Annotated in this window: 53 protein-coding genes, 5 tRNA genes and 3 rRNA genes (2 of these 61 only partly in view); 2 read left to right on the forward strand and 59 right to left on the reverse strand. The window is 39.0% G+C overall.

Annotated elements, in window-relative coordinates; all coding sequences use genetic code 11:
* From NQZ71_RS01825 to spoIIE, 25 genes are all read right to left on the reverse strand, one after another.
* Positions 1–17, reverse strand: a tRNA-Leu gene (locus NQZ71_RS01825); it reaches 68 nt to the left of the window's first position.
* 4 nt (positions 18–21) lie between these two features.
* Positions 22–97: transfer RNA gene (locus NQZ71_RS01830), tRNA-Lys, on the reverse strand.
* Between the two features lie 17 nt (positions 98–114).
* Positions 115–190: transfer RNA gene (locus NQZ71_RS01835), tRNA-Thr, on the reverse strand.
* Positions 191–197: 7 nt separating this feature from the next.
* Positions 198–273 (reverse strand) — tRNA-Val (locus tag NQZ71_RS01840).
* A 7-nt stretch (positions 274–280) separates the two neighbouring features.
* Positions 281–397 (reverse strand): 5S ribosomal RNA (rrf, locus tag NQZ71_RS01845).
* A gap of 75 nt (positions 398–472) precedes the next feature.
* Positions 473–3,407: ribosomal RNA gene (locus NQZ71_RS01850) — 23S ribosomal RNA — on the reverse strand.
* 299 nt (positions 3,408–3,706) lie between these two features.
* Positions 3,707–5,256: ribosomal RNA gene (locus NQZ71_RS01855) — 16S ribosomal RNA — on the reverse strand.
* Together the 16S, 23S and 5S rRNA genes with 4 tRNA genes alongside form the textbook arrangement of a ribosomal RNA operon.
* A gap of 399 nt (positions 5,257–5,655) precedes the next feature.
* Positions 5,656–7,149 carry a lysine--tRNA ligase gene (lysS, locus tag NQZ71_RS01860; RefSeq protein ID WP_144458400.1) on the reverse strand — a complete coding sequence of 498 codons (1,494 nt, stop codon included), beginning with the start codon at positions 7,147–7,149 and terminating at the stop codon, positions 5,656–5,658.
* Positions 7,150–7,329: 180 nt separating this feature from the next.
* Positions 7,330–8,322, reverse strand: a complete 993-nt coding sequence (gene dusB, locus NQZ71_RS01865) for a tRNA dihydrouridine synthase DusB (protein WP_144458399.1) — start codon at positions 8,320–8,322, stop codon at positions 7,330–7,332.
* Positions 8,323–8,342: 20 nt separating this feature from the next.
* A complete protein-coding gene (locus NQZ71_RS01870; protein ID WP_127742490.1) occupies positions 8,343–8,558 on the reverse strand; it encodes a helix-turn-helix domain-containing protein in 216 nt (71 codons plus the stop codon).
* Entirely contained in the window at positions 8,507–9,037 is a 531-nt protein-coding gene (gene folK, locus NQZ71_RS01875; RefSeq protein ID WP_317011222.1) for a 2-amino-4-hydroxy-6-hydroxymethyldihydropteridine diphosphokinase, read from the reverse strand. The genes NQZ71_RS01870 and folK overlap by 52 nt, the downstream gene beginning before the upstream one ends.
* Positions 9,037–9,396, reverse strand: coding sequence for a dihydroneopterin aldolase (gene folB, locus NQZ71_RS01880; RefSeq protein ID WP_144458397.1), 360 nt, complete (start codon positions 9,394–9,396; stop codon positions 9,037–9,039). The genes folK and folB overlap by 1 nt, the downstream gene beginning before the upstream one ends.
* A complete protein-coding gene (gene folP / locus NQZ71_RS01885) occupies positions 9,389–10,219 on the reverse strand; it encodes a dihydropteroate synthase (RefSeq protein ID WP_317011223.1) in 831 nt (276 codons plus the stop codon). The genes folB and folP overlap by 8 nt, the downstream gene beginning before the upstream one ends.
* Before the next feature lies 1 nt (position 10,220).
* Positions 10,221–11,090 (reverse strand): aminodeoxychorismate lyase, encoded by an 870-nt coding sequence (pabC, locus tag NQZ71_RS01890; protein ID WP_317011224.1) that lies wholly within the window; start codon positions 11,088–11,090, stop codon positions 10,221–10,223.
* 2 nt (positions 11,091–11,092) lie between these two features.
* Complete coding sequence (gene pabA / locus NQZ71_RS01895) at positions 11,093–11,677, reverse strand: aminodeoxychorismate/anthranilate synthase component II (RefSeq protein ID WP_275009699.1); 585 nt, start codon at positions 11,675–11,677, stop codon at positions 11,093–11,095.
* Positions 11,678–11,685: 8 nt separating this feature from the next.
* Positions 11,686–13,083, reverse strand: coding sequence for an anthranilate synthase component I family protein (locus tag NQZ71_RS01900; RefSeq protein WP_317011225.1), 1,398 nt, complete (start codon positions 13,081–13,083; stop codon positions 11,686–11,688).
* 116 nt (positions 13,084–13,199) lie between these two features.
* Positions 13,200–14,132, reverse strand: a complete 933-nt coding sequence (cysK, locus tag NQZ71_RS01905) for a cysteine synthase A (RefSeq protein WP_260055619.1) — start codon at positions 14,130–14,132, stop codon at positions 13,200–13,202.
* 193 nt (positions 14,133–14,325) lie between these two features.
* Complete coding sequence (hslO, locus tag NQZ71_RS01910) at positions 14,326–15,204, reverse strand: Hsp33 family molecular chaperone HslO (RefSeq protein WP_144458391.1); 879 nt, start codon at positions 15,202–15,204, stop codon at positions 14,326–14,328.
* 42 nt (positions 15,205–15,246) lie between these two features.
* Positions 15,247–16,020, reverse strand: a complete 774-nt coding sequence (locus tag NQZ71_RS01915) for a type III pantothenate kinase (RefSeq protein WP_144458390.1) — start codon at positions 16,018–16,020, stop codon at positions 15,247–15,249.
* 196 nt (positions 16,021–16,216) lie between these two features.
* Entirely contained in the window at positions 16,217–18,136 is a 1,920-nt protein-coding gene (gene ftsH, locus NQZ71_RS01920) for an ATP-dependent zinc metalloprotease FtsH (RefSeq protein WP_144458389.1), read from the reverse strand.
* A 107-nt stretch (positions 18,137–18,243) separates the two neighbouring features.
* A complete protein-coding gene (hpt, locus tag NQZ71_RS01925) occupies positions 18,244–18,792 on the reverse strand; it encodes a hypoxanthine phosphoribosyltransferase (RefSeq protein ID WP_144458388.1) in 549 nt (182 codons plus the stop codon).
* Positions 18,793–18,814: 22 nt separating this feature from the next.
* The gene (tilS, locus tag NQZ71_RS01930; RefSeq protein WP_317011226.1) at positions 18,815–20,200 is read right to left on the reverse strand and encodes a tRNA lysidine(34) synthetase TilS; all 1,386 of its coding nucleotides are present in this window, start codon (positions 20,198–20,200) and stop codon (positions 18,815–18,817) included.
* A gap of 137 nt (positions 20,201–20,337) precedes the next feature.
* The gene (locus NQZ71_RS01935) at positions 20,338–21,348 is read right to left on the reverse strand and encodes a protein kinase domain-containing protein (RefSeq protein WP_144458403.1); all 1,011 of its coding nucleotides are present in this window, start codon (positions 21,346–21,348) and stop codon (positions 20,338–20,340) included.
* Positions 21,320–22,057: a vWA domain-containing protein gene (locus NQZ71_RS01940; RefSeq protein ID WP_127742514.1), complete on the reverse strand. Its 738-nt coding sequence runs from the start codon at positions 22,055–22,057 to the stop codon at positions 21,320–21,322. Before NQZ71_RS01940 ends, NQZ71_RS01935 begins: the two co-directional genes overlap by 29 nt.
* A gap of 76 nt (positions 22,058–22,133) precedes the next feature.
* Positions 22,134–24,611 (reverse strand): stage II sporulation protein E, encoded by a 2,478-nt coding sequence (spoIIE, locus tag NQZ71_RS01945; protein WP_127742516.1) that lies wholly within the window; start codon positions 24,609–24,611, stop codon positions 22,134–22,136.
* A gap of 391 nt (positions 24,612–25,002) precedes the next feature.
* On the opposite strand from spoIIE, the gene NQZ71_RS01950 reads away from it, so the two are divergent.
* Positions 25,003–25,076: transfer RNA gene (locus tag NQZ71_RS01950), tRNA-Met, on the forward strand.
* A 157-nt stretch (positions 25,077–25,233) separates the two neighbouring features.
* On the opposite strand, the gene NQZ71_RS01955 is transcribed toward NQZ71_RS01950, so the two are convergent.
* From NQZ71_RS01955 to metG, 28 genes are all read right to left on the reverse strand, one after another.
* A complete protein-coding gene (locus NQZ71_RS01955) occupies positions 25,234–25,707 on the reverse strand; it encodes a S1 domain-containing RNA-binding protein (protein WP_144458386.1) in 474 nt (157 codons plus the stop codon).
* 95 nt (positions 25,708–25,802) lie between these two features.
* Positions 25,803–26,201, reverse strand: coding sequence for an FtsB family cell division protein (locus tag NQZ71_RS01960; protein WP_144458385.1), 399 nt, complete (start codon positions 26,199–26,201; stop codon positions 25,803–25,805).
* 18 nt (positions 26,202–26,219) lie between these two features.
* Positions 26,220–26,846 (reverse strand): spore cortex biosynthesis protein YabQ, encoded by a 627-nt coding sequence (yabQ, locus tag NQZ71_RS01965; protein ID WP_144458384.1) that lies wholly within the window; start codon positions 26,844–26,846, stop codon positions 26,220–26,222.
* Positions 26,843–27,145, reverse strand: a complete 303-nt coding sequence (yabP, locus tag NQZ71_RS01970) for a sporulation protein YabP (RefSeq protein ID WP_127742524.1) — start codon at positions 27,143–27,145, stop codon at positions 26,843–26,845. The genes yabQ and yabP overlap by 4 nt, the downstream gene beginning before the upstream one ends.
* Before the next feature lie 138 nt (positions 27,146–27,283).
* Positions 27,284–27,541, reverse strand: coding sequence for an RNA-binding S4 domain-containing protein (locus NQZ71_RS01975; RefSeq protein ID WP_127742526.1), 258 nt, complete (start codon positions 27,539–27,541; stop codon positions 27,284–27,286).
* Between the two features lie 14 nt (positions 27,542–27,555).
* The gene (gene yabN, locus NQZ71_RS01980; protein WP_275009692.1) at positions 27,556–29,025 is read right to left on the reverse strand and encodes a bifunctional methyltransferase/pyrophosphohydrolase YabN; all 1,470 of its coding nucleotides are present in this window, start codon (positions 29,023–29,025) and stop codon (positions 27,556–27,558) included.
* A 6-nt stretch (positions 29,026–29,031) separates the two neighbouring features.
* Positions 29,032–30,630 carry a putative polysaccharide biosynthesis protein gene (locus NQZ71_RS01985; protein WP_317011227.1) on the reverse strand — a complete coding sequence of 533 codons (1,599 nt, stop codon included), beginning with the start codon at positions 30,628–30,630 and terminating at the stop codon, positions 29,032–29,034.
* Positions 30,631–30,758: 128 nt separating this feature from the next.
* Complete coding sequence (locus NQZ71_RS01990) at positions 30,759–31,853, reverse strand: DUF1648 domain-containing protein (protein WP_275009691.1); 1,095 nt, start codon at positions 31,851–31,853, stop codon at positions 30,759–30,761.
* Positions 31,854–31,855: 2 nt separating this feature from the next.
* A complete protein-coding gene (locus NQZ71_RS01995) occupies positions 31,856–32,236 on the reverse strand; it encodes a GntR family transcriptional regulator (protein ID WP_275009690.1) in 381 nt (126 codons plus the stop codon).
* Between the two features lie 141 nt (positions 32,237–32,377).
* The gene (gene spoVT / locus NQZ71_RS02000) at positions 32,378–32,914 is read right to left on the reverse strand and encodes a stage V sporulation protein T (protein WP_275009697.1); all 537 of its coding nucleotides are present in this window, start codon (positions 32,912–32,914) and stop codon (positions 32,378–32,380) included.
* Between the two features lie 414 nt (positions 32,915–33,328).
* Positions 33,329–36,871, reverse strand: a complete 3,543-nt coding sequence (gene mfd / locus NQZ71_RS02005; RefSeq protein ID WP_317011228.1) for a transcription-repair coupling factor — start codon at positions 36,869–36,871, stop codon at positions 33,329–33,331.
* Between the two features lie 232 nt (positions 36,872–37,103).
* Positions 37,104–37,334 (reverse strand): anti-sigma-F factor Fin, encoded by a 231-nt coding sequence (locus NQZ71_RS02010; RefSeq protein ID WP_144458377.1) that lies wholly within the window; start codon positions 37,332–37,334, stop codon positions 37,104–37,106.
* Between the two features lie 105 nt (positions 37,335–37,439).
* Positions 37,440–38,003 carry an aminoacyl-tRNA hydrolase gene (pth, locus tag NQZ71_RS02015; protein WP_317011229.1) on the reverse strand — a complete coding sequence of 188 codons (564 nt, stop codon included), beginning with the start codon at positions 38,001–38,003 and terminating at the stop codon, positions 37,440–37,442.
* A gap of 216 nt (positions 38,004–38,219) precedes the next feature.
* Positions 38,220–38,858, reverse strand: a complete 639-nt coding sequence (locus tag NQZ71_RS02020; RefSeq protein WP_144458375.1) for a 50S ribosomal protein L25/general stress protein Ctc — start codon at positions 38,856–38,858, stop codon at positions 38,220–38,222.
* A 159-nt stretch (positions 38,859–39,017) separates the two neighbouring features.
* Positions 39,018–39,974: a ribose-phosphate diphosphokinase gene (locus tag NQZ71_RS02025; RefSeq protein WP_127742546.1), complete on the reverse strand. Its 957-nt coding sequence runs from the start codon at positions 39,972–39,974 to the stop codon at positions 39,018–39,020.
* 95 nt (positions 39,975–40,069) lie between these two features.
* Positions 40,070–41,440, reverse strand: coding sequence for a bifunctional UDP-N-acetylglucosamine diphosphorylase/glucosamine-1-phosphate N-acetyltransferase GlmU (gene glmU, locus NQZ71_RS02030; RefSeq protein ID WP_317011230.1), 1,371 nt, complete (start codon positions 41,438–41,440; stop codon positions 40,070–40,072).
* Positions 41,441–41,741: 301 nt separating this feature from the next.
* Positions 41,742–42,032, reverse strand: coding sequence for a septation regulator SpoVG (spoVG, locus tag NQZ71_RS02035; protein ID WP_003347151.1), 291 nt, complete (start codon positions 42,030–42,032; stop codon positions 41,742–41,744).
* A 159-nt stretch (positions 42,033–42,191) separates the two neighbouring features.
* The gene (locus NQZ71_RS02040) at positions 42,192–42,566 is read right to left on the reverse strand and encodes a RidA family protein (RefSeq protein WP_127742550.1); all 375 of its coding nucleotides are present in this window, start codon (positions 42,564–42,566) and stop codon (positions 42,192–42,194) included.
* A gap of 13 nt (positions 42,567–42,579) precedes the next feature.
* The gene (purR, locus tag NQZ71_RS02045) at positions 42,580–43,404 is read right to left on the reverse strand and encodes a pur operon repressor (RefSeq protein WP_144458373.1); all 825 of its coding nucleotides are present in this window, start codon (positions 43,402–43,404) and stop codon (positions 42,580–42,582) included.
* A gap of 57 nt (positions 43,405–43,461) precedes the next feature.
* Positions 43,462–44,331, reverse strand: coding sequence for a 4-(cytidine 5'-diphospho)-2-C-methyl-D-erythritol kinase (gene ispE / locus NQZ71_RS02050; protein ID WP_260055614.1), 870 nt, complete (start codon positions 44,329–44,331; stop codon positions 43,462–43,464).
* A gap of 409 nt (positions 44,332–44,740) precedes the next feature.
* The gene (locus NQZ71_RS02055; protein WP_127742555.1) at positions 44,741–44,920 is read right to left on the reverse strand and encodes a small, acid-soluble spore protein, alpha/beta type; all 180 of its coding nucleotides are present in this window, start codon (positions 44,918–44,920) and stop codon (positions 44,741–44,743) included.
* A gap of 150 nt (positions 44,921–45,070) precedes the next feature.
* Positions 45,071–45,334, reverse strand: a complete 264-nt coding sequence (gene veg, locus NQZ71_RS02060; RefSeq protein ID WP_031537121.1) for a biofilm formation stimulator Veg — start codon at positions 45,332–45,334, stop codon at positions 45,071–45,073.
* A 296-nt stretch (positions 45,335–45,630) separates the two neighbouring features.
* Positions 45,631–46,509 carry a sporulation peptidase YabG gene (gene yabG / locus NQZ71_RS02065; RefSeq protein WP_144458371.1) on the reverse strand — a complete coding sequence of 293 codons (879 nt, stop codon included), beginning with the start codon at positions 46,507–46,509 and terminating at the stop codon, positions 45,631–45,633.
* 181 nt (positions 46,510–46,690) lie between these two features.
* The gene (rsmA, locus tag NQZ71_RS02070; RefSeq protein WP_144458370.1) at positions 46,691–47,566 is read right to left on the reverse strand and encodes a 16S rRNA (adenine(1518)-N(6)/adenine(1519)-N(6))-dimethyltransferase RsmA; all 876 of its coding nucleotides are present in this window, start codon (positions 47,564–47,566) and stop codon (positions 46,691–46,693) included.
* On the reverse strand, positions 47,559–48,119 hold the full coding sequence (gene rnmV, locus NQZ71_RS02075; protein ID WP_144458369.1) for a ribonuclease M5: 561 nt from the start codon (positions 48,117–48,119) through the stop codon (positions 47,559–47,561). The genes rsmA and rnmV overlap by 8 nt, the downstream gene beginning before the upstream one ends.
* Before the next feature lie 262 nt (positions 48,120–48,381).
* Positions 48,382–49,569 (reverse strand): resuscitation-promoting factor, encoded by a 1,188-nt coding sequence (locus NQZ71_RS02080; protein WP_144458402.1) that lies wholly within the window; start codon positions 49,567–49,569, stop codon positions 48,382–48,384.
* 238 nt (positions 49,570–49,807) lie between these two features.
* Positions 49,808–50,575, reverse strand: a complete 768-nt coding sequence (locus NQZ71_RS02085) for a TatD family hydrolase (protein ID WP_127742563.1) — start codon at positions 50,573–50,575, stop codon at positions 49,808–49,810.
* A 134-nt stretch (positions 50,576–50,709) separates the two neighbouring features.
* Positions 50,710–52,704, reverse strand: a complete 1,995-nt coding sequence (gene metG / locus NQZ71_RS02090) for a methionine--tRNA ligase (protein ID WP_275009686.1) — start codon at positions 52,702–52,704, stop codon at positions 50,710–50,712.
* Positions 52,705–53,267: 563 nt separating this feature from the next.
* On the opposite strand from metG, the gene NQZ71_RS02095 reads away from it, so the two are divergent.
* Complete coding sequence (locus NQZ71_RS02095; protein ID WP_127742567.1) at positions 53,268–53,552, forward strand: transition state genes transcriptional regulator AbrB; 285 nt, start codon at positions 53,268–53,270, stop codon at positions 53,550–53,552.
* Positions 53,553–53,592: 40 nt separating this feature from the next.
* Here NQZ71_RS02095 and rsmI read toward each other — a convergent pair whose 3' ends face one another.
* The 6 genes from rsmI to holB all read right to left on the reverse strand — a co-directional run.
* Positions 53,593–54,459, reverse strand: coding sequence for a 16S rRNA (cytidine(1402)-2'-O)-methyltransferase (gene rsmI / locus NQZ71_RS02100; protein WP_144458401.1), 867 nt, complete (start codon positions 54,457–54,459; stop codon positions 53,593–53,595).
* Positions 54,437–54,724: a GIY-YIG nuclease family protein gene (locus NQZ71_RS02105; RefSeq protein WP_127742595.1), complete on the reverse strand. Its 288-nt coding sequence runs from the start codon at positions 54,722–54,724 to the stop codon at positions 54,437–54,439. Before NQZ71_RS02105 ends, rsmI begins: the two co-directional genes overlap by 23 nt.
* Positions 54,711–55,454 carry a tRNA1(Val) (adenine(37)-N6)-methyltransferase gene (locus tag NQZ71_RS02110; RefSeq protein WP_144458367.1) on the reverse strand — a complete coding sequence of 248 codons (744 nt, stop codon included), beginning with the start codon at positions 55,452–55,454 and terminating at the stop codon, positions 54,711–54,713. Before NQZ71_RS02110 ends, NQZ71_RS02105 begins: the two co-directional genes overlap by 14 nt.
* Before the next feature lie 132 nt (positions 55,455–55,586).
* On the reverse strand, positions 55,587–55,964 hold the full coding sequence (yabA, locus tag NQZ71_RS02115) for a DNA replication initiation control protein YabA (RefSeq protein ID WP_144458366.1): 378 nt from the start codon (positions 55,962–55,964) through the stop codon (positions 55,587–55,589).
* Positions 55,965–55,976: 12 nt separating this feature from the next.
* Positions 55,977–56,804, reverse strand: a complete 828-nt coding sequence (locus NQZ71_RS02120) for a PSP1 domain-containing protein (protein WP_144458365.1) — start codon at positions 56,802–56,804, stop codon at positions 55,977–55,979.
* A protein-coding gene (gene holB / locus NQZ71_RS02125) for a DNA polymerase III subunit delta' (protein WP_144458364.1) crosses the window boundary here: on the reverse strand, positions 56,797–57,671 show its 3' portion. 133 nt of this gene lie beyond the right edge of the window; 875 of the gene's 1,008 nt are visible here — the last part of the coding sequence; its start codon lies beyond the right edge, outside the window; its stop codon occupies positions 56,797–56,799. Before holB ends, NQZ71_RS02120 begins: the two co-directional genes overlap by 8 nt.

The following is a 57,671-nucleotide window of genomic DNA, read 5'->3' on the forward strand; positions in this document are numbered from 1 at the left end:
AATTCCGCCACACCCGCATTATGGTGAGTCATGCAGGATTCGAACCTGCGACCCTCTGATTAAAAGTCAGATGCTCTACCAACTGAGCTAATGACTCATCTCATTTTAAAAAGATGGTGCCGACGAGAGGACTTGAACCCCCAACCTACTGATTACAAGTCAGTTGCTCTACCAATTGAGCTACATCGGCGTATATATGGTGGAGGATGACGGGATCGAACCGCCGACCCTCTGCTTGTAAGGCAGATGCTCTCCCAGCTGAGCTAATCCTCCGTTATATGCCTGGCGACGTCCTACTCTCACAGGGGGAGAACCCCCAACTACCATCGGCGCTGAGAAGCTTAACTTCCGTGTTCGGTATGGGAACGGGTGTGACCTTCTCGCTATCGCCACCAGACTATTATGTTTTTATGAGTTGTTCTCTCAAAACTAAATCATATAGGAAGAAAAACACAGGAACCAAGTAATCTTTTTAGTTAAGTCCTCGATCTATTAGTATTTGTCAGCTCCACGTGTCACCACGCTTCCACCTCAAACCTATCAACCTGATCATCTTTCAGGGATCTTACTAGCTTACGCTATGGGAAATCTCATCTCGAGGGGGGCTTCATGCTTAGATGCTTTCAGCACTTATCCCTTCCGCACATAGCTACCCAGCTATGCCTTTGGCAAGACAACTGGTACACCAGCGGTGCGTCCATCCCGGTCCTCTCGTACTAAGGACAGCTCCTCTCAAATTTCCTACGCCCACGACGGATAGGGACCGAACTGTCTCACGACGTTCTGAACCCAGCTCGCGTACCGCTTTAATGGGCGAACAGCCCAACCCTTGGGACCGACTACAGCCCCAGGATGCGATGAGCCGACATCGAGGTGCCAAACCTCCCCGTCGATGTGGACTCTTGGGGGAGATAAGCCTGTTATCCCCGGGGTAGCTTTTATCCGTTGAGCGATGGCCCTTCCATGCGGAACCACCGGATCACTAAGCCCGACTTTCGTCCCTGCTCGACTTGTAGGTCTCGCAGTCAAGCTCCCTTGTGCCTTTACACTCTACGAATGATTTCCAACCATTCTGAGGGAACCTTTGGGCGCCTCCGTTACTTTTTAGGAGGCGACCGCCCCAGTCAAACTGCCCACCTGACACTGTCTCCCACCCCGATAAGGGGTGCGGGTTAGAATGTCAATACAGCCAGGGTAGTATCCCACCAATGCCTCCACCGAAGCTGGCGCTCCGGCTTCCAAGGCTCCTACCTATCCTGTACAAGCTGTACCAAAATTCAATATCAGGCTACAGTAAAGCTCCACGGGGTCTTTCCGTCCTGTCGCGGGTAACCTGCATCTTCACAGGTACTATAATTTCACCGAGTCTCTCGTTGAGACAGTGCCCAGATCGTTACACCTTTCGTGCGGGTCGGAACTTACCCGACAAGGAATTTCGCTACCTTAGGACCGTTATAGTTACGGCCGCCGTTTACTGGGGCTTCAATTCAGAGCTTCGCGCGAACGCTAACCCCTCCTCTTAACCTTCCAGCACCGGGCAGGTGTCAGCCCCTATACTTCGCCTTACGGCTTCGCAGAGACCTGTGTTTTTGCTAAACAGTCGCCTGGGCCTATTCACTGCGGCTCTCTCGGGCTTGCACCCAAAAGAGCACCCCTTCTCCCGAAGTTACGGGGTCATTTTGCCGAGTTCCTTAACGAGAGTTCTCTCGCTCACCTTAGGATTCTCTCCTCGCCTACCTGTGTCGGTTTGCGGTACGGGCACCTTGAATCTCGCTAGAGGCTTTTCTTGGCAGTGTGGAATCAGGAACTTCGGTACTATATTTCCCTCGCCGTCACAGCTCCGCCTTCACGGTAATGGGATTTGCCTCATTACCAGCCTAACTGCTTGGACGTGCTAATCCAACAGCACGCTTACCCTATCCTCCTGCGTCCCCCCATCGCTCAAACGATTCATAAGGTGGTACAGGAATATCAACCTGTTGTCCATCGCCTACGCTCTTCAGCCTCGGCTTAGGTCCCGACTAACCCTGAGTGGACGAGCCTTCCTCAGGAAACCTTAGGCATTCGGTGGATGAGATTCTCACTCATCTTTCGCTACTCATACCGGCATTCTCACTTCTAAGCGCTCCACCAGTCCTTACGGTCTAGCTTCAACGCCCTTAGAACGCTCTCCTACCACTGACATCATAGATGTCAATCCACAGCTTCGGTGATACGTTTAGCCCCGGTACATTTTCGGCGCAGAGTCACTCGACCAGTGAGCTATTACGCACTCTTTAAATGGTGGCTGCTTCTAAGCCAACATCCTGGTTGTCTAAGCAACTCCACATCCTTTTCCACTTAACGTATACTTTGGGACCTTAGCTGGTGGTCTGGGCTGTTTCCCTCTTGACTACGGATCTTATCACTCGCAGTCTGACTCCCAAGGATAAGTATTTGGCATTCGGAGTTTGTCTGAATTCGGTAACCCGATGGGGGCCCCTAGTCCAAACAGTGCTCTACCTCCAATACTCTTACCTTGAGGCTAGCCCTAAAGCTATTTCGGAGAGAACCAGCTATCTCCAAGTTCGATTGGAATTTCTCCGCTACCCACACCTCATCCCCGCACTTTTCAACGTGCGTGGGTTCGGGCCTCCATCCAGTGTTACCTGGACTTCACCCTGGACATGGGTAGATCACCTGGTTTCGGGTCTACGACCACATACTCTATCGCCCTATTCAGACTCGCTTTCGCTGCGGCTCCGTCTCTTCAACTTAACCTTGCATGTAATCGTAACTCGCCGGTTCATTCTACAAAAGGCACGCTATCACCCATTAATGGGCTCTAACTACTTGTAGGCACACGGTTTCAGGATCTATTTCACTCCCCTTCCGGGGTGCTTTTCACCTTTCCCTCACGGTACTGGTTCACTATCGGTCACTAGGGAGTATTTAGCCTTGGGAGATGGTCCTCCCTGCTTCCGACGGGATTTCTCGTGTCCCGCCGTACTCAGGATCCACTCAGGAGGGAACGAAGTTTCGACTACAGGGTTTTTACCTTCTGTGACTGGCCTTTCCAGACCTATTCATCTACCCCGTTCCTTTGTAACTCCATGTAGAGTGTCCTACAACCCCAAGAGGCAAGCCTCTTGGTTTGGGCTAATCCCGTTTCGCTCGCCGCTACTAAGGGAATCGCGTTTGCTTTCTCTTCCTCCGGGTACTTAGATGTTTCAGTTCCCCGGGTCTGCCTTCAGTTACTCTATGTATTCAAGTAACGATACTATCCCATTACGGATAGTGGGTTTCCCCATTCGGAAATCTCCGGATCAAAGCTTACTTACAGCTCCCCGAAGCATATCGGTGTTAGTCCCGTCCTTCATCGGCTCCTAGTGCCAAGGCATCCACCGTGCGCCCTTTCTAACTTAACTTGTTTTCGGCTAAAGATAAACTTCGCATTTCTTTGTCAGCTTCTTCGCTGTGCTCCTCACGTACTCTCGTACGCTCCGGTGCTCACTCCGTCGCTTCCTCGACCTGCTCGTTTCTCTTTACCCTCAATTTCTCTAATTAATAGAGAATCTAAGATGGCGATTACTCGGTTTTATCTTGGTTTTTCTTCTATATGATTTAGTTTTCAAAGAACAATTTTATATCATGAGGAATTGCTCCCTCAAAACTGAACAACAAACTGTCAACAATCTATGAATGGAATAAATCCATTTTTCCTTAGAAAGGAGGTGATCCAGCCGCACCTTCCGATACGGCTACCTTGTTACGACTTCACCCCAATCATCTATCCCACCTTAGGCGGCTGGCTCCCAGAAGGGTTACCCCACCGACTTCGGGTGTTACAAACTCTCGTGGTGTGACGGGCGGTGTGTACAAGGCCCGGGAACGTATTCACCGCGGCATGCTGATCCGCGATTACTAGCGATTCCAGCTTCATGTAGGCGAGTTGCAGCCTACAATCCGAACTGAGAATGGTTTTATGGGATTGGCTCGACCTCGCGGTTTTGCTGCCCTTTGTACCATCCATTGTAGCACGTGTGTAGCCCAGGTCATAAGGGGCATGATGATTTGACGTCATCCCCACCTTCCTCCGGTTTGTCACCGGCAGTCACCTTAGAGTGCCCAACTAAATGCTGGCAACTAAGATCAAGGGTTGCGCTCGTTGCGGGACTTAACCCAACATCTCACGACACGAGCTGACGACAACCATGCACCACCTGTCATCCTGTCCCCCGAAGGGGAACGTCCTATCTCTAGGATTGTCAGGAGATGTCAAGACCTGGTAAGGTTCTTCGCGTTGCTTCGAATTAAACCACATGCTCCACCGCTTGTGCGGGCCCCCGTCAATTCCTTTGAGTTTCAGCCTTGCGGCCGTACTCCCCAGGCGGAGTGCTTAATGCGTTTGCTGCAGCACTAAAGGGCGGAAACCCTCTAACACTTAGCACTCATCGTTTACGGCGTGGACTACCAGGGTATCTAATCCTGTTTGCTCCCCACGCTTTCGCGCCTCAGCGTCAGTTACAGACCAAAGAGTCGCCTTCGCCACTGGTGTTCCTCCACATCTCTACGCATTTCACCGCTACACGTGGAATTCCACTCTTCTCTTCTGCACTCAAGTCCCCCAGTTTCCAATGACCCTCCACGGTTGAGCCGTGGGCTTTCACATCAGACTTAAAGGACCGCCTGCGCGCGCTTTACGCCCAATAATTCCGGACAACGCTTGCCACCTACGTATTACCGCGGCTGCTGGCACGTAGTTAGCCGTGGCTTTCTGGTTAGGTACCGTCAAGGTACGAGCAGTTACTCTCGTACTTGTTCTTCCCTAACAACAGAGTTTTACGATCCGAAAACCTTCATCACTCACGCGGCGTTGCTCCGTCAGACTTTCGTCCATTGCGGAAGATTCCCTACTGCTGCCTCCCGTAGGAGTCTGGGCCGTGTCTCAGTCCCAGTGTGGCCGATCACCCTCTCAGGTCGGCTACGCATCGTCGCCTTGGTGAGCCGTTACCTCACCAACTAGCTAATGCGCCGCGGGCCCATCTGTAAGTGACAGCGTAAACCGTCTTTCAGCTTTTCTACATGAGTAGAAAAGGATTATCCGGTATTAGCTCCGGTTTCCCGAAGTTATCCCAGTCTTACAGGCAGGTTGCCCACGTGTTACTCACCCGTCCGCCGCTAACTTAAAAAGCAAGCTTTTTAAGTCCGCTCGACTTGCATGTATTAGGCACGCCGCCAGCGTTCGTCCTGAGCCAGGATCAAACTCTCCGATAAAGAGTAAGATTAGCTCATTGCTAAACTCTAGCTTTTGTTACTTGTTTTGTTTCTATAACGAAAGTTATAAAAACGATTATTGTTGACGTTTGTTTGTTCAGTTTTCAAAGAGCAATTATCTATCGCTATCAGACGACTTTGTTAATATTACCAGAAGTCATTTATATAGTCAACAGTTTTTTAAATTTATTTTTCATTTTCGTTACTATCTTGTTTCAGCAACGAATATAAATATACCACCGTATTTAGTAGGATGCAACTATTTTTTTAAAGAAAAAATATTCTAATAACTATATCTCCATTTTGCCCAGAAGAATTGGTCTAAAACCAACAGACAACCTAAATGTTTTTATTAAATTAAAAGCCCCGGAATGACAGTGCATTCCGGGGCTTTAACAATTATGAGCGATGTCTCATTAACGGGAATAATAGTACGTCTCTAATTGATGGTGCATTTGTCAAAAGCATAACTAGTCTATCGATACCGATTCCTAGTCCACCTGTAGGAGGCATACCATATTCAAGAGCCTCTACAAAGTCATCATCCATAAGATGTGCTTCATCATTTCCTTGCTCACGCTCTTTCACCTGAGCTTCGAATCTTTCTCTTTGATCGATTGGATCATTTAATTCAGTAAAGGCATTTGCATGCTCTCTTCCTACAATGAACAATTCAAAACGATCAGTGAAGCGTGGATCTTCATCATTCTTTTTCGCTAATGGTGAAATTTCAAGCGGATGCCCATAAATAAACGTAGGCTGAATCAGCTTTTCCTCTACTCTTTGCTCAAAGAACTCATTGACGATATGTCCGTAAGTCATATTATCATTGATTTCTATATTATTTTCTTTAGCTAATTTTCTAGCTTCCTCAACTGTCATATGTGGCCAGAAATCAACACCAGTATATTGTTTAATTGCATCAACCATATGCAGTCTTGTCCACTCTGGTTTTAAATTAACTTCATATTCACCATATGGTATTGTAGTTGTTCCGTGTATTTCTTGAGCGATATGCGCTACAAGGTTTTCTGTCAGACTCATAATATCACGATAGTCTGCATATGCCTCATAAAGTTCAATCATCGTAAACTCAGGGTTATGTCTTGTAGAAACCCCTTCATTTCTAAATACACGTCCAATTTCATAAACCTTCTCCATACCGCCGACAATCAGTCTTTTCAGATGAAGTTCAATAGCAATACGCATATATAAAGGCATATCTAATGCATTATGATGTGTAATAAACGGACGCGCAGATGCACCGCCTGCAATTGAATGCATCATAGGTGTTTCTACTTCTAGATAACCGTTGTCATCCAGATATCTGCGCATAGATTGGATGATTTTGCTGCGAAGAATGAATGTATGCTTACTTTCTTCACTTGAAATCAAATCAAGATAGCGCTGACGGTAACGCTGCTCAATATCTTTTAGACCGTGGAACTTATCTGGCAGTGGACGCAATGCTTTTGTCAGCAATGTGAAATCCTTAACCTTTATAGAAAGTTCACCAACATTCGTTTTGAATAGAGTTCCCTCTACACCAACTATGTCTCCTAAGTCAACAGTATTAAAGATAGCATATTGTTCCTCGCCAACAGCATCTTTTCTTACATAAAGCTGTATTTGCCCTTCAAGGTCTTGAATATGAGCAAAACCTGCTTTACCTTTACCTCTTTTTGTCATTACTCTTCCTGCAATAGAAACGAGAATGCCTTTTTCCTCAAGCTCTTCCTTTGAAAAACCATCGTATTGGCTTTTCAATTCCTGTGATAAGTGAGTACGCTCGAATCTTTTACCGAAAGGATCTATACCTTGATCACGAAGATCAGTCATTTTGTTTCGTCTTACTTGTAATTGGTCATTTAAATTCAATTCTTCATGACTCATACTAAAATCATCTCCACTATCTTTATTTATGTATGACACCCATAAGGAAACCGTAACTTTAATTACATACTTTATTATTCTACACAATGTTACAACTACAGACACTAAAAAAGAAAAAAAACTGCCAGTTTTTTTCACCGGCAGCCTTTTAGTCAGGTATATGCAATAGAAATAAGGTAATTATCCTACTTGTATTTCCTTTTCCTTCGTTTCTAGTACTAAACTATTTAATACAGAAACAAGCTGCTCACGAGTTTCACATTCATTAACAGCATTACGCACCTTCCCATTGCCAGGGATTCCTTTTAAATACCACGCTGCATGCTTTCTCATTTCTCTAATGGCGACATATTCACTTTTCAATTTAATTAAACGATCCAAATGAAGAATACATACATCTATTTTTTCACGTGCTGTTGGCTCTTCCAAAAGCACTCCTGTTTCGAGGTAATTCACAGTTTGATAAATCATCCACGGATTACCTAATGCAGCTCTGCCGATCATCACTGCATCACAACCAGTTTCCTCAAGCATTCTTTTAGCATCCTGTGGCGTGTTCACATCTCCATTCCCGATAAGCGGAATGTTAATAGATTGCTTAACCTCACGAATAATATCCCAGTTTGCTTGACCTTCATACAACTGCACTCGAGTACGGCCATGCAAGGACACTGCTGAACCACCGGCACGCTCAACTGCCTGGGCATTTCGCACAGCATATATATGCTCTTCATCCCAGCCCATACGCATTTTCACTGTAACTGGTTTATCTACCGCTTCAACTACAGCTGAAACCATGTCATAAATCTTATTTGGATCAAGAAGCCATTTTGCACCCGCATCGCATTTCGTAATTTTAGGAACAGGACAGCCCATATTGATATCAATAATGTCAGCATTAGTATTCTTATCAACAAACCGAGCTGCTTCAACTAATGTATCCTTTTCTCCACCGAAAATTTGCAAGCTTAAAGGATTTTCTCGTTCATCTATATATAACATGTTCATTGTCTTTTGGTTTTTTGAAACAATCCCTTTATCACTTATCATTTCTGCACAAACCAAACCAGCACCGAATTCCTTTACTGTTAAGCGAAATGCCGAGTTTGATATTCCTGCCATCGGCGCTAAAACAACACGGTTTTTCATCTCAACATTGCCAATCTTAAACAAGCAATTACCTCCTTCTTGCATTACCTATTAACATTTGGATCTAACTCTTCTCTGCTTATATTTAAAACTCTAACGATTGAGTCAATAATCTCATCAGAGGGAACTCTGTTTCCTCTTTCTATTTCTCCCAATATCGATACAGACACAAGCAGTTCTTTCGCCAACTTCTCTTGTGTATATCCTTTTAGTTTTCGAAAAGCTCGAATACGTCTTCCCCATTTTTCTGATGTCTCCATACTCTTACTCCTTCTTTATCCTGCAAAAGCTCTAGACTTTCTTTTAAATGCGTTGATTTATTCGGTACCTTCACGAAAGGAGCTATCTCTATAAGCGGAATTAACACAAATGCCCGCTCCTCCATCCTTGGATGTGGAATAATTAGTTTCTCTGATTCTATATTTTCGTGATTAAACAATAAAATGTCAAGGTCTATTGTTCGAGGCCCCCATCTTAATAACCTTTTCCTTCCAAGCCTTTGTTCAATATCTTGGCAAGCCCTTAATAAATCAAATGGTGAAAGAGAAGTCCTTACTTGTACAGCTATATTTAAAAACATTTCCTGCTCCTCATACCCTACAGGATCAGTTTCGTAAATGGAGGAAACACTTACCACTTCTATGCTTTCATTCTTTTCTAGCATAAAAACAGCTTCTCTTAAGTTTTGTAGCCGTTCACCTATATTTGAACCTAATGATAAATATGCAGTGTTACTCATTAACGTTTCCTCAATATCTCAACAGAAACAGATTGATAATGACCAGGAATAGGTGGATCAGGCTTAATAACACGAACCATTACACTTTGAATTCGATTGTAGCTGTTCAGCATTTTTTTAGCTATTGCTTCAGCGACAGCTTCAATTAATTTGAACGGTTCACCTTCTACAATTTCCTTAACATCAAAATAAAGTTGCCCATAATTAATGGAATACTCCAAGTTATCCGTTGTGCCTGCTTGCTGTAAATCTGCCTCTACTTCTAAATCAATGATAAATCTTTGCCCTAGTTTTGTTTCCTCTTGAAAAACCCCATGATAGCCATAGAATTCCATCTTGTTTAATGCTATCTTATCCACTGTACTGCCCCTTTCCCATTAAAGCATCCATCATGCGAGCCATTCTTGTCATTTCCTTGACATCATGAACTCGAATAATTTGGCAGCCTTTTTGTATACCGAAGCATACTGTAGCTCCCGTTCCTTCCATTCTTTCTGATACTGGTAAATCTAGAACATTACCGATCATAGATTTTTTTGAAGTACCAAGCAGAACAGGGTAACCTAACGCTACAAGCTTGTCCAAGTTCCGCATCATTTCTAGGTTAGTTGTTAAGTTCTTAGCGAATCCTATTCCTGGGTCAAGAATGATCTTATCTTTGTTTACTCCAGCCTTGAGAGAAATATTAATGCTTTCTTCCATGTCAGCAAGTACATCATCTATGAATGACTGATAGTCCTGGTCATTTCGATTATGCATAAGAATAATCGGCGCATCATAATCCGCTGCTACAGTAGCAATTTCCGGCTCCCGTTTTGCTCCCCATATATCATTAATGATATGCGCTCCTGCTGCCATAGCTGATCTCGCTACACTTGCCTTATATGTATCAATAGAGATAGGAACATCCACTTCCTTCGAGAGTAACTCAATAATAGGAGCAACCCGCTCTATTTCTTCCTCTGCTGTTATCTCGATGTATCCTGGTCTTGTTGATTCCCCGCCAATATCTAAAATATCGGCACCGTTTTCTACCATTTCCACTGCATGCTTTAATGCTTTATCCAGATTATTATACTTTCCTCCATCTGAAAAAGAATCTGGATTAACATTCAATATCCCCATAATTAGTGTTTTTTCATTAAAGGGAAGTCTATACTTTCCACAATGTATTTCCTGCATATCACCTAATACCTCCAAGCTCAGCAATTGACCATAATGTCGAACATCCTTTTTTGTATTCCTTATGAAGCATTTGTACCACTTGGCCATCTGCTCCTTTATAATTTTTCAACCCAATACTTTTGATTGGACTAATTTCCTGAATGGAATTTGTGGCGAAAACCTCATCTGCCTGTAACAGCTCCTCAGGAAAATAAAGCCCCTCTCTTACCTCTAAACCTGTTCGGTTTGCTTGTGCAAGGATATATTGTCTAGTGATTCCGTTCAATATTCCCGTTTCCAAACTTGGTGTATATAAGACCTTATCTTTTATCCAAAAAAGATTAGATGTTATCCCTTCAGCCACATAGCCTTCTTTTGTCAGAAAAAACCCTTCCGTCAGAATATCATCACCAATTTCCCTTTTCGCTAAAAGATTATTTAAATAATGGTGTGACTTAAGCCTTTCACTACCCTCTGGTGTATTTCTGTTTATCTTCAGCCATTCCGCTTTTTTCTCTACCAGCTTTTCTGCTGTTTGTAATGGTTTCATATACATTATAACGTTTGCATCATTATAGGGAGTTGTTTGAAGTCCTATTTCTCCTATTCCTGCAGAAACATTGAATCGAATATAAGCATTTTCCAGTCTGTTTTCTGTTAATAATCGCTGGATAATAGCATTTATTTCTTCCCTTTGAAACCTGCGAGTAATATTCAACTGTCCGAGTCCCTTATTCAATCGCTCTAAATGGCTGTCTAATAGGAAGGGATGTTTGTTATATGTTCGAAATGTCTCAAACAATCCGACTCCATACATAAACCCATGATCAAAAACAGATACATTTGCTTTTTCCTTAGGGAGGATTTTTCCATTTATAAAAATATACACGGTCAGGATACATCCCCTTTTTTATATAGCTCCACAAAGTTAGACAAAAGCTCCATACCAGCAGTTGTCATAATTGATTCAGGATGAAATTGAACGGCCTCAATGGGCAGCTCTTTATGGCGTAAGCCCATAATTTCCCCTGCATCAGTCCAAGCAGATATCTCTAAACAATCAGGCAAGGAGTGCTTCTCTACAATAAGAGAATGATATCTTGTTGCAGGGAAGGGGTTTGGAAGTCCTCGGAATATGGTTTTATTATCATGATGGATAAGTGATGTTTTTCCATGCATTAAATTTTCAGCTTGAATTACTGTGCCGCCGAACACTTGAGCAATCGCCTGATGACCTAAACAAACTCCAAAAATAGGAAGCTCTCCAGCAAAGGTACTAATCGCCTCAAGACTTATCCCTGCTTCATTTGGTGTACACGGCCCTGGTGATATCATTAAATATTCCGGCTGTTTCCTTCTAATCTCTTCAATAGAAGTCTTATCATTACGGCTGATGGTCAGTTCCTTCCCTAATGAGCCTAAGTATTGCACTAGATTATACGTAAATGAATCATAGTTATCAATCATGTATATCATTTTTCCACCTACTTCTCTTCTGCCAGCTCTTTTGCATTCCATAAAGCTCTGGCTTTTTTCATTGATTCCTTATATTCATTACTCGGGACAGAATCGATAACTATTCCAGCTCCAGCTTGTACATATGCTTTATTATCCTTTACGAGCATTGTCCTAATCATGATATTTAATTCAACATCGTTATTAAATCCGATCCAGCCAAGTGAACCAGTATACGGCCCTCTCCTGACAGGCTCCAGCTCTTCAATAATTTCCATCGTTCGTATTTTCGGAGCTCCCGTTATCGTTCCTCCTGGAAACATACTGTCTATTAAATCATATTCATCACAGTCAGGAGCAAGCCTTCCTCTTACATTTGATACAATATGCATGACATGTGAATACTTTTCTATCGCCATGAATTCATTAACTTCAACTGAGCCGTATTCACTTACCCTGCCTAGGTCATTTCGCTCTAGGTCAACAAGCATGACATGCTCTGCTCGTTCTTTTTCGCTGCCGATCAGTTCATCTGCAAGCCTTTGATCTTCCTGATTATTCTTACCTCTTGATCTTGTCCCTGCTATTGGACGTGTACTAATCTCATTGCCCTTTTTCTTCACTAACAGTTCAGGTGATCCAGAAACAAGCTGAAATTCTGGTGTGTGAAAATACCCCATATACGGTGATGGATTCAGAATGCGCAATTGATTGTAAACATCCAAAGCTGATACACCCAAAGGCTTCATTTGCCGAACCGATAAGTTCACTTGAAAAACGTCTCCCTGAGCAATATAATCTTGGATTTTTCTAACCGATTGCTGGAACTCGTTATCCTTTATGGAAACTTGTTGCCCCTCCGTTTTTTCAGGTGTTATCGCTTGAAGCTTATAATCCTTCCGCTCTTGAAATCTCTCCACTGCTGTCTCTATTTCATCCTTCGCAGCAGAAATATTTTCGTCAGTGTAAAGGATCGATAACCATAGCTTATTTTCCTGCAAATCATAAACATACCAATTGTCAAAGAGCATGAAGAAAACATCTGGCGTTTCTAAATCATCTGTTGCTAGATTTGGAAGTTCTTCGATATAGCGAATATAATCATAGCTGATGAATCCAATTGCTCCTCCTTGAAACTCAGGAGACTCATGGTTACTCTCCACTTCATATTCCTTCATCTTCTTTTTAACGGAATGGAGTGGGTTGCCTTTAATTATCGTTGTACCATCAACGTCTGCTATTTCTAATGAATTATTCTTTCCAATCATTGTGACAATAGGGTTCATTGCAGAAATACTGTATCTTCCGCCCCTTCCACTTTCCAAAATGGTATAATATTGTGCTTTTTGAGCCATCTGGATAAACTGTTCATAAAACTGTTCATATGAAATGCTTATACTTCTGCTAAAAACCTTATATTTTTTCACTTCACTATCGCTCCTTCGAATTCTCTTTTATCATCATACATGATGAATTGAAGGAAAACCAAAAAAATTTGACAACAAAAAAAGCAGCCTTAGAAGGCCGCTTTTATTCTTTTCTATTACTCTTCATCAAATTGATATAATGCTGTGCTCAAATAACGTTCTCCGTTACTCGGAATAACCGCAACAACTTTTTTGCCCTTGCCTAGCTCTTTAGCAACCTTCAATGCAGCATAGATTGCAGCACCAGAAGAGATTCCACCAAGAATACCTTCCTCTTTACCTGCTTTTCTAGCGTACTCGAACGCTTGTTCTGTTGTTACTTGGATGATATCATCATAAACTTCGCTGTTTAAGATTTCCGGAATGAAGCCTGCTCCAATTCCTTGGATTTTGTGTGGACCTGGTTTTCCACCAGATAATACTGGGGAATCCGTTGGTTCCACTGCATATATTTTAATATCATTATACTTTTCTTTCAGAACTTCCCCGGCACCTGTAATTGTTCCGCCAGTTCCAATTCCAGCGATAAATGCATCCACGCTATCATCACCAAAAGCTGCAACGATTTCTGGGCCAGTAGTGTTTCTATGAACTTCTGGATTAGATACGTTTTTGAATTGCTGTGGAAGGAAATAACCGTTTTCCTTAGCTAATTCTTCTGCTTTGCGGATAGCACCGCCCATGCCCTCAGGACCTGGTGTCAATACTAGTTCAGCACCATATGCTCTTAGCAAGTTACGGCGTTCTAAACTCATCGTTTCAGGCATTACAAGGATTGACTTATAGCCCTTTGCTGCAGCAACCATTGCTAGACCAATCCCAGTGTTACCACTAGTAGGTTCAATAATTGTGCTTTCCGGCTTCAAGTCACCGCTCTTTTCAGCTGCTTCTATCATTGCTAGAGCAATACGGTCTTTAACACTGCTCCCTGGATTCATATATTCTAATTTAAGGTATACATCTGCACTTGATTCATCTGTTAAACGGTTTAATTTCACAATAGGGGTTTGACCTATTAAATCTACAACTGAGTTAGCAATACGAGTCATTCTTAATCTCTCCCTTATCTTTAATCCGAGTATATTAATTGGTATTGTATTATTAATTTATCAATGAATGCCTATTTTGTCAATTGATTTGTTCTTATTTTCTGAAAAAACCCAAATGGATTATTTACTGTAAAAAACTAATAATAACACAGAAAAAAAAGAGCCTGTGCACTTTTGCACTTGGCTCTTATCTTCACTTCGCTTCTTCAAGAAGCTCTTCTAGTTCCTCTTTAGAGAAAAGGTATTTTTCATTACAGAAATGACAGTGTGCTTCAGCCTTTTCATCTGTTGCTATCATATCTTCTAGCTCCGCTTTACCTAAACTGATTATTGCATTAGTAAAACGTTCTTTAGAGCATGTACATGTAAAGGAAATCGGCATTGTTTCAATAATCTTCATATTATCCTTTTCGAAAATCTCTTCAAGGATTTCCTCCGGAGTAAGTCCTCTTTGAATTAATTTTGAAATTGGTGGTATTTGTTGTAATCTCTGCTCAATTTTCGTGATTGTTTCGTCATCTGTACCCGGTAAAAGCTGAATGATAAAGCCCCCAGCAGCTAAAATTGAATTATCAGGATTTACAAGCACTCCAACACCAACAGATGATGGCACTTGCTCGGAAGTTACTAAGTAGTAGGTGAAATCATCCCCTAGCTCACCAGAAACAATCGGCACTTGGCCAGTAAAGTAGTCACGCATGCCAATGTCCTTCACAACAGAAAGCGTTCCCTCTGTCCCGACAGCTCTTCTTACATCTAGTTTTCCATTTTCATTAAGGTCAAAATGTGTTTGAGGGTTTGTTACGTATCCTCTCACTTCACCCTTTGCATTACCATCAGCCAAAATCGCTCCTATAGGACCGCCACCATCAACTTTTACAGTTAATTTTTGATCACCCTTTAGCATCGCTCCCAGCATTACTGTGGCAGACAATGTTCGCCCTAACGCAGCAGATGCAGTCGGCCATGTGTAATGTCTGCGCTGTGCTTCTGCAACTGTCTCTGTGCTTTTTACAGCATATGCACGCACTTGGTCGTTAAAAGCTAATGCTTTTACTAAATAGTCACTCATAAAATACCCCTTTTCTTATTATCTTCTCCCAGCAATATGGTGTTATTTGCTTTCTTTGTTCTTTTTATATATAAGCTGTAGCCCCTTTAATGTTAAAAATGGATCTACAATGTCAATCGCATTTGATTCTTGACTAATAAGGTTAGCTAAACCTCCAGTTGCAATTACTTTCGGGTTTTCCTTGCTCTGTTCTTTCATTCTTTTTACAATACCCTCAACTTGTCCTACATATCCATATAATATCCCGGATTGCATTGCCGATACTGTATTTTTACCAACGACTCCATCAGGTCGGGCAATTTCTATTCTTGGCAGCTTAGCAGCCTTTGAATAAAGCGCTTCTGTCGCAATATTAATGCCTGGTGCAATTGCTCCACCCATATATTGCTTATGTTCGTTTATATAACAAAAAGTTGTTGCTGTACCAAAATCTACAACAATTAACGGGCTGCCGTATTCATGAATAGCTGCAACTGCATTCACTATTCTGTCAGCACCAACCTCTTTTGGATTATCATATTTAATGTTTAATCCTGTTTTCGTTCCAGGACCAACCACTAAAGGCTTAATATTAAAGTATTTCTGGCACATTCTCTCTAAAGAGAACATGATAGGAGGAACTACAGATGAAATGATAATCCCATCAATATCCGAGAATTTCAAACCAACATGGTCAAACAGGGATTTGATGATCATGCCATACTCATCCTCTGTTTTAAATCTGTTTGTCTCAATTCTCCAATGCTGAGTCAATTTATCGCCATCATATACTCCAAGCACAATATTTGTATTCCCAATATCAAAAACAAAAATCAAAGTCAGTCACCACTTTTTTAGTATTCTTCAAACACCATCTATTTAAGCAGCGGCTGCCTTCAATAGATGTATGGATTATCAGCACTAAATATCATAACATACGAGCATTTGTAAGTGAAATCCAATGACCTCAGGCAAAGTAAAAAAAGGGATGCACAATGTGCATCCCTTTTTGAAACAGACCAATCACTGACGATTAATCTTGTTTAGGCTCTTCATCTTCTTTTTTCATATTAATGTTAACTTTCACATCATCATTAGTGAAAGAGTCAGCTTTTTTTGAACGATCTGGAAGAACTCCATCCTTATAAAGGCTGTTGATTTGCTCTGCATCCAATGTTTCGATTTCTAACAATGTTTCAGCAATCAAGTTTAGTTTTTCCCTGTTTTCAGTCAAGATTGTTTTCGCTCTTTCATAGCTCTCTTTAATGATGCGTTGAATTTCCTGGTCAATATCGTAAGCAATAGCATCTGAATAGTTTTGCTCATTATTCAAATCTCTACCAAGGAACACTTGGCCTCCTTGCGCTTGGCCAAACTGAAGTGGTCCTAGCTTTTCACTCATTCCATATTCAGTAACCATTTTGCGTGCAATATTTGTTGCTCTTTGGAAGTCGTTATGTGCACCAGTGCTGACTTCGCCAAAGACGATGTCTTCTGCCACACGACCACCAAGCAGACCAGTAATCTTATCCAATAACTCTTTCTTAGTCATTAGGAAGCGATCTTCTTTAGGAAGCATTACTGCATATCCTCCAGCTTGACCCCTTGGTACGATAGTAACCTTGTGTACCATATCTGCTTCATCAAGAACAACCCCAATGATTGTGTGACCAGCTTCATGATAGGCAACAATGTTTCTTTCTTTTTTAGAGATGACACGGCTTTTCTTAGATGGACCAGCGATAACACGATCTGTCGCCTCATCCATATCTTCCATATCAATCTTTTTCTTATCTGATCTTGCAGCAACAAGTGCTGCTTCATTCAATAGGTTTTCCAAATCTGCACCTGAGAAACCTGGTGTACGCATTGCAATACTCTTTAAGTCAACAGATGAATCTAATGGCTTATTGCGAGCATGTACACGTAATACAGCTTCGCGGCCTGTTACATCAGGTCTGTCAACAGTGATTTGACGGTCAAATCGGCCTGGACGTAATAACGCTGGGTCAAGAATGTCCGGTCGGTTAGTTGCAGCGACAATGATTATCCCTTCATTTGCACCAAACCCGTCCATTTCAACCAATAGCTGGTTCAAAGTTTGTTCACGCTCGTCATGGCCTCCGCCAAGACCTGCTCCACGCTGACGCCCTACAGCATCAATCTCATCTATAAAGATAATACATGGTGCATTCTTTTTCGCTGTTTCAAATAGGTCACGTACACGAGATGCACCGACCCCTACAAACATTTCTACAAAGTCAGATCCGCTGATGGAGAAGAACGGAACGCCTGCTTCACCTGCTACTGCTCTTGCAAGCAATGTTTTACCTGTTCCTGGAGGTCCATTAAGAAGGACACCCTTAGGAATTCTTGCGCCTAACTCAGCAAATTTCCTTGGATCTTTCAGGAATTCTACCACTTCCACTAGCTCTTGCTTCTCTTCATCCGCTCCTGCTACATCTTTAAAACGGACTTTCTTCTTCTCTTCATTATAAAGCTTCGCTTTGCTCTTACCGAAGTTCATAACACGACTGCCGCCGCCTTGCGCTTGGTTAAGCAAGAAGAAGAACAAGATGAATATAATGACAAAAGGAATAATAGAAGTAAAGAATGTCACCCAGCTGCTTGTTTCTTGTGCAGGAAGGACATCAATTTTTGATCCTTCTGTAGCCGCTTTATCAATACGGTTTTGAACAGTTTCATTATTCGTTACATAGGATACGAAGTATTCGTCCTTACTGTAAGAATCTAGCTGTCCTCGTAATTCTAAAACGCCTCGTTCTGGCTGCTGTGTAATGGAACTGACATCACCTGCTTCAAGGTGCTCGATCAGCTCGGTATACGATAATTGCTTGGTTGGTTCGTTATTTCCATTAAAGAAACTTACCACACCAATAATTACTAAAAATATCAATAAATAAAAGATGGTATTACGGAAAATACGGTTCATCCCTTACCTCCTCCCACGGTAAACAAACTATATTGTATAGTAACATAGAAAATTGTGTAAATTCAAGAAATTACCCTCTTGAACACGAAACTTCCTAGTTACTCCACTTACTCGTTAGTGTTAGTATAAACTTCTGGTTTTAAAACGCCGATATAAGGCAAATTGCGGTATCTTTCTGCATAATCCAGACCGTAACCAACTACAAATTCATCTGGGACGATAAATCCAATGTAATCAGCTTGTAAATCTACTTTCCTTCCAGAAGGCTTATCAAGCAGTGTCACAATCTTGATTGATTTTGCTTTGCGATAGCGGAATAGTTCAACAAGATAGCTCAATGTCAAACCGCTGTCAATGATGTCTTCAAGAATAAGGATATCTCTACCCTCAACAGAAGTATCCAAATCCTTAAGGATTTTTACTTCACCTGAAGAAACAGTGGAATTTCCATAGCTCGATACATCCATGAAATCCATTTCAAGATATGTATCCATGCGTTTTAAAAGGTCGGCCATAAATGGCATTGCCCCTTTAAGCACCCCAATAGCCAAAGGAAACTTATCCTTGTAGTCCTCTGTCAATTGTTGTCCAAGGTCTTTAATCTTGCTTTGTAATTCTTCCTCAGAAATCAATATTTTTTCAATATCATGTTTCATTGCTTGTGTGCCCCCTAGAAGATCATTGCTTTTTATATGTTATTAATAGATTATAACCACTATTCGCCTGCTTTAAAGAATAAACAGATTTTTTTAAACCTGGGAGCCATAATATGTTATCGTTCCCATCTGTAACAATTGGCCAGCTGTCTCTCTCTTGCAGAGGAATCTTTGCATCGATGAATATACCCTTTACTTTCTTCATCCCATCCATTCCTCTAACTTTTATCCTGTCTCCATTCCTCCTTGTTCTTATAACAATAGGTAATGTAATTAAATCAGAATCGACTATAATAGCATCTCCATTCGCATATGGAGTGTTGCTAGTATATTCTACCCTAATATAATACCCATTTGGTAATAATATCTCTCCCGTTTTTAAAATTTCATAATAAAAGGGTTCATTTGGAGAAATGTTTAATTGAAAGTGTGCCAAATTGTAGGATTTGACTACCTTCAAACCCTCTGGGAGATCAATTTTTCCGGAAGAATGTGGATTTTGAAATAATGTAATTATTTGGTTAGTATGTATGGCGGATAATGAAGATATCTTCTCTTTATAGAGATAATTTAATATTAGATGAATACATCTTCTTTGTAAAGAAATAGCTATTGAGAGAAATGCTTCAATGTCAATGGTTATTTCATTTTCATTCTGATTCTTTACAACTTGATCCCAAATGGCTTTAGTTGCCTCCATTAAAAAAACCTCATCCTCGGCCGCTTCTTCGCTAAACCGTTGAAAATGTGCTGTAGCATTTGGGTTTTCTTTTTTCAAAAATGGAAGAACATGCTTTCGAAATCTATTCCTGCTGTAGACTTCCTTATCATTACTCGGATCTCTTCTAGGGAAAAGCATATACTTATTACAGTATTCCTCTATTTCCTGTTTTTCTAAACATAAAAATGGCCTAAATAAACTTCCTGGCCCAAACGGACGGCTGAAAGGAATTCCAGCTCTAGCCTTGGCACTGCTGCCTCTAGTCAAGCGCATCAAAATTGTTTCCACTTGGTCATCTCCATGATGACCTAGAGCAAGGAAAGGAATCTCGTATTCATCCATTACTTCCTTGTAGAATGTATAACGATACTCTCTTGATGTCATTTGACCGTTTCTTCCTGTTTCCTCTATTATTGCCGGCATATTAATTTGTTTCCACTTGATAGGGATAGACCTATCTTTGCAAAAATCCTCAACAAATTTCGCCTCTTCCAGCGATTCCTCCCCTCTGAACATATGATCCACATGGGCAGCAATCACACTAATATTCCAAGTCGATTCCCTGCTCCATAGGAAATGGAGCAGGGCAAGGGAATCAGGTCCTCCAGATACGCCTACCAAAACTTTTTTCCCACTTAGAACTATTCCTTTTTTTATTAAATACTCTTCTACCTTTTCTTCTAACATAAAAAATACTTCCTTAATTTATCACTATTCTGCATAGTAACTTCTTATGACCTTTTTATGTATGCAGTCTGCTTATGTAAGAATAACATTTTTGAGAATGTACACCAAGTGCTTTACCTACTTTCATCAGACTTATATCAGGTCATTTGTCCATAAATATATACAATATACAACAGTGATATGACAACGATTAAGAGGATAGATTCCAGATAGCCAGTCCTTTTTTTCTTTTTCGTTCTCTTACCTTGTTGAGCTTGCACCCTTCCCTTTGTTCCACTAGTACTAACAGCAGGGGATTTCGTTCTAACTGCTGTATTTGTGCTTGTCCTACTTGCTGTCCTTGTTTCGTTTCCGCTTGAAAGCTGTATTAATTCCTTTCTCATTTCATCAGCACTTCTATAACGGCCTGTCAGTGCCTTTATAAGCACGTTTTCATATTGCACTAGCTCCCGTTTTTTTTGAATCATTATTTGAAGCTGTTTAAGACCTCCCTCTACTTTGTTGAATCTGTTAGGATAATAGATATTTATCATAATCATGGCAACCGCAAACAGGTCATACGATGGTTCTGCCTTTCTTGAACCGAGTCCCCAGTAGCCACGATCATAAAACTCAGTAAATTCCTTGATGGCTCTTCCAATAATTGTAGTACCGCCAACGTCAATGCATCTTATTCTTGTAGGCGGCCCATTTATGATTAAGTTCTCGGGCTTTAAGTCACCAAATACCCAGTTATTTTCATGTAGTACCTGCAAATCCTTTAAAAGCTGAATCATTAGAACATTAACCCAAGAATCATCCCTATTCTCGATAAAGGATAGAAGATTAGGACCGTTTATATACTCCATAACGTAAAATGAAATGGTGCCGCTTGTTGTGTTCCAATCATCAACATCTATTAAAGAAGGTCCAAGGCTGTAACCTTGGACCTTAGCAAAGGATTTCAATACATTTACCTCTGAAATAATGGACATGCCATTGTCACTTAGCTTTAAAGCCACTTTTCCGAGACTGGAATCTGCAAGAAAAACTGTGCCATTCGCGCCAAAACCAAGCTCTTTAATAATAGTATATTCCTTTTTATGCCATTTACCTCTAATTACCGTTCCACGATTTATCTTAAATGGACTCTTCATAGAATTCATCATCGTCACGTCTAATCAGACTCCTTAATGAACGTTTTTGCTTAAAGTATTGGATAGCTTCCTTTAAAGCAGGACCTGTAGGAGTAATGCCTCCCGTTGTAAGCTTAGAGAAAATACTAGTTAATGATTCTAGACGTGGAGTCCAATCAAGCATTTTTTCGACATCTTTCTTTTTCCCGGGAAATACGAACACAGAATACCTGTTTTCACCTGATCTTGCATTCAAGCTTAAAGATAAATCAATCAGTGCTTCTTTAACTGTTGGGAGCTTATGCTTCATGCTTGCACTAGTATCAACTAAAACAAGTACTTCTAGTTCAACCGTTTCGCCGAGCTCATCCACAACCTCCATCACTTCTCCTCTTTTTTCCGGGGGCAAATCCTCCACCTTGCTTGCACTGCCTAATATTTGCTGTAATTCTTTGTTCACAACTCCCTGCAAGGTTTGCGTCATTGCTTTTTTTGTTACCATCTGAACTGTTTGAGCAAGCTGCTGTGCATAAACGACTTGGCTCACACCACCGCCAGAAAGAGCAATCTCCTCAATTTCCTTTAATCCGCGATCATCAATGATATCCTTTTCCATCACACCGATTACATTTACTGTAATACCCTGTTCATTTGCTAAGGCAGCCATCGCAATAGGGTCATTTCCCTGATTGGAGCAACCATCTGTAATGAGCAAAATTTGCTTTAATGTACCTGTCTTCATTGTTTCTCCCCTCCATCTCAATGATTAGTCCCATTTTCGACGGAAAGGAGAGCATTTATACCTCTAATTTATAGAACTAGTTTGCTTTTTGATGAAATCCTCTCATTGGGATAGAAGACCATTTCGGAATATTGTGATTAATTTGCGCAACAAGAACTGTCATATCGTCTTCAATAAGACCAGAACGTGAGCGAATCACTTCTTCCATAATAAGGTCAGCAACCTCCTGCGGGCTGTCTGTCTTCAATTCTTTAATTTTTCTCTTCATCCACAGGTCAAAGTTTTCGACATGCTTCGGCCCTTCAAAAACGCCATCACTCATCATAATTAACAGATCTCCTGCTTTTAACTGCTCACTGACCACATCTACATCAAACTCCTGAACAATTCCCATTGGCAGGTTGCTTGCCTGAATTTTAATTACCTTTGATCCTCTTTTAATAAAGCTTGGTGTGGAACCAATCTTGAGAAACTTAGCATTTGCATTTTGCAAGTCAATCATGGCTAAATCTAAAGTTGCAAAAATTTCATCTGTAGTTCTTAGGGACAGTACAGAGTTAATTGATTTAATAGCAACCTGTTCCTCTATTCCAGACTGAAGTATTTTTTGGAGCAGCTGCAAAGTTTCTTCACTTTCTAAATGTGCTCTCTCGCCGTTACCCATTCCGTCACTTATTGCCACAGCATACTTTCCTAACCCTAACTCTATTGTTGAATAGCTGTCCCCAGATATAAAACCTCCATCCTTAGCAGCATGCGCTACACCAGTTTCAACCACAAAGGCCTTCGCAGAACGGAAAGTAGCATGGCTATAATCCTGGCCGTATCCTGCACTCTCCTCTTTATTAACAATGATAGTTTCTTTTAAGATATCTGAAAGCATTGGTGCTATCAGCTTTTCACATTCTCCAAAGCCCGTATTATATGGAATGGTTATATCTATATCCACATTCCCTTGCTCAAGACTGTAAATTTCCACATTTTCAATATGAATGCCAAAATCCTGAATCGCTTCAAGAATAAGCTCCTCTTGCTTGTGATGATTCTCTCTTTCTCTCTGAATTTCCTTTGCAAAATCGCCCATAACCTCTGAAACTCCGAGCAATTGGTCTGCAACTAGCTTTCTGCTCTCCTGTACTTGTTTTTTCAGCTTTTGATTTGCCTGATATAATGTCAATTCTTGATGAATGGCATCTGTGACTTTTTTTGATCTAGTACAATGCTTTTCCCATTCTCTTGAAAGTCCTAAAGAAATACTTCCGTCAGTCTCTGACATTTCTGTCATAATATCTTTCATATAATCATATGTTGTATTAAAGTTTCTTGCCCAGCAAGCTTCCTTTCTGAAGCATGTTTGACATGTTTTTTCTGTCACATTGCTTAAGAAATAATCGAGTTCTCTATCTGAGTCATCTATATCATTTGTTGTGCTTTTAGCAGAAAAACTGTTTGAAAGAGCCTCAAAGACTGTAGAAAATTGAGAAACCCTTTGTGCAGTAACATCACGCATTTTCCTCATATATTGCTGCTGCTCCTGAGAAAATTCTGTAGTACCTGGAATATGCTTGGCTATTCGGGACGTCAAGAAAGACGGAGTTAACATAAATAGAAAAACAGAGACGGTGGTTTCCATAAGAGATACTGACAATACCCCTCCGCCTTCTCCATACATACCAATTAGTAGTGTTGAAATATACAGTCCGAGTGCTACTCCTACCTTCCTGCCTTCCTTCAATAAACCTCCAAGCAAACCAGAAAACGCAAGCAAGCTCATATGATAAAAGCTAGAAATACTGGCCAGACTAAATATCAATCCTGTCACAACTCCTACAGTAGAACCGATTGTTGCACCTGCTATAAATGCAAACAGAAGCACAAGATAGCGTGACATAATATGCTCAATCGACAAGTCATATATTGACCATCCGATTGTTCCCGTCATAACAGAAGCAAGCATGATGATAAGACAAACAATTTCTTCTGTTTTTAAGGCTTGTCTCCTTTTGCTAATTGTCAGCAAAGGAAGGCTCTGCATAAATATCAATGTGAGAATATATCCTAAACTAGCTTCTACAAGTGCCATCATAGCTCCGTACATAGTAATAGTGTCTAATAAAATATAAGACTCTGCTAAAGATCCTAGCAGTACAGTCGAAAGCACAAGCATCGGAACAAATGTATTCTCATTTCTCCTCCATTTGCTTAGGAGTTTATATGCTATGAGGAATAGAAACGCAAGTATGAAGCTAACAAAAGCCTCTTTCAAGGAAAGAGTTGCAGCTCCTCCAATCAAACCAACTAATGCTAATGGAGCCTTATCCTTCCGCGTCAAGTAAACTGCTGCAAAGAAAGGGAGGACAAACGGTGTCAACGTCGCAAGTATCAGCGCTCTCCCTAAAAGAAAACCAATAACCAAAAGTATATAGCCTTTGGCCAAAAAAAAGTTCTCTACTTTTGTATGGAATTTATGATAAATAACGCCAAATCCCTCTTTTGATTTGCCAAAGTCTACATCTGCAATACCGTCGATAATATCCCTTTCCACTTTTTCCATTTTACTCAACTCCCTATCAGGTATCGTTGCACATCATTATAAAAGTTGTATTAGTAAAAGTTTGTCAAAAGAGCAGACAAGCTTTCATGTTTCTCTCGACTTGTTTCAATCAATTTCTTGAATTAGAACAAATTTCGCTAAAATAAAAACAGACAGTTCCTCCCATTCTATTAACTATCAACTAGTTGCCGCCCTTTATACTGCTATAACTAACCTACCCTTCACACGATAATTCTCCTTCTTACCCTTTTTCAACATTTGTTCTATTTCTGAGTCAATTTGTCAAAATATGAATTTTACGTGCAATTAATTTCCTCTCTAAAAAAATTAGTTGACTTTTAACTTAAAAGTTTGTAATATATAACTTGTGCTTATGACGCATTAAAGACATGGCGGTGTAGCTCAGCTGGCTAGAGCGTACGGTTCATACCCGTGAGGTCGGGGGTTCGATCCCCTCCGCCGCTATCCATAAAGGACGATAGAATTATTCTATCGTCCTTTTTTGTTATATATATATATTTTAAGAACAAACAAAAAAGCAAGCCCTATTGGCTTGCTTAAGCTATGGGAATATATAAACGATAAACCCTGCTTTTATTTATAAAAAAAATTCAGCAGCAAGTTACCCTCGTCTAGCGCCTCTTCCCCCGCGTTTAGACTCAGTATTTCGTTTAAGAGAAGCTAACCGATCTTCACTGTCTTTTAAGAAACGGGCCACTTTTGATTCAAAGTTCTCTTTTGGAGCACGATTATCATGGTGCGATTTCGTGTTGCGAGGTCTTGACGAGTTATTATTTGAATAGCCGCCTCTTGACTCTCTGCGATCTCCACGATCATTTGATCTTTCTGGTCGTTCCGGTCTATCTTTAGCTTTTTTAATAGACAGGCCAATCTTGCCATCTTTCTCCACATTAATAACTTTCACTTCTACTTCGTCTCCGACCTTCAAGTGATCATTAATGTCTTTTACATAATTATCTGCGACTTCACTAATATGAACAAGACCAGTTGCACCTTCTGGCAGTTCTACAAACGCACCAAAATTAGTAATTCCTGTTACCTTTCCTTGTAACTTGCTGCCTACTTCGATTGACATAAAAAAGTTTTGCCTCCTTAAGGATATAAAAAATCGTACTTAAATTATATTATACAAAATGAAAAAAAAGGGTGTCAATATAACTGTCGTCCTTATTATTTTCCATCATCGTTTGGTTTATTTTTCCCATCAGGAATATTAAAGATTATCTCTCCTTTTTCCGAGAGAAGTAAGTCTTTTCTTGCAAGCTTGGCCAAATAATCTTCATCATTTAGTTTGACAATTTGTTCCTTTAAACTCTTTTCTTCTTTCTCCAACAGAGCTATCTTTCCATCCAGCTTTTTCTTTTCAGCAGCCTTTTCTTCCAAAACGGAGCCCTGGGATATGAGTGTTGAAATCATAAAAAAGCCTATTGCCAGTGCACAGATAGAGAAAGCAGCCAATCTCCGGAATAAAAGCTTCTTTTTTCTCGCTGCACTAATGCTTAATTCTTCTTGTTGTACGTTATAGTCTGTTTGTATTTTTGTCACATCCGGTTTTCTTAACACACTCATACTCTGCTCCTCCCTTCCTTACTGTTTTTTTCTATTTTTTATCCATTCCTTAACATATTTCTTTATCATGGTATAATATCCTGCCAATTTCCCAGAATATTTATCGACGTTTAATTTAACCTTTTTCGGCAAAATCAGCCATATTAAGGATAATAGCCATTTAAGAGGTAATAAAACAACCTTCAGAATAAATCTTAATACCCTGATTACACCATTGACAAGTGCCATAAGTCCCTTTAAAAGAAAAATAACAACCGATACCAAAAATAGAAGAAGTGTTTTTATAGGTTTATAGATAAGATTCACCACTAGCTTGACAGTAAGCTGGTAGAATCGGACACTGACGGAAATAATCAGCTTTAAAAAGGATAGATAGATTGATTTCAAAAGGGCCTGGTATGCAGCAAAACCCAATAATAATGCCAGTATCAAGTAGATTCTAATTTCACCTTGGTTCACTAAAAATAGCACATAAAACATTAACAAACCCTGCAAAACCCAGAAAAGGAGATCATGAAAAAAGACGATAATTCGTTTTCGCTCAGCCCTTTTTAGAAAGAACTGATACGTATCTAAACTAATTCCAAAAAACAGACCCATGCCAACCATAGCCAGCATGGTCATGAATTGAGTGGATAATGTCATCGGAATATCTTGCTAAAGAAGCCTTTAGCTTTATCTCCACTTTGCTCATCTACATATAACAACTCGAATACTTTGCCTTTAATAGAAACAATCCCTTTTTCCACGTCCAGGTTTTTCATTTGCAGGTTTTGACCCCTAATAGATAAGAAGCCCATTACTGTTTCTAATAAAAATTCTTCATTATCAAAGCTCTCAACTTGCTTGACTCCTGTTATATCAAGGAGCCTTCTTCCTCTCATAATAACATCATGCTCTACAGTGCTAGTTTTTGCAGTATTAGAATCATAATTTTGGTTCATCTTTATCCCTCACAATCACAAAAGTACAATCATTTGTACAAGTGTATGTGAAGGGACAAGAAAAAAGAACAAGCTCTTATTTGAAAGTTGCCTCTTTCATTATTCGATGATTTTTACCCTGATAAGTCCTAGATTAAACTAGGAAACAGTTTCTTCTTTAATAATCTTGTACATATTTGCTGCATCCTCTTTTTTCGTTGAGTCTTGCAGTAATTCTATTTTTACCGTCACAATTTTCTGGCCAAACCTCACTTGCAATTCATCGCCAACTTTAACATTACTGCTGGCCTTTGCCTGAATTCCATTTATGAGGATTCTACCTTGATCTGCAACCTCTTTAGCTAGTGTTCTTCTTTTTATTAAGCGGGAGATTTTTAAAAATTTGTCTAAACGCATATTATCAACACTCCTTATCTGTCTTTATCAAACTGTTTAGCCTCTTCCCAATATCTATCTAATGTTTCCAAAGGAACTTCCTGCACCTCTTTGCCCATATCCTTCAGCTTTGCTTCAATATACTGAAATCTGCTGATGAACTTTTGGTTTGTGCTAAAAATCGCTAACTCTGGATCTATTTTGTAATATCTAGCTACATTTACGAAAGAAAACAAAATATCACCAAACTCTTTTTCCATTTTTTCCGGGCTGGCTCCATTTTCTACTTCTTCCCTAAACTCATTGATTTCTTCCTTTACCTTTTCCCAAGCGCCTGAAACATCCGGCCAGTCAAAGCCAGCCTTTGCCGCTTTCTTTTGAAGATCATAAGCTCTGGTAAGATTCGCTGAGCTGTTCAGTACTCCATCAAGCACGGATGCTTGTTTTTCTGGTTTTTCTGCATTCTTTGCCTGCTGCCATGTGTCTAAAACATCTTCCACTGTTTCTGCTTTTGCCTTTCCAAACACATGTGGATGCCTGCGCACCATTTTAGCAGATATTCCTTCAATTACATCATCGATAGAGAAATAGCCCTCATCTTCTCCAATTTGACTGTGAAGCATAACCTGAAGCAATACATCCCCAAGCTCTTCTATTATATTGTCTATATCGTCTTCATTAATTGCCTCAATAAGCTCATAAGCTTCTTCAATTAGATGCTTTCTCAACGACTCGTGGGTCTGCTCTCTATCCCACGGACATCCGTCTGGAGCACGCAGTGCAGCAATTATTTTTCTTAAGCTTGAAAACTGCTTATAAAGCACGCTTTCCTCTTGAACTGGAGGTACATATAGTGAGGTTAAATTATTTAACTCCATCTCTCTGTCCAACTCATGAAGCTCTATTTTTGTTATTTGCTCCTGTTTACTGCCTGCAGCAGTTACAATCGTTACAGGATAATCATATGGAAGCTTCTCCATTAAGGTAAGCTTAACCTCTGATGCGGAAAATGCATCATACACTTGTCCGATTATTAAATGCTGTGTGAACTGCAGCTCATCCTTACGCAAATCTGTTCCGTCCAAAAGCTGAAATCCGTCGATAGGGTCAATTTTTAAAGCTTGAAAAATACTGTCCAAGAAGCTTTGTCCACCGCCAATTTCAAGGTTGACCTCACCTTCTTCACTTCTTTCAATTAGGAGCTGCACTGTTTTTTCCGCTACGAGCGGATGTCCTGGTACGGCATAGACTATATCCTCTTGCTCCGCTTCCTTCATTAAAACAGCTACAATTTCATTGTAAACTGCCTCAAATTGGTCGTGCTTTTCATATATATAATCCATATAAATAAAGTTGCCGCCCTCTTGTTCTAATACAGTTAAAACAGGGTGATCCTTCGTACGCACATAAATCTTATTTTTATTATTTATTAAGCTTCTATAAACCCCTAGCGGAAGCTGTTCCATATCTCCAGCACCAAGGCCTATCACTTTAATATTTCTCATTTTCCATTACCTTCCTTTCTTAGGTAAAAACCAGCTCAATTTACTTCCGAACGGCAATGTAAGCAAATCCTTCTCTTTAAAAACATTTCCTTTTAGAACAAGAAAGACATAGACGAAGCCTCCCAACACTACTCCACTTAAGGATTGAAAGGCTGACAGCAAACGGCTTCCTTCTTTAAGGGCAAAGTTATCTGTCAGATAAATATACCCTTTAACAGTTAAGTACATACAAAATGCTGCCAGTAGAATGACCGTAACTTGTTTCTTATCTATTAGTGGCAATTTTAACAGTTTAAACAATCTAACAGCCAAAAATACAAGAATCAAAACTAGCGACAAATTAGTAGCATATGCAGCACCACTTGTGCCATAAGCTGCAACAAACGGTCCGTTTACAGCATATTTAAAGATAAATCCTAGCAACACAATGACAGCAGGATAGAAAGTGGCACCTAATCCTTGAAGAACTGAGGTATAGGTGACAATCATTGCATTTAGCAAAATAACAAAGCATAAAATCGCCAATACATGTGATCCTTGTTCATTTTGAAAAAGCATACTGTTCACTTTGTTAATCATGCTGAACAATCCAATTGATGCACCGAATCCAAAGAAAAGGCTGACCACTAGAGAAAACCTGACTTTTTCAATTAAAAGCCCCTTCTCCTTTTTCAGCATCTCTCCTGTTATGAAGGGAACTAATGTTAAAGCCATAGATGTAGAGATAACCGTTCCGAGTTGAATGAGCGGCTGACCTCTATCATAGATTCCCTTCAACACCTTTGCTTCATCTCCATGAATCCCTGCAGTTATCAGTTCTGAATAAATGGTTAAAGAATCAGCAAGCTGTAATAGAATGAGAAGCATACTGCTTATTGAAATGGTGATACCTTCATATATAATTCTTTTTATTATCTTTTTATTATCACGGTTCCATATGCGCGCATGAATTACCGTTCGTACGGACTGCTGCTTTCTATAAAAGTAAAACAGCACTATAAAGGCGAGCATACCACCTGTAACAGAGCCAAGCATCGCCCCTGCTCCCACCTTATACAGGGAATAGCCTTTGCTAATGAAATAGATGGAACAAAACAATATCGTTCCCACGCGCATTAGTTGTTCTGCCACTTGAGAAACAGCAGTTGGGACCATATTACCTGTCCCTTGGATAATCCCCCGTGATGTAGCAATAAATGGTGTAAACAAAAATGCAAAAGAAATCACTTTTATTAAAATGGCTAAATCTCTATCACCCATTGCAGATGAGAGAAACTCTGCCCCAAAGAACAATATTAAAAACGCACATATACCCAATGAGTATAAAAGTAGAAAAGAGGAACGTATGAGTCTTTCTATTCCAATCTGGTCTTCTTTTGACTTCATTTCCGTATATAGCTTGGATATAACAACAGGAAATCCATATGTACTTAAAGCTATTGCCACCCCATAAATGGGATACACTTGCTGGTATATATAAAAACCGGTATCTCCGACTATATTTTGAAAGGGTATTCTGTATACCGCACTTAAAATCTTGACAACAAGCGCTCCGACAGTCAGTATGATAGCACCTGTGAACCAATTATTTGATTGTTTAGGCACAAGCTTGGCCCCTTCCATCTTCTGTTTCGCTTGTATTATAGCATAATTTCATCCCAGTTGCCCTTGCACACAGATTCAAAATGCTAAAAAAAGGAAAACGCTTCACGCATTTTCCTTAATGATAACTACTACATAAAAGAAGTTAGAACAATAATCAGAATGATAGGTCCAAAAATATAAACATACGCTAATGGTCTGCCCATATTGATGGTCCAGCCCACTCCAAACCTTTTCTCTACAAATAATGATGGATCATTTTTATTAAAATAGAAAATACCAGCTTTCCAATGATAGTCTGAGTCAAAATCAGATACTTCCTTTTTGTCTGGATAAACAACCTCATGGTCATGATTAAGCTTTCCTATTTTCATTGCATAAGCAAGAGTTCCGATTAACACTAATGCGAGAAATGCTAACGGAACAAGCAGCATAAGAGACTGATTAAATATGCCTGGATAAATAATAGCCAATTGCAGGAAGGATAATAATATCGTCATTACTAAATTAATAATAGCCAGAAACCAACTATTGTACTTCCTTATTCCCAGCTGTCTTATCCTTGAACCAGCTCTATTAGCAGCGCTTATCTTAATCCCCGACTTCCTCGTAGCCTCATGGATGCCAACAAACATAATTTGTAAGACAAAAAGGAGTAACAAACTGGCAATGACCGAAAAATAGCTTTTTTCAGTAAAGCTGTCTGGCTGACCATTTGCTCCCCAGTGCGTTGGGATACTTTCTGGGATATGCGTGTACTGGGTAAAGGTTAGAATAAATAACCCTATTGTAAAAATAATAGGCAATGCTACTATATACCATGGCAGCATTTCATCGAGCTTTCTTGCGCCCAGGTCTGTTATATTCACTTTCTTTAAAGCGGAAGACCAGCCTGTTTGTTTTTTTAACTGCAGTAGCTTACCGTGACAATAAAAATATAAGATCAATCCCCAAATCATTAAAGAAAAAACAAGTACCAATCCTAAAGCTGCTGATACACTGATATCCAACTTATTCATCCATAAGGCATAACCTAATATTAATATTCCAGACACCGCTACATAACTAACTACATATAGTTTCTTATAAAACAGGACAGATTGATCATTTTGATATTCATCCGGGACATAGACACCAAATGCATGTGATTTTCGCATTAGCACAGGGATAATACTTTGCATTATGGTTAGAAAGACCATGATGGTTATGAACATTGCTTGCTCCATGTTTATTCCTCCTTATATTCTTCTACGAGCAATTCAACAAGGCTGTTAATCTCAGCTTTCCCCATTCCTAATGTCATCGCCTCAAGTAAAACTGGTTTCAATTCTCTAACCAGTCGCGCGTAATGTTCTGATTCCTTTTCTGCTTGCTGCAGCCTGACAACTGCTCCTGATTTAGGAACAATTTGAATGATGCCTCTTTTTTCAAGCTCATGATAGCTTTTATTTACTGTATGCATGTTTATACCTAAGTCAGCGGCCAAAGACCTTACAGAAGGAAGCATATCTCCTTCCTTTAAATCACCTTTTAAAATCCCCTCCATTAATTGATGTATTAATTGTGAATAAATAGGGAAGTCTGATTGAGGGTCTAATTTAATATACATTTAAGTTCTCCTATTTTTGTTATACATTTATTATAACAGATTTGTTCTATATTTTATATAACAAAAAGTACAATTTTCCTTTTTTATTAAAATGCACAATAAAAAAGCAGCCTTTAGGGGCTGCCTTGAAGTAAATAAATTTTAGGATTCCATTTGTCTAGCTAAAAAACCAGCAGCAGTTTCTACCGCTTTCTTTTCTACCTCACCAAGAGAAGTTTCTTTAGAAAAAATGATAACTGCACCAATTGGATCTCCGTTTGCAATAATTGGACCGATTGTATAAGCAGAAACAGATTCTGTATTGTTATCAACCAGGGCAATTTGCCCTTGTTGTGTAACAAGTACTGATCCTCTATCTTCCATAGCTTTTTCAATCACATCGCTAATATTTTTGTTTAAGTATTCCTTTTTCGATCCGCCTGCGACTGCAATATAGGTATCTCTGTCACATATTAAAACAGAGTTTCCTAAGCTATCATAAAGTGCTTCCGCGTATTCCCTAGCAAAATCGCTTAACTCACTTATAGGAGAATACTTCTTCAAAATTACTTCCCCATCACGATCTACGAAGATTTCCAGTGGGTCCCCTTCACGGATACGTAATGTTCTTCTGATTTCTTTTGGGATGACGACACGGCCCAAATCATCGATTCGACGCACAATTCCAGTTGCTTTCATTTCATGTTGCCTCACTTTCATCAGATGATTTTTTTAATATTGGTAAGTATTTCTTCTGTAAAATATGAAATGCTACCATATTTAAACTTAGTATCTTTCATATGGAAAGTTCTATGCATTAACTACGTAAAATTTTCTCTTCGATGCGAATATTACCATCTTAGGTAACTTGGAACATTGCTTACTAAAATTACAATCAAGCCCATGTACATTCCTTCTAAAAAAATCTTTGGCATCTTATAATTGCGAGGGGAATCCAACCCTTGTACAATCATATGTTTTTTAGCATTATCTCTATTTGTCTTTACCCTTGTCCAAAATAGTTAAAACTTCCCTTATATAAAAAAGACAAAAACCGTCTAATTCAGGCCTTTTGCCTTCTCAAACAGTTTTTGTCTACTACATATACATATATCAGTTTGCTTCCTGTGGCTCTTTCTTGAAAGTACTCAAGGCCTCCACCATTTCATAACAAGCGTTCAGCCACTTATCTGTTTCGATTCCTTTTACATGGAGAACCATCTTTAATTTCTTGCCATCCATGCCTAAGCCAATCATCCGGCCAAACTTAGAGCTTTTTTCGAATATTTTTTGGCCATCCATCTGGCTGCTGCCTTGCTCAGACAACAAGATAAGTACTTCTTCCTTCGATTGTTTAATAAGCTCAACTCCAGCAGCTTTGCCGTATAGCTTCATTTCTGTCAGCTTAAATAAATAGGCTACCTCAGACGGATAATCTCCAAATCTGTCGACCATTTCCTCCTGAAGCTCTGAAAGTTCATCGAAGGATGTAACCCCTCTAAACCTTTTGTACATTTCAATCTTTTGCTGACCATCATTGATATAGAAGTCTGGTATATAAGCATCAATATCGAGATCTAAATCAATTGTCTGTCTCTGCTGTTCATCAAATGTTCCTTTTCGTTCCTCAATGGCATCTTTGAGCATTTGAGAGTATAGGTCAAATCCGACTGAATCAATAAATCCATGCTGCTGTGCACCAAGAAGATTACCTGCTCCCCTGATCGTCAAGTCCCGCATCGCAATTTTGAAGCCAGACCCTAGCTCTGTAAACTCCTTGATTGCCTGCAGTCTTTTTTCAGCCACTTCTGTTAACACTTTGTCCTTACGATACGTAAAGTAAGCATATGCTACCCTGTTAGAGCGTCCAACACGTCCACGCAATTGATAAAGCTGTGAAAGTCCCATGCGGTCTGCGTCTTGAACGATTAATGTATTAACATTTGGTATGTCTACACCTGTCTCAATGATTGTCGTGCTTACTAAAACATCAAACTCTCCTTCTAGAAAGCTGAGCATCACTGATTCTAATTCATTTTCGGTCATTTGCCCATGTGCATACGTCACCCTTGCATCTGGAACAAGCATGGATATTTCCTCTGCTTTACGCTCAATATCTTCCACCCGATTATATAGGAAGTAAATTTGCCCGTTTCTTGCCAACTCTCTTTCAATAGCTTCACGCACAAGTCCACCATTGTATTCCATGACATATGTCTGGATAGGGAAACGATTTTCAGGCGGAGTCTCAATAACAGACAGGTCACGCACACCCAGCATAGACATATGCAATGTTCTCGGAATCGGAGTAGCTGTTAATGTCAAAACATCTACATTTGTTTTTAACTGTTTTATTTTTTCCTTATGTGTAACACCAAATCGTTGTTCTTCATCAATGATAAGCAAGCCTAAATCTCTGTAAATAATGTCCTTTGAAAGAATTCGATGTGTGCCGACAACAATATCTAGTGTTCCGGCCTTTAATCCCTTCATTGTTTCTGTTTGCTGCTTTCTTGTCCTAAATCTACTTAGTAAGCCTATCTCAATCGGATAATCCTGGAATCTTTCTCTTAATGTTTCATAATGCTGCTGTGCAAGGATTGTTGTAGGTACAAGAAAAGCAACTTGCTTTCCATCAGCAATAGCTTTGAAAGCTGCGCGTATGGCAACCTCTGTTTTTCCGTAACCAACATCTCCACATAACAGCCTATCCATCGGGCGTTCTCTTTCCATATCTTTTTTAATTTCATGGATAGAGCGTAACTGATCCTCTGTTTCTTGATAGGCAAATGATGATTCAAACTCCCGCTGCATTTCTCCGTCTGGAGAGAATCCATAACCGACAGCTGCTTCTCTTTCTGCATACAGCTTGATAAGATCGTCAGCAATATCTTGAACAGACGATTCAACCTTTTTCTTAACCTTCTTCCAATCATTCCCGCCGAGCTTATAAATTTTCGGCTCTTTGCTTTCTGACCCAACGTATTTTTGTATTAAATCTATCTGGTCGACAGGAACATACAGCTTATCACTGCCTTGGTAGCGCAAGTGCAGATAATCTTTATGAATACCGTTGATTTGCAGTGTTTCAATTCCTAAGTACTTCCCTATTCCGTGATTTACGTGAACAACATAGTCCCCGATTTTCAGCTCAGAATAGCTTTTTATTCTCTCCGCATTAGACAGCTTTTGTCTTCGTGCAGAGGTTTTTTTGACCCTAGTCTTAAAAAGCTCTTCTTCTGTAATGACAGCTAGCTTCATTATCGGCATTTCAAATCCTGACTGAAGACTTCCCTCCATCAGCTGAATTTTGCCTTTTGCAATTTTATCCGTGTCCTTCTGAATCACTGCTTGAATTTCATAATCCTGCAGTACTTGCTCCAGCTTTTCCAGCCGTTCTTCACTGTTCGCCAGCACAATAACCGAGTACTTGTTCTTCTTCCAACGATCCATCTCTGATTTAAGCACATTCATTTGTCCATGGAAGCTCTGCATCTGTTTGCATGTTACGTTAATAATATTTTGCGGATTCGTATTTGGAACATGGCGCAGGAATAAGGACATATAAACAATTGGCTGTACAGACCTTTGTAGCAAATCCTGCACACTTTGGGAAAGCTTCATATCATGAATGATTTCTCCATCATTAAGCAAGCTAGTGTACCAATCTGCTTCTTCCTTCTCCAATGTATCATTCATTTCTTGAACTCTACTAATTTCTTCAACGAACAGGAGACCATTTTTCGGTAAATAATCTATTAAACTTGTATGGTCAGGATAAAGAAGAGACAAATATTTATAAAGCTGCTCTGGTTTTTGGCCATTTTTAAGCTGCTCAATCTCATAGCCTATATTTTGGGCAAGCAATGTCTTGGTTTTCTCATCCTTTATTTTCTTCAAGCTTTTTGCCAGACCTGCTTCAACCTTCTGAGCGAAGGCTTCCAGTTCGTCTGTTCCGATAATTACCTCTGTTGCCGGGCCTATTGTAATTGACGAAAGCTTCTCTTTAGAGCGCTGATCTTCTAGAGAGAAGGTTCTAATAGAATCTATTTCCGTGTCAAACAGCTCTATTCGAAGTGGATTTTCCTCTGTTAAAGGATAAATATCTAGAATCCCTCCTCGAAGACTAAAGTCACCGGGAGCCGAAACCATGTCTGTGCGTACATACCCAATCGTCACAAAACGCTGGATAAGCACTTCAAGATCAATATCCTTTCCAACCTCAAGCTCAATCTGCTGCTCTTTCCAAAGATCTTTAGGTGGAAGCAGTTTGCGCAGCCCCGCTACAGGAACTATCAATATCCCTTTTGCTGTCTTATCATTTGTCCAATGATTCAGCACTTCGATTCGCTGTGCCCTCAACTCTGGACTGGAAATGCTTATCTCTGCAGCTATAAGCTCATTTGCAGGGTATAAAAATACTTCGTTCTCATCCACTATATTTGTAATATCATCATATAGCTTTTGGGCCTGAAGTAAATTAGGTGCTATTACAATTACTGGCCTTTTTGTTTTTTTATATATAGAAGTCATAAACAGTGTTCTTGCAGAGTTAGACAATCCAGAAACAATTTGTTCCCTTAAACCTGCATTAACACCAGATATGACATTTTTAACGTCTTCCTGTTGATCAAATAATTTTTTAAGCCCTAACAATAGAAGATTCCCTCCCTACTTTAAAAATGAAAAAAACAAATCTGTTCTCTCATATATTGACCCATATCCCATTTATCTGTTTTGTTAGCCTTCTCATCTACCTTTAACAGTGTTCTTACTTTAACTCTAGGACAAATATTACATTTATTCTTCAAAATTTTGTAAACAACAAAACGGAAAAATGCTTTGGAATCTCTCCAAAGCTTCTTTCGCCGTAATACCTAAATACCTATTAATGAATTAAATAATCATTTTCATAATATCCTGGATTTTTCGCTAATGATTCATGGCAATCCTCACATATGGCTTTAATATGAATATCGCCTGCTTCGCTGTAATTAATCATCTCTGCTCTTTCCTGTTCTGTCAACATATCAAAACCAAGTCGAGCTGTTTCCACAGAACTTTCTTCTATGCTCCCTAACTTTACTCCACAATGCCTGCAATTATAATGTATGGCCACGGGCGCAAGCCTCCTTAAAGCTTTTATGAACTAGTGCTAGTATTTACCTTTTGGAGGGAAGTTATACTAAGGAACATCGAGCAAAAAAGATGGTTCATCCAAAACCTACTGGATATTATGTATATTCATTACTTGTAAAAATGGTTCTTTCATCCATTGAGCACAAGCATCTGAACATTTCTTCACGATTATCTCTAATTCTGCTTGCTCTTCTTTCGTAAATTTACCTAAAACATAATCTGTAACCTTCATTCCGTTTTGAGGTCTGTCAATCCCGACACGAATGCGGTTAAACTTTTCCGTTCCTGTATGGGCAATGGCTGATTTAATTCCATTATGCCCGCCAGAGCTGCCCTTTTGCCTTAAGCGTATTTTACCAACAGGTAAATCTAAATCATCATATATAACTACAATATCTTCCGTATCAATGTCATAAAAGTCCATAATTGGACGAATGGATTCACCGGATAGATTCATGTATGTAAGCGGCTTTAATAAAACCACTTTTTCTCCATTAATCATTCCTAATCCATATTGTCCTTTGAATTTTGATTTATCTAAAGGAATTCCATATTCCTCAGATATATAATCTATAACCTCAAATCCAATATTATGCCTTGTTTTTTCATATTGCTTTCCTGGATTGCCCAAGCCAACTACCAATTTCATTTGTTTCACCCTTTTATTCTTGTTTATATACAGAAAAAGAAGGCTTGCCAATAGCTGTTCAATCGGCTAAGCCTCCATTTATTTATTACAACAGCCTGTTTGCGTATATCCATTTAGAAAAAGCTCTTCTATTTGATATTCTACATACAATTACTGCATACCTTCCTATTTTGGGCAATTAATCAATTAAAAATATAAAGGGTTTGCTCTCTACACTCAATCGGTTCCATCTACAGAAGTTTCTCTGCCTTCCACATTTTCTGGGATTCCGCCATCCTGCTGTTCCCCAGTGCTAATCTCTTCCTCTTGTCTTGGAGGAAGTACAGAAGCAATCGTTTCATCTGCCTCATGATTGATTTCCAGATTATCATACCCTTTAATATCAGCAACAGAAAGTGTTTCACCAACCGCAAGGCTGCTAATGTCAATATCAATAGCGGTAGGGATATCATTTGGCTTAGCTGTTACTTCAACCTCATGCAACGCTTGCTGCAATACACCACCGTCTTTTACACCGCTTGAATCTCCTGTAAGATTGACTCTGACTGTTGAAGTTATTTCCTTTGATAAATCAACTGCTAAAAAGTCTATATGCAGTATGCTTCTTTTAATCGGATCGGAATGGTAATCGTTCAGCACGACATTGTGCTTCTCTCCGTCAACATCCAAGGATATTACTCCGTTACGACCAACATCCTTTAATACTTTCAAAAAGTTTGCTTCACTTAAGGAAATAGATGTACTGTCTACCTTTGTTCCATAGACAACTGCTGGAATGTTCCCGTTATTTCTCAAATCCGATAATACTGAATGCTTAGATACCGTACGTTTTTTTGCTTGCAATGTTGCAGTCATGAAAAAATCGCCTCCATCATTTTGTATCGCTATATATAAAAAATTCCCTAAAACCGCCTATTTTAAACATGCAAGTTTTAAACTAGGTAACTTTTTCCTAGATGGAGTGCGCTTTGTCCAATAGAAATAAGTCGCCCCTTAGAGGGAGCGACATACTTCTTAATCAAATAGATAGCTGACTGATTGATCAGAATGAACTCTAATGATAGCTTCTCCAAGCAGGTCTGCCACAGAAAGTTGTATAACGTTTTCTGTTAGCTTTTCTTCTGGAAGCTCAATGGAGTTTGTTACTACAAGCTCTTTAATTTTAGAATTTTTAATTCTTTCCATTGCAGGACCTGAAAGAACTGGATGCGTACAGCAAGCATATACTTCCTTCGCTCCATTTTCTGCAAGAGCATTTGCCCCAAGAGTAATTGTGCCAGCAGTGTCAATAATGTCATCAATAAGGATGGCAATTTTACCTTCGATGTTCCCGACAATATTCATGACTTCAGCCACATTCGGCTTTGGTCTTCTCTTATCAATAATAGCAATTGGCGCTTTAAGACGCTCTGCAAGCTTACGAGCGCGTGTCACACCACCATGGTCTGGTGAGACGATAACAATGTCGCCGTCGAATTCCCTTTTGCTGAAATATTCTCCTAAGATAGGTACACCCATAAGATGATCGATAGGGATATCGAAGAATCCTTGAATTTGCGGTGCATGCAAGTCTAACGTGATAACACGTGTAGCGCCTGCAGTTTCAAGCAGATTTGCTACAAGCTTAGCAGTAATTGGTTCACGTGCACGAGCTTTACGATCTTGTCGAGCATATCCGTAATAAGGAATAACTAAGTTAATTGTTTTAGCAGAAGCGCGTTTTAAAGCATCAATCATAATAAGTAGTTCCATGATATGCTCATTTACAGGAGAACTTGTTGACTGAATGATGTAAACATCACAGCCACGAATGCTCTCTTCAATATTAATTTGAATTTCTCCATCACTGAAACGTGTTACAGAGCATTTACCTAATTCAACCCCAATTGATTTGGCAATTTCAGCTGCCAATGCTGGATTGGAATTTAAGGTAAATACCTTTAAGTTTGGATCTGTATTTTTTACTAGCATGATGAACCTCCACTGGCTTTTTTCCTAACTAATAGCTTGTCCTCTTTTAGAACAGAATAAGAAGCCATTATTTTCTTCTTATTCTTCAATGCTTTTTAATCTTGCTTTGACTTTTTCACGTACTCATCTTTATTAACTTGGCGGGCCCTTGCAATAGATAAAGATTCTGCTGGAACATCATCTGTTATGGTAGAGCCAGCTGCAACGTAAGCACCTTTGCCAACCTTAACCGGTGCGATCAGATTGGAATTACAGCCAATGAATGCACCATCTTCTATTGTAGTCAAAAACTTGTTTTCTCCGTCATAGTTGACTGTTATCGTTCCACAACCAATATTGACATCACTGCCGACCTTCGCATCACCGATATAGCTCAAATGAGATGCTTTACTTCTATCTCCAAACTCAGCCTTTTTGATTTCAACAAAGTTACCTATCTTCACATCATCACCAATTGAAGAAGCGGGGCGAATGTGAGCAAAAGGTCCAATATTCACATTTGCACCTATTTTGCTATCAAATGCTGCAGATTGTCTAATTTCAGTGCTTTCGCCAACAACACAGTTACCAATTTCCGTATTTGGTCCAATAACGCAATCAGAAGCTATTGCTGTTTGCCCTGAAAGAATTGTACCTGGCAAGATGACCGTATCGCTTCCAATCGTAACATCTGTACCAATATAAGTATTAGAAGGGTCTATAATTGTAACTCCATTGCGCATATGCTCTTCATTTACACGCTTTTTCAAAAGTCTCTCTGCTTCAGCCAGTGCGATTCGATCGTTAACACCAATCGTCTCACTGAAATCTCCTGTCTTATATGCAGAAACTATTTCACCTTGCTTTTTGAAAATTTCAATGACATCGGGTAAGTAATATTCCCCTTGTACATTTTCATTTGTAACATTATTCAATGCCTCAAATAAGGCCGCGTTATCAAAACAGTACGTTCCTGTATTGATTTCGACAATTTGCTTTTCTTCTTCAGAAGCATCTTTATGTTCAACGATTTTTTCAACTTCACCAATATTATTACGCACAATTCGACCGTAACCAGTCGGATCCTCTGCAACAGCAGTCAAAACAGTTGCTTTGGCAGAAGTTTCTAGATGGTAGCTGCTAAGAGCCTCTAACGTCTCTGAAGTAATTAATGGCGTATCGCCGCATACAACGACTGTAACACCGTCTTTGTTCTCCAGAAAATCCTTCGCCTGCATAACTGCATGCGCCGTCCCTAACTGTTCAGCTTGAAAGGCATAACTTATCTTATCTCCAAGTTGTGCTTTCACCTGATCTGAACCGTGACCTATAACAGTTACAATACGCTCCATTTGAAGCTTTGATACTTGATCGACTACATGCTGCACCATCGGCTTGCCGCAAACTGGATGAAGTACTTTATATAGCTTTGACTTCATTCTTGTTCCTTGTCCTGCGGCCAAGATCACTGCGTATCGATTTATCATTCACAGGCCTCCAATTTAACCTTTTTATCCATTAAAAATATATCTCAAATACAGTCTGATTTCAAGGAATGTTTGTATCCAAATATATGAAAATAAAGCGAAAAACAAGGGGTTATAAGGGTTTAATCCTCCTCATTTTTTATTTTCTTTTTTTATAAGGTTCCCAAGAATCCGCTTACCTAAAACCAACCAAATTAGGTTGTTATAAAATATTCATTATATTTATATATTTTGAAAGCATTAATTGCGCAAAAAAAAAGAGCCTTACTCTTCAGAAGTAGGCTCTAGCTGCTCGTATTCTTTAGGAAGCTCCGGCTTCTTCAAATTCAACTTCTAATTCACCTAAGCGGTGGTACTCTGCTAAAACAGCTTCCTGGATTTTACCTCTTGTACCTGAGTTAATCGGATGTGCAATGTCCCTAAATTCACCATCCGGTGTCCTTTTACTTGGCATTGCCACAAATAAACCGTTATTACCATCAATTACTCTTATATCGTGAACAACAAACTCATTATCTAGAGTAATAGAGGCAATGGCTCTCATTCTTCCATCCGTATTGACTCGGCGTAGTCTTACGTCAGTTACTTCCATTCTGTTCACCACCTTTACTAGAAGATAAAATCTAGTTAAGTAATTCAACAGAATTTTCGTAACTCCTTCTTTATCAGCAAACTTTTTTAGAATATTTAATATAAAATGCTAAAAAACGCTAAGTAAAGCTACAAAAACTAACATATTCCTACTTTTATACTATTTGCAAAGTGCAATTACTTCAATTTCAACCAATACATCTTTAGGCAATCTTGCAACTTCCACACAAGAGCGCGCTGGTTTATGTACATTGAAATATTGTCCATACACTTCATTGATCGCAGCAAAATCATCCATATTTTTAATAAAAACAGTAGCCTTAACGACAGTTTCAAAAGAAGCATTTGCTTCTTTCAAGACAGCAGCAAGATTTTTGAAGACTTGATGTGTTTGTTCCTGAACGTTACCTTGCAATAACTCTCCTTCTGCTGTCAAAGGGATTTGACCTGAGCTGTAAAACATATTATTGACAATAATCCCTTGAGAGTATGGTCCGATTGCTGCTGGTGCACCACTTGTTTGTACAATTTTCATTTTCATTATCCCCCTATCGTTTCTTATCAAAATAATTTCCAATTTCAACAGATATCTTTTTCTCTTTTACATCCACACCTGAAAGCTTCACTAATGATAAATAATCATCGACAAGTCTTTCCTCTGCTTCCTCTGCTTCAATCAGGACAGCAATGCCGGCAACATTGGCATTAAACTCATCCAGTAAACTAATCATTCCATTTACTGTGCCGCCGGCCTTCATAAAGTCATCGACAATAAGTACATTTGAGCCTTGTTCTAAGCTTCTTTTCGAAAGGACCATCGTCTGGATTCGCTTTGATGAACCAGAAACATAGTTAATGCTGACTGTTGATCCTTCTGTCACCTTGCTGTCTCTTCTAACCATAACTACAGGAACATTTAAGAAAGACGCAACAGCATATGCAAGCGGGATACCTTTTGTTGCCACAGTCATGACAACATCAATATTTGTTTCAGCAAAAGCGGACGCGAATATTTTTCCTACTCTTTGAACAAGAGCAGTGTCCCCTAATATATCTGTCATATACAGATATCCTCCTGGAAGGAGCCTGTCTGGTTTTACAATTAATTGACAAAGCTCCCCTATAAAGGCTTTTGCTTCTTCTTCATTAACTTTAGCGTGGTATTTAACACCACCTGCAGCACCTGGCAAAGTTTGTAGAATACCTATACCTCTATCTTCAAAGGTTTCCTTGATTATCGCCAAATCCTCACTTATTGAAGATTTCGCTGAACCATATCTCTCTGAAAAATAGGATAAGGAAACTAATTGCCTTGGATGCTCCAGTAAATAATTCGTCATGTCTATTAAACGTTCACTACGACGAAATTTCATAAGGCCATCCTCCAAAATCCGAATATTTTACCTTTAATTTTACATTATTATACGGATTTAATCAAGGGTATGACGATTTCCCATCATACGGACCGCAAAAACCTGATCACAAAAACCCCTTAGTCCATTATAAACACGATTCATTCTTGAATCATGCTCAATTAAACCGAAAACAGTTGGACCGCTTCCGCTCATTAATACTGCATCTGCACCGAATTTTTTCATCTGATCCTTTATTTGCGCTACCTCAGGATATAGATTTAATGTAACGTCTTCGAGCACATTACCGACATTTCTGCACATTTCATCATAATCACCTGTTCGTATACAATCAATCATCTGTTCTGTATCAGGATGGTTTATTTGAGAAACATCCAGTTTTTTATAGATGTCAGCAGTAGAAACACCTATAAAAGGCTTCGCTAACACGACCCAACATATAGGCGGAGCAGGAATCTGTTTAATGATTTCTCCTCTTCCGGTTGCAAGAGCTGTGCCTCCATATACACAGAAGCTTACATCAGACCCAATTTCAGCTCCAATTTCAGCAAGTTCATCAAGAGTCAGGCCAAGGTCCCAAAGTTTATTCAACCCCCTCAACACTGCAGCAGCATCACTGCTTCCCCCTGCAAGACCTGCAGCAACTGGAATGTTCTTTTCGATCTTTATTGTAACTCCCTTTTTAACATCAAACTTTTTCTTTAATAGATTTGCTGCTTGATAAGCAAGATTTCTTTGGTCATCTGGCACAAATCGATTAAGGGAATTTATTTTTATAATATCCTTTTCTTCCAGAATAAGTTCAATTCTGTCAGCAAGGTCAATGGTCGTCATGATCATTTCTACTTCATGATAGCCATCTGGCCTTTTATTTAATACATCCAACGATAAGTTGATTTTAGCTGGCGCTTTCACCAAAAGCTTCAATATTTCCACCTACTTAACATTTTCATTGTCCGCTTTTTCGTCCTATTGTACCACACAACAGGAAATAAAAAGAATGACTGAAATAATAACCTAATTCCTCTATGTATGAAACATAAACAAATAAGCATCCTATGCTTTGTGTTTTATGTTTACAAATCATTTCACAGTGTTTTATGGCTATAGTGATTTTACCATAAAATTTGTCATATTAAGCAAAATACTATATATCATTTATGTTTTCCCAAGAAAATTCAAGGGGTTTTTTTTCTGTCAGAAAAAAGGTGCAAAAAAAGACCTAACTCCGCATCCCTTTAGAATGCAGAGTTAAACCTGATACCGTGAATAAATCCTTGATAGTTAATGCTGAACTTAGTAAACAGGGATTTAACTTAAAGGCACAAAAATAAGACTATTTTTGATTATTCAGAAGACTTTGTTCTGCGATTTCTATTGCCCGCTTGACCATGTTACCGGCATCCTTTGCTCGGATTCCGCCCCATCCATCCTTCTGGACAACGTCATAGAACCCTAGCTCTTTTGCTAATTCTTCTTTTAAACCTTCTGACATAACTCCTCGTCGTCTACTCAACTTAAAAACCTCTCCTTTCATTATTCACGGTAGTTATAGTATGTAACCCTGTTTTTATATCATGTGTTGAATCTGTTTCCAGTTTTTTTTAGATTTTCCCCATGAAAAAAGCAGCAACCGATTGGTAACTGCTAGTCTCCATAATATATATTAGCTTAGAGCAACTTGTCCTGATGTATCTTCAAAGAAGGTAATTTGAACCGTTTCTGTTAAAACATCTGCATAACTGTACGATACCCGTTCAAATGCATTTTCATCCTGATCTAACTCTACTACAAACACAGAAGGATATGTTTCAGCTAGTACACCTGAACGTTCAATCGTTTTACGACGACCACCATTAGCTTTTAGCATTAATCTCTTCCCTAAATTCGAATCAAGAGCTTTTTTTATATCTGATAATGTTTTTGCCATATTCGGTCCACCTCACTGTGTAAAGTATATCACACTGACACAACAGAGTCAAACAAAAATATAAATTATAACAGTCTCTTTTAGAAGTTGTCAATATTTTTTATTCTTATTTTTCTCCTATTTTTCAACAATCTTATTTTTTCCCATACTGGAATAATTATGTATCAATATTTTTTTAAATTTACAAACTCTTTTTTGAATAAAAAATAGGCCGCTCTTTGTGAGAGTCAGCCTGTTTGGATTATGCCGAAAAAACTGTATTACAATATTGTTATTTTCGTGAAATTCCCCGTTGTCTATTCAGTTATATTTGTATTATAAGGCATCCCTGTACGCAGTACTCCCTTTGTTTCTATTCCCCCAAGGCCTTTTTCTCCTGTCAGAGTATTTCTCAGTATATCCCAAACATTAACTCTCTCCATGAAAGGCGTATAGCTTATTTTTGCCACAATATACACCGGATCTAAAGCATGAATATTAACTCTTGAAGGAGAGCTAGCAAAGTTCGCTCCTGCATGGATTAGTGATTCAAAGTGGGATTGACATGCTCCAGCAAAAATGACGAGTTGATCTAAGTGGGGAATTTTTTTACGAGCCTCTATGACTGTCTGCACAAAGTACTTTGAGTGGCGATAAGCATTTAAGTCTGTTTTATCGCCCAATGACTTTGAATAGGCGTCATGACCGGTTATAACAAGTATATCTGGTCTATAGTACTCAAGTAGCTTCGTGATTTTTCCCGGCATTTCCTTTTCGTTAGAATGAATACCTGTTACGGGAATTCCTATTTTCTCGTATAAATCAAGGCATTTCTTTAAATAGTTCGGATCCCCATCTAAATGTAATACCTTTCCCGGCATTTGAAAATAGTTGAATGGTTTGCTGTATGCATCTGTCGAAGAATATTCCTGTTTCCTATTCAGTAAGTTTACATCCTGCCTAAATAGCTCTAATGACTGTTGCTCTAAAAACTGTATCTCCTGAGCCATCTTCCTCTGCATCGGCTTATTGATAGAAATTAAGTCCTCAAAAGGAGCGTCTGCGATAAGACGGAAATCCTCTCCATATAAAACAGCGCTTTTTCGCCCATTTTCTTCCCTTATATCAATAATTCGAAAAGCTAAATCACAATGATAGGATTTTCTGCCGACGATATCCATGATATTTATGCTCACTAGTCGTCACTCCAGTATGCCCCTGTCTTTAGAATGGGCTATGTTTCTTATTTATCTCTCATTAACCTATGCAAAGGTCCAGAAAGGTGTGATGAGCAATTTAAGGTTTCATAAAGACCTTCCAAAATAAAACAGCCAGCTCCACTATAAGGATGCTGGCTGTTTACCATACTATATACTTTTAGAAAGACTCATACAGTGCATCACTAAGTGCAGCAAACTCTTCAATGGAGAGAGATTCTCCACGCCTTGAAGGCTCAATTCCTGCAGTTTGCAAGGCAGACAGTATAGCTTCCTTTTTCTCCTTGCCATTGTCAAGCTGGCTTGTTAAATTGTTAAGGATTGTTTTTCTTCTTTGCGCAAAGCTGGCTCTAGTTACACGGAAGAAGAATTCCTCACTTTTAACTTCAACAAGCGGCTTCTGTCTTATTGTTAACCTGATAACGGCTGAATCAACATTTGGCTGTGGCACAAAAACTGTCTTAGGGACAATCATTACAACCTCTGGAACTGTGTAGTACTGAATGGCTATGGACAGTGAGCCATACTCCTTTGTGCTTGGCTTAGCTGAAATACGGTCAGCCACTTCCTTCTGAAGCATAACAACTATTCCACGAAGAGGCAGATTCTCCTCTAATATTTTCATGATGATTGGTGTTGTCACATAGTAAGGCAAGTTTGCAACAAGCATAATATCATCTATGCCTGCAAATTCCTGTTCAATCATTTCCTTTACATTTGCTTTCAGTACATCTGAATGGATTACCTTAGCATTTGGATATGGTTCAAGTGTTTCACTTAAGATTGGCAGTAAACGCTGGTCAATCTCATACGCAACTACCTTTTTTGCCCGCTTTGCCAATTGCTCTGTTAATGCTCCAATACCTGGTCCAACTTCAATTGCTCCTGATGACTCTGACAACTCTGCATGGTCCACAATATTTCTTAAGATATTTGTATCAATTAAAAAGTTTTGACCTAAACTCTTTTTGAATGAAAATCCGTGTTTTTCTAAAATCGCTTTTGTTCTTACAGGTGTCGCTATATCTTTATACATCTTTTTCCTCCTGCCAAATAGCATTTACCGCTGCAGCAAAGTCTTGCTTGGTGATGTTAAACATCATCAGCCTTTTATGAAGCTGTTTGCCATTTGTATACCCTATTTTTAAAATCCTGCCGAGCTTTTCTCTTCGCTCTTTTGATCCTGGACCACCAACTAGCTGCGCATCCAACAAGTCTTCCTTAGTAATTTGCTCTACAATGTCTTCTTCCATGTGATGAGCATCCTTAAGCGCCTCCCTAATTACTTCTACAGAGGCGTGCTCCACTCCAACACCCTTCCCATGTTTATGCAGAGCTTTATCTTTAGAAATGAAAGCATGTTTACAGCTTGGCACATGTCTTTCTATAGTATTACGTATCTTTTGGCCAGGAAAGTCTGGATCTGTCAGTACAATGACTCCTCTTGTTTCATTAGCAAGTTTTATTGCCTCAATTGTTTCCATACTTATAGCAGAACCATTTGTTTCAATTGTATCAGCATCAACTGCCCTTTTGACAGCGGTAGTGTCATCTCTTCCTTCCACTACAATGATTTCTTTAAGTTTCATGGAGCCTCCAAAAAAAAAATTAAGTTTTGCAAAAAAAATGAAACATTTTTGTAACATTAAACGTCTATATATTATAGAAAGAGTTAAATGAATTCTAAAGGTTATTATAGCTCAAATTTTTCTTTTCAACAAAATCCGTTTCAAAAGAAAAAAAACAGAGGAATGACTCCTCTGTTAAAGATGTGCTAATAGTAGATGTTCAATGTGTATTAGGTTTTGGCAGACACTAACAAACACATGCAAGTAAGAAGCCTAAATAAGGTTACTTTAAAATCTTGATTCTTACCTGTTTATTTCCCCAGCGATAAGCTTCTGCCTTCGTTGGGAAAAAGACGTCGATTTTCTTTCCTTTCACAGCACCGCCCGTATCACCAGCAATAGCGTATCCGTAGCCTTCAACATAAACCTTTGTTCCTAATGGGATAACGCTTGGATCAACTGCAATTACTTTTGCATTAGGATTTGACTTAAGATCAATTCCAGTAGCGGTATGTCCAGAACAGCCGCTGCAGCTTGCTGTATATGCAGTGGAATTAACATAAAGTTCTGTACCTTCCTCACTGACATTTTCGCCACGGGAAGCTACTTGTGTAACTTCAATAGTTCCTACTGCCACTACTTTGTCCTGTTTTTCTTTAACTTGTTTTTCACTAAGCAGATCTCTCGAAACTTCTTTACCGTTTTCTAAAGTAACTTCAAAGGTTTTCGACATTACACCGTTTTTGCCTTCTTTTATTACCTTTTCTGCACCCTTTTCAAGGCTATCATCCTTTTGGGTCACAACAGCATAATTAATCGGTTGTTCCACTACATCGGTGACCTTTTCTATACGTGTAATTTCTACAACGTCCTTCTTGTTCACTACTTCCTTTAGATCTGGCTCAACTCGGTCTAATTTTGTAAGTGATATCTCCTGTTGTTTTAAAAAGTCAGCGACCGTAGTCGAAGTGGACCATAGTTCTTTTTTCGATCCTGCGTCTACTAGTGTAAGTGGAAATGCAGTATGTACAACAATCTCCATATTGTTCTTTATATCGTTATTCTGCTTCTGATTGACCTTATCGTGCTCATTCAAAGAGATTTTTTGTTCCTTGAGAAACTCCTTAACTGTTTCTGCTGTTGTCCATACCGTTTTCTTCTCGTCGTCTTTGCTCAATTCAACCTGTTTTGCTTGCTTCCAAACAACCTCCATCTCGTCAGCTACATTTGCATCTAACGGGGGAGACACCTCATCTTCTGAGCTTATGGCAATGTCAAGTTCATCAAATATATCTTGAATAGTGGATGAGTGCGTTTCGATGACCTTCTCTTTTCCATCCAATGTCAGCGCCACAGTTTTTTTCGTTGATTCATAAATAACAAACCCTAAACCACTTATAAAAACTATGAAGCTAGCAATAAGAATGAATATTTTCTTTGTGCTCAAAGATTTAGAAAACAGGCTTTTCATGTTTTGGATTACGATGAAAAACGCCTCCTTTTCTCTCGGAGTGATTATATAGAGTATCGTGTCTGCTGTCAACCCTTCTACATTCTTTGAACGTATCTCCTATTATGCAAAAAATCTCCAGGAAAGGAAAGAAAGAAATCTCGACATGAACATTCTATGAGAAAAGGAAGCAATGTAGAACTTCTTAGAACAAAGTAATATTAGGACAAGCTATGCGATCATTCGACAGCATCTCTTATCATTTTATGCCGAATAGTTTTTTTGCATTTTCCGTAGTTTTAGCAGCAACTTCCTCAAAACTAATACCTTTTATCGCTGCAATTTCCTCTGCAACAAACTTTACATAACTTGGTTCATTTCTTTTGCCTCTGTATGGTGTTGGTGCAAGATATGGGCAATCAGTTTCAATTAGCAATTTATCCAGAGGAATTGCTGCTGCCGCTTCCTTAGGTTTTCTGGCGTTTTTGAAAGTGACAGTTCCCCCTAAAGAGATATAAAAATTCATGTCGATGCATTCCATTGCTGTCTCGACACTTCCTCCGTAACAATGCATAATACCCCCGACCTCTGAAGCGCCCTCCGATTTGAGAATTTCAACGATGTCAGCGGTTGCTTCCCGATTATGAATAATAATTGGAAGCTTCACTTTTTTCGCTAAATGGATCTGCTTTCTGAAAACTTCCTTTTGGATATCCTTAGGAGACTTGTCCCAATGATAATCCAAACCCATTTCTCCAATAGCAACTACCTTTGGGTGACTTGCCAATGATTCAATCCAATTTAAATCCTCGTCTGTCATATCAATAGCATCTACAGGATGCCAACCGACACTAGCATAGATAAAATCGTATTGCTCCACTAATTCCATTGCTCTTGTAATAGTTGGCCGATCGAAGCCGACTACGACCATTTTTTCCATTCCAGCTTCCATTGCCCGGTTAATTACTTCTTCTAAATCTTCATCAAATTGGTCTGCATTTAAATGTGTATGTGTATCAAATAGCATAATAAATCCTTTCCTTATCGCGATAGTCATATTTCTTTCCTATTCCCTTAATTGCTAACTAAATATCCATAATTGGACAGAAAAACATAGAAATATGCTTAATAAATGCAATTTCTATGTTTCTCCAACTTTTATTATTTAACTTTTGAGCCTAATGGCAGCGATTCATCTACTGATGCAATCGACAGAACTCCATCCTGACTTCCAGCAAGAATCATGCCTTGTGATAATTCGCCTCTTAGCTTAACAGGCTTAAGATTTGTAACGCAAATAACTCGTCTGCCTACAAGCTCCTCTGGCTTATAATATTGTGCAATGCCTGATACGACTTGTCTTTTTTCATATCCCAAGTCAAGCTGCAGCTTCAGCAATTTATCTGCTTTTTTCACTGGTTCTACTTGAAGGACCTGTGCAACCCTTAAATCTATTTTCATGAAATCATCAATTGAAATTTCTTCTGCTTCAGGAGCTTCCTGCTTTTCTGGTTGTTTTTCCTTGCTCTCTTCTACTACTGCAGGTCCTTGCATTTCCTTTTTGATGTATTCCACTTCTTCAGCAATATCAAGTCTTGGGAAAATAGGCTCTCCTTTTTCTACCTTGGTACCTGCAGGGATTGCCCCAAACTCGTCAAGGCTGGACCAAGTTTTCAATTCTTCCGCTTGAATATTCAGCTGCTGGAAGATTCTATCAGGTGTTTTTGTCAGGAATGGTTTTAACAGAACACCGATTCTTCTTAATGACTCTGCAAGATGAACCATTACTGTTGCAAGTTCTTCTGTTTTTTCTTCCTTAGCCAGAACCCAAGGCTGCGTTTCATCAATGTATTTATTATTTCTGCTGATAAGCTGCCATAGATTAGTAAGCACTACAGAAAACTCCATATTATCCATATGCTTTTCATACAATGCTTTAGTTTCCTTATGTGCTTCTACAAGTGACTTTTCAAAGTTTCCTTCAGATCCCTTGTATTCAGGTACAACTCCATCAAAATACTTATTGATCATTGCAACCGTTCTGTTTAACAGGTTTCCTAAATCGTTTGCCAAATCAAAGTTTACTCTTTCAACAAAGCCTTCTGGAGTGAATACGCCGTCAGATCCGAATGGTACCTCACGCAGCAAATAATAACGCAATGCATCAAGACCATATCTTTCGATTAATGTAACAGGATTTACTACATTTCCTTTTGACTTGGACATTTTCCCATCTTTCATCAATATCCATCCATGAGCAAAGACCTTTTTAGGCAATGGTAAATCGAGTGCCATCAACATGATTGGCCAATATATTGTATGGAAACGAACAATCTCTTTTCCAACTAAATGGACATTTGCTGGCCAAAACTTCTGATAAAGTGAGTCGTTTTCAGAACCATATCCTAATGCTGTAATGTAGTTAGACAATGCATCAATCCAAACATATACAACATGCTTTGGGTCACCAGGTACTTTAATTCCCCAGTCAAAGGTTGTCCGAGAAACAGCCAAATCCTCTAGTCCTGGTTTAATAAAGTTATTAATCATTTCATTTTTACGGGATTCCGGCTGGATAAATTCTGGATTTTCTTCATAAAACTTAAGAAGTCTGTCTGCATATTTACCCATTCTGAAAAAGTAAGATTCCTCTTTTACCAGTTCCACTGCATGACCGCTATCAGGACTTTTTCCGCCGATAATTTTGCCGTTTTCATCATATATTGGATCTACAAGCTGAAGCTCTGTGTAATATGTTTCATCAGACACAGAGTACCAGCCTTGATACTCATCCAAGTAAATATCACCTTGTTCAACAAGCTTTTGAAACATCTTGCTGACTACTTCTGTATGTCTTTTTTCTGTTGTACGGATAAAGTCATCATAGGAAATATCCATGGAATCCCAAAGCTCCTTGATTCCTGCCACAATACCGTCAACATATTCTTGAGGAGTGATACCAGCTTCCTCTGCTTTACGCTGAATTTTTTGCCCATGCTCATCTGTACCTGTCAGGTAACGAACATCAAATCCTTTAAGTCGCTTATATCTTGCCATTGCATCTCCTGCAACAGTCGTGTAGGCATGTCCAATATGTAGATTTCCGCTAGGATAATATATTGGGGTTGTTATATAGAAAGTATCTTGCTCTTTCAACTTTTTCCCTCCTAAAATTATTGCTTATGTAATATGCATAATACTTATTGTATCAATACTTGCTCTAATCTTAAAACTACAAGTTATATAATTGCACCTGAAATTTTATGGTATTTTTGTAGACTTCCTGTTTTTTTATGAAATGTCATAAAAAAAGCAGCTAATCATTGCCATTTTGCCCTTATATCCCCTCAAAATATACCCAAAATCGAAAGTTTTTGCAACTGTCTGCAAGTACCTATCCTTTTCATCATTATCCTTTTTTTGTTCTATATATTTAACGTATGATTCGACATCTGTAATGTTGTTTTTTGTCGAATTCAAACTTTTATTTTCTCAAAAATAATTATTTTGTTTTTACATTTATAAGCTTTTTCTGGTATTTAAAGTATATATAATATGCTATTTAACCTATAAACAAAGGAATTCTTTCTATTATCTCACTTTAAAAATAAAATAATTGACGTATATGGGAATGGCTGGTATTATATATACAAACAAAGAAATTTGTCGAATATTATCGAAAAAAATATATATAAGGTTTATCGGGAGGAGAAAAGGAAATGAAATCTACTGGAATTGTTCGTAAAGTTGACGAATTGGGACGTGTTGTAATACCTATCGAATTAAGACGTACATTAGGTATTGCTGAAAAGGATGCTTTAGAAATTTATGTGGATGATGAAAAAATCATCTTGAAAAAATATAAACCAAACATGACTTGCCAAGTAACAGGTGAAGTTTCTGATGATAACCTAACACTTGCTGATGGAAAACTAATTCTAAGCCGTGAAGGTGCAGAACAACTTATCAACGAAATCAAAAGTTCATTTGAACTTTCTAAATAATAATAAAAAAGCATGGGCTTCTAATGAAGCCCATGCTTTTTTAATCTATATGATATTCTTGATAAACTTCCCGTTTTGGCATGCTTCGATCTACAGCAGTACGCTTAATAGCATCTTTCGCCTGTAAATCGTCTACTTCTATATAATGGTTTACATGCTCTACAATTGAAAGGCTTGTCCACCATTGTTCATCTGATGCTTCAACTGCTTCTCCCTTTTCAATAACGATACAAAATTCGCCTCGTATCTCATCAGTATTCGCCCAGTCGATAACCTCATCTATTGTTCCTCTTATGAACTCCTCATAAATCTTTGTTAATTCTCTGCATAGAGAGATATTTCTATCACCTAAAATATCCTTTATCAACTGTAAGGTTTCCTTTAATCGATGGGGAGACTCGTATAGTAGGACTGTTCCAGAAATATACTTTAATGCTTCCAGCTCCTTTTTCTTTTCCTTTTTTTGTCTGTTAAGAAACCCGTAGAAGTAAAAGGGATGTGTTGGCAATCCTGAAGCAATTAAAGCAGTTAACGCTGCATTTGCTCCAGGCAATGGAACAACAGGCAGCCTGTTTTCCACTGCTGCAACGACAAGCTCATAGCCTGGATCAGCAATTGTTGGCATTCCAGCATCACTGACTAGGGCCACAGTCTTTCCCGATTGTAATGTCTCAATCAACTTGCGACCACTTGCTTCCTTATTATGCTCGTGATAGCTTACAATGGGAGTTGTTATTTCAAAATGATTGCATAGTTTTTTTGTATTACGAGTATCCTCAGCTGCAATGATATCTGCTTCCTTTAAAATCCTAACAGCTCGAAAACTCATATCTTCCAAATTACCTATTGGAGTTGGGACTAAGTAAAGAAGCCCACCATCATTCTTATAGCTTTTTTGCTGCCACATGTTTAACACCATTTTCCTTCCTCATATAAGACTCTTTTCCTTTTCTGTTCAACTGCTTGAAGGCATACTCTGCTTTTAAAGCATGTGACTTATCCAAAAACACTTCATGATAAATCAACTGAACGGGCAATCTCGCCCTCGTATACTTAGCCCCTTTTCCTTCATTATGCGTTTTAAGGCGCTTTTCAAGATTATTTGTGTAGCCTGCATAATATGTATTATCCTTACATAACAGGACATAAAAATAGTGGTTAGTTGTCTCCATATAAAATACTAGCCATTTCTTCTGTATACTCATTCAAGCCTTTATAAACATATAAGGGGGGTAATACTTTCAGATCAGGTTTCCCATCCTTTATACCTTCCACTAGTAGTATATTTGCTTCCTTACCCTCTTTAGGATATACAAAGCGGATTCTTTTTGGCTCTATTCGATATGCCCGCATTAATGTAATGATATCAAGCAGTCTTCCTGGTCTATGTACAAACGATACCTTTCCACCCTGCTTCACTAGCTGACTTGCTGAGCGAATAGTATCTTCAAGTGTGCACATTATTTCATGTCTTGCAATGGCCAAGTGTTCGTTTTCATTTCGTTCCTCAAGTGAGTCTGTTTGGAAATACGGTGGGTTGCACGTAACTGCATCGTATTTCTCAAAACCAAGCTGTGCTGGTGCATCTTTGATATCGCCATTGACCATCTCAATATTATCTTCCAATTTATTATAGGCAACACTTCTGCATGCCATATCATATAACCGCTCTTGAATTTCTACCCCAATAATAGAAGCTCTTGTTCTTAAACTCAAAAATAACGGGATTACACCATTTCCACTGCAAAGGTCCACTATTCTTCCTTTTGCGATAGGAACTGTTGCAAAGTTTGCCAATAATACCGCATCTAAAGAAAATGAAAATACGGTTGGACTTTGAATAATTTTCAGCTTTTCTGCCAACAAGTAGTCAAGCCTCTCATCTCCTATTAGCTGAACCAATTATGTTACCTCCATTTTGTTATGTATTCTATAATATTACCTAAATATACTTAATAATAATCATTCTGCCTATACTTACTCATCTAATTTAACACCTAAAAAAATAGGGTGCCCTTTTTTGAAGGACAAACCCTATTTTTTATTAAGGAAGGAAAGACAAAACAAGCAATCTCCGTCTTTTCTTGGGCTTCCGAAATGAAGGTTACAAATATGAAAACCTTCTTGATAAAGCCTTGCTAGATTATCATATCCTTCTCCAATATCCATGTGTTTTTCTTCTATATGCTTGGTGGACTTTCGGTGTTTCTTTTTAGTCTGTTCCTTTTGTTCCTTGCCTGCTTGGGACTGACTTTCCAAATGCCTTCTTAAATTTTCATTTTCCAGCGTTAGTGTATTATTTTCCTCAATCAATTCGGCTACATGCTGCTTTAGTTCACCTAATTGTTGATATAAATGACCAATTTGGCTTTCCATATTTATTACTGAATCAAAGATTTCTTTTTTATCCACTCTTCCACCTCATTAATCCGTGGATTGAACTGAAACAGTATCTTTTTGCAGTATTTCTTCTAAAGTATATTCAAGCACTCGTTCTTGTTCAGAAATTTCCACTTGGAGTACACGTTCTAATATATTTAATCCTACCACTTTTCCTCTTCCATCAGGTGTTGATATCCATTCTCCTAAATCTGGAAGCTGTTCTTTTGCAGATTCATATTCATCATTCTCATACTTAAGGCAGCACATCAGCCTGCCGCAAAGTCCTGAAATTTTTGTTGGATTTAAGGAAAGATTCTGGTCCTTAGCCATCTTGATTGATACTGGTTCAAAATCACCTAAGAATGTCGAGCAGCAGAGCATTCTTCCACATGGTCCAATGCCGCCAAGCATTTTTGCTTCATCTCGAACACCAATCTGACGCAGTTCTATCCTAGTCCTGAATATGGCAGCTAGATCCTTTACTAACTCGCGAAAATCCACTCTGCCATCTGCGGTAAAATAAAAAATTACTTTATTGCGGTCAAATGTATATTCTACATCTACTAGCTTCATATCTAACTCATGCAGACTTACCTTTTCACAGCAAACCTCATATGCTTCTTTTGCTGCAATCCGGTTTTCCTCTACAATCAATTGATCTTTTTGATCCGCGATTCGGAGCACCTTTTTCAGAGGCAAGACTACATCATTTTCGTCAACCTGCTTAGGAGCAATTACAACTTTCCCATATTCCACTCCACGCACTGTCTCTACGATTACGAAATCCCCTTTTTGGATATCCATATCATTCGGATCAAAGTAATATATTTTTCCAGCTTTTTTAAAGCGGATTCCTACAACATTATACAACTGAAGATCCCTCCTGCAGCTTCAATACAAGCTGTTCCATCAATAACTGTGGATTCATATTACCCTGCAGCTTTCGTTTTGCTTCAAAGATGGATGTCATTTGTTCTGTCAGCATTTGGGATGATGTTTTAAGCGCAAGCTCTTCTAACTGTGACCGCTCATTAATAAAGACTATTTGTTCATCCTTACCTAACTGGATATACAATAAATCCTTAAATAGCAGCAACAGTAAATCTAATCCCCTATCATACTGATCTTTCTCTTTGAAATGGACAAACCACTCTCTTTGAAGGGCAACTAATGCTTCTAAAGGATTTCCTTTAAGAGTCATATACAATTTTACCACTATTTTTTGCGCTTGTACAAACCATTCATCAGAACTTAGCATAAACGCTTCATCATAATCATTGGTAATCTGCGCAATTATTGGTGCATCACTTGCCTTCATTCCATCTGCCTTTAGCTGCTCCTGCATTTTTAATGGAGAAAGAGGTGTAAATGACAGTACTTGGCACCTCGATAAAATGGTTGGGAGAATCTGCTGTATTTGTTCAGTTAAAAGAATTGCTGTAGTATCTGCATGTGGTTCTTCAAGGAATTTCAGCAAACTGTTTGCAGCATTTGTTGTCATCTTGTCTGCATGTATTATTACATAAATCTTCTGCCTTGATTCGACACCTGTTTTTGAAAACTCTTCCTGTAAGCTCTGAATTTGGTTTTTCTTGATAGACAAGCCATCCGGCTCCACAATATGTACGTCCGGATGGTTGTTATTATTAATCCTCTTGCAGTTTGAACATTCCTCACAGGGCTGATAACCTTCAATAGCCCTTTCACAAAGAATACTTTTTGTAAGTATTTGGCTAA

This window comes from Niallia taxi, assembly GCF_032818155.1.
GTDB lineage: Bacteria > Bacillota > Bacilli > Bacillales > Cytobacillaceae > Niallia > Niallia taxi_A.

What these genes read in the sequence shown, in the direction of transcription:
- pabA (WP_275009699.1), bottom strand. Translation starts at nt 11,677, where the DNA reads ATGATATACATGATTGATAACTATGATTCATTTACGTATAATCTAGTG.
- NQZ71_RS02095 (WP_127742567.1), top strand. Translation starts at nt 53,268, where the DNA reads ATGAAATCTACTGGAATTGTTCGTAAAGTTGACGAATTGGGACGTGTT.
- NQZ71_RS02040 (WP_127742550.1), bottom strand. Translation starts at nt 42,566, where the DNA reads ATGAAAATTGTACAAACAAGTGGTGCACCAGCAGCAATCGGACCATAC.
- yabQ (WP_144458384.1), bottom strand. Translation starts at nt 26,846, where the DNA reads ATGACATTATCCACTCAATTCATGACCATGCTGGCTATGGTTGGCATG.
- pth (WP_317011229.1), bottom strand. Translation starts at nt 38,003, where the DNA reads ATGAAATTGGTAGTTGGCTTGGGCAATCCAGGAAAGCAATATGAAAAA.
- spoVT (WP_275009697.1), bottom strand. Translation starts at nt 32,914, where the DNA reads ATGAAAGCAACTGGAATTGTGCGTCGAATCGATGATTTGGGCCGTGTC.
- NQZ71_RS01960 (WP_144458385.1), bottom strand. Translation starts at nt 26,201, where the DNA reads ATGAGTGTGTTAAGAAAACCGGATGTGACAAAAATACAAACAGACTAT.
- tilS (WP_317011226.1), bottom strand. Translation starts at nt 20,200, where the DNA reads ATGTTAGAAGAAAAGGTAGAAGAGTATTTAATAAAAAAAGGAATAGTT.
- yabN (WP_275009692.1), bottom strand. Translation starts at nt 29,025, where the DNA reads ATGAGAAATATTAAAGTGATAGGCCTTGGTGCTGGAGATATGGAACAG.
- spoIIE (WP_127742516.1), bottom strand. Translation starts at nt 24,611, where the DNA reads ATGGAAAAAGTGGAAAGGGATATTATCGACGGTATTGCAGATGTAGAC.
- NQZ71_RS02105 (WP_127742595.1), bottom strand. Translation starts at nt 54,724, where the DNA reads ATGGAGACAACTAACCACTATTTTTATGTCCTGTTATGTAAGGATAAT.
- purR (WP_144458373.1), bottom strand. Translation starts at nt 43,404, where the DNA reads ATGAAATTTCGTCGTAGTGAACGTTTAATAGACATGACGAATTATTTA.
- rnmV (WP_144458369.1), bottom strand. Translation starts at nt 48,119, where the DNA reads ATGAAACTTAAAGAAATCATTGTAGTGGAAGGAAGAGATGACACTACC.
- veg (WP_031537121.1), bottom strand. Translation starts at nt 45,334, where the DNA reads ATGGCAAAAACATTATCAGATATAAAAAAAGCTCTTGATTCGAATTTA.
- hpt (WP_144458388.1), bottom strand. Translation starts at nt 18,792, where the DNA reads ATGAAACATGATATTGAAAAAATATTGATTTCTGAGGAAGAATTACAA.
- NQZ71_RS01870 (WP_127742490.1), bottom strand. Translation starts at nt 8,558, where the DNA reads ATGGAGACATCAGAAAAATGGGGAAGACGTATTCGAGCTTTTCGAAAA.
- NQZ71_RS02020 (WP_144458375.1), bottom strand. Translation starts at nt 38,858, where the DNA reads ATGACTGCAACATTGCAAGCAAAAAAACGTACGGTATCTAAGCATTCA.
- ftsH (WP_144458389.1), bottom strand. Translation starts at nt 18,136, where the DNA reads ATGAACCGTATTTTCCGTAATACCATCTTTTATTTATTGATATTTTTA.
- NQZ71_RS01990 (WP_275009691.1), bottom strand. Translation starts at nt 31,853, where the DNA reads ATGGAGCAAGCAATGTTCATAACCATCATGGTCTTTCTAACCATAATG.
- NQZ71_RS01935 (WP_144458403.1), bottom strand. Translation starts at nt 21,348, where the DNA reads ATGATGAATTCTATGAAGAGTCCATTTAAGATAAATCGTGGAACGGTA.
- NQZ71_RS01955 (WP_144458386.1), bottom strand. Translation starts at nt 25,707, where the DNA reads ATGTCAATCGAAGTAGGCAGCAAGTTACAAGGAAAGGTAACAGGAATT.
- folK (WP_317011222.1), bottom strand. Translation starts at nt 9,037, where the DNA reads ATGAGTAACACTGCATATTTATCATTAGGTTCAAATATAGGTGAACGG.
- cysK (WP_260055619.1), bottom strand. Translation starts at nt 14,132, where the DNA reads ATGACTCGTATTGCTAACTCAGTTGTAGATTTAATAGGTCAAACCCCT.
- NQZ71_RS01975 (WP_127742526.1), bottom strand. Translation starts at nt 27,541, where the DNA reads ATGCGTTTAGACAAATTTTTAAAAATCTCCCGCTTAATAAAAAGAAGA.
- hslO (WP_144458391.1), bottom strand. Translation starts at nt 15,204, where the DNA reads ATGAGTGACTATTTAGTAAAAGCATTAGCTTTTAACGACCAAGTGCGT.
- NQZ71_RS02085 (WP_127742563.1), bottom strand. Translation starts at nt 50,575, where the DNA reads ATGCTATTTGATACACATACACATTTAAATGCAGACCAATTTGATGAA.
- NQZ71_RS01995 (WP_275009690.1), bottom strand. Translation starts at nt 32,236, where the DNA reads ATGTATATTAAATTAGACCCTCAATCAGACTTCCCTATTTATTCACAA.
- NQZ71_RS01940 (WP_127742514.1), bottom strand. Translation starts at nt 22,057, where the DNA reads ATGAAGACAGGTACATTAAAGCAAATTTTGCTCATTACAGATGGTTGC.
- yabP (WP_127742524.1), bottom strand. Translation starts at nt 27,145, where the DNA reads ATGAACCAAAATTATGATTCTAATACTGCAAAAACTAGCACTGTAGAG.
- spoVG (WP_003347151.1), bottom strand. Translation starts at nt 42,032, where the DNA reads ATGGAAGTAACTGACGTAAGACTACGCCGAGTCAATACGGATGGAAGA.
- folP (WP_317011223.1), bottom strand. Translation starts at nt 10,219, where the DNA reads ATGCAGGAAATACATTGTGGAAAGTATAGACTTCCCTTTAATGAAAAA.
- rsmA (WP_144458370.1), bottom strand. Translation starts at nt 47,566, where the DNA reads ATGTATAAAGATATAGCGACACCTGTAAGAACAAAAGCGATTTTAGAA.
- lysS (WP_144458400.1), bottom strand. Translation starts at nt 7,149, where the DNA reads ATGAGTCATGAAGAATTGAATTTAAATGACCAATTACAAGTAAGACGA.
- glmU (WP_317011230.1), bottom strand. Translation starts at nt 41,440, where the DNA reads ATGATAAATCGATACGCAGTGATCTTGGCCGCAGGACAAGGAACAAGA.
- rsmI (WP_144458401.1), bottom strand. Translation starts at nt 54,459, where the DNA reads ATGTGGCAGCAAAAAAGCTATAAGAATGATGGTGGGCTTCTTTACTTA.
- NQZ71_RS02080 (WP_144458402.1), bottom strand. Translation starts at nt 49,569, where the DNA reads ATGAAAAGCCTGTTTTCTAAATCTTTGAGCACAAAGAAAATATTCATT.
- NQZ71_RS02025 (WP_127742546.1), bottom strand. Translation starts at nt 39,974, where the DNA reads ATGCTAGTAAAAAATACAGATCCAAACTTAAAGGTATTTACCTTAAAT.